At 71.9% G+C, this 57,671-nt stretch carries 45 protein-coding genes, 1 pseudogene and 1 riboswitch (2 of these 47 cut by a window edge); of the genes and pseudogenes, 27 read left to right on the plus strand and 19 right to left on the minus strand.

Annotated elements, in window-relative coordinates; genetic code table 11:
- Nucleotides 1-558: the 5' portion of a hypothetical protein gene (locus tag FEF34_RS22730; RefSeq protein WP_138054792.1), read on the minus strand. Its footprint begins 315 nt before the window's first position; 558 of the gene's 873 nt are visible here — the first part of the coding sequence; it begins with the start codon at nucleotides 556-558; the stop codon falls past the left edge of the window.
- Nucleotides 559-712: 154 nt separating this feature from the next.
- On the opposite strand from FEF34_RS22730, the gene FEF34_RS22735 reads away from it, so the two are divergent.
- A complete protein-coding gene (locus FEF34_RS22735) occupies nucleotides 713-2,059 on the plus strand; it encodes a sensor histidine kinase (protein ID WP_138057662.1) in 1,347 nt (448 codons plus the stop codon).
- A 347-nt stretch (nucleotides 2,060-2,406) separates the two neighbouring features.
- Here FEF34_RS22735 and FEF34_RS22740 read toward each other — a convergent pair whose 3' ends face one another.
- Nucleotides 2,407-2,901 (minus strand): SUKH-3 domain-containing protein, encoded by a 495-nt coding sequence (locus tag FEF34_RS22740; protein ID WP_138054793.1) that lies wholly within the window; start codon nucleotides 2,899-2,901, stop codon nucleotides 2,407-2,409.
- Nucleotides 2,902-2,911: 10 nt separating this feature from the next.
- On the minus strand, nucleotides 2,912-3,433 hold the full coding sequence (locus tag FEF34_RS22745) for a YwqJ-related putative deaminase (protein WP_138054794.1): 522 nt from the start codon (nucleotides 3,431-3,433) through the stop codon (nucleotides 2,912-2,914).
- A 228-nt stretch (nucleotides 3,434-3,661) separates the two neighbouring features.
- On the opposite strand from FEF34_RS22745, the gene FEF34_RS22750 reads away from it, so the two are divergent.
- From FEF34_RS22750 to FEF34_RS22760, 3 genes are all read left to right on the plus strand, one after another.
- Nucleotides 3,662-4,669 carry an SMI1/KNR4 family protein gene (locus tag FEF34_RS22750; RefSeq protein WP_138054795.1) on the plus strand — a complete coding sequence of 336 codons (1,008 nt, stop codon included), beginning with the start codon at nucleotides 3,662-3,664 and terminating at the stop codon, nucleotides 4,667-4,669.
- 8 nt (nucleotides 4,670-4,677) lie between these two features.
- Nucleotides 4,678-7,479 (plus strand): SUKH-4 family immunity protein, encoded by a 2,802-nt coding sequence (locus FEF34_RS22755; RefSeq protein ID WP_138054796.1) that lies wholly within the window; start codon nucleotides 4,678-4,680, stop codon nucleotides 7,477-7,479.
- A 289-nt stretch (nucleotides 7,480-7,768) separates the two neighbouring features.
- Nucleotides 7,769-8,656: a hypothetical protein gene (locus tag FEF34_RS22760; protein WP_138054797.1), complete on the plus strand. Its 888-nt coding sequence runs from the start codon at nucleotides 7,769-7,771 to the stop codon at nucleotides 8,654-8,656.
- Nucleotides 8,657-9,001: 345 nt separating this feature from the next.
- Here the strand turns inward: FEF34_RS22760 and FEF34_RS22765 are convergent, their stop codons facing one another.
- The 3 genes from FEF34_RS22765 to FEF34_RS22775 all read right to left on the minus strand — a co-directional run bounded on the left by FEF34_RS22765 (nucleotide 9,002) and on the right by FEF34_RS22775 (nucleotide 13,221).
- On the minus strand, nucleotides 9,002-10,615 hold the full coding sequence (locus FEF34_RS22765) for a sodium/solute symporter (RefSeq protein ID WP_138054798.1): 1,614 nt from the start codon (nucleotides 10,613-10,615) through the stop codon (nucleotides 9,002-9,004).
- Nucleotides 10,612-11,139 (minus strand): DUF485 domain-containing protein, encoded by a 528-nt coding sequence (locus tag FEF34_RS22770; RefSeq protein WP_138054799.1) that lies wholly within the window; start codon nucleotides 11,137-11,139, stop codon nucleotides 10,612-10,614. Before FEF34_RS22770 ends, FEF34_RS22765 begins: the two co-directional genes overlap by 4 nt.
- Before the next feature lie 192 nt (nucleotides 11,140-11,331).
- Nucleotides 11,332-13,221 (minus strand): MFS transporter, encoded by a 1,890-nt coding sequence (locus tag FEF34_RS22775; protein WP_234043135.1) that lies wholly within the window; start codon nucleotides 13,219-13,221, stop codon nucleotides 11,332-11,334.
- Nucleotides 13,222-13,575: 354 nt separating this feature from the next.
- Here FEF34_RS22775 and FEF34_RS22780 point away from each other — a divergent pair, with 354 nt between their 5' ends.
- The 6 genes from FEF34_RS22780 to FEF34_RS22805 all read left to right on the plus strand — a co-directional run bounded on the left by FEF34_RS22780 (nucleotide 13,576) and on the right by FEF34_RS22805 (nucleotide 25,439).
- Nucleotides 13,576-14,364, plus strand: coding sequence for an ABC transporter ATP-binding protein (locus tag FEF34_RS22780; protein ID WP_138054800.1), 789 nt, complete (start codon nucleotides 13,576-13,578; stop codon nucleotides 14,362-14,364).
- Nucleotides 14,361-16,934 carry an ABC transporter permease gene (locus tag FEF34_RS22785; protein WP_138054801.1) on the plus strand — a complete coding sequence of 858 codons (2,574 nt, stop codon included), beginning with the start codon at nucleotides 14,361-14,363 and terminating at the stop codon, nucleotides 16,932-16,934. Before FEF34_RS22780 ends, FEF34_RS22785 begins: the two co-directional genes overlap by 4 nt.
- A 730-nt stretch (nucleotides 16,935-17,664) precedes the next feature.
- A complete protein-coding gene (gene mfd / locus FEF34_RS22790; protein ID WP_138054802.1) occupies nucleotides 17,665-21,195 on the plus strand; it encodes a transcription-repair coupling factor in 3,531 nt (1,176 codons plus the stop codon).
- A gap of 612 nt (nucleotides 21,196-21,807) precedes the next feature.
- Complete coding sequence (locus FEF34_RS22795; RefSeq protein WP_138054803.1) at nucleotides 21,808-23,091, plus strand: hypothetical protein; 1,284 nt, start codon at nucleotides 21,808-21,810, stop codon at nucleotides 23,089-23,091.
- A gap of 392 nt (nucleotides 23,092-23,483) precedes the next feature.
- Nucleotides 23,484-24,245, plus strand: a complete 762-nt coding sequence (locus tag FEF34_RS22800; protein WP_138054804.1) for an HNH endonuclease family protein — start codon at nucleotides 23,484-23,486, stop codon at nucleotides 24,243-24,245.
- A gap of 66 nt (nucleotides 24,246-24,311) precedes the next feature.
- On the plus strand, nucleotides 24,312-25,439 hold the full coding sequence (locus FEF34_RS22805) for a DUF6183 family protein (RefSeq protein ID WP_138054805.1): 1,128 nt from the start codon (nucleotides 24,312-24,314) through the stop codon (nucleotides 25,437-25,439).
- Nucleotides 25,440-25,473: 34 nt separating this feature from the next.
- On the opposite strand, the gene FEF34_RS22810 is transcribed toward FEF34_RS22805, so the two are convergent.
- From FEF34_RS22810 to FEF34_RS22825, 4 genes are read right to left on the minus strand one after another with little or no spacing between them, the layout of a single operon-like run.
- Entirely contained in the window at nucleotides 25,474-25,986 is a 513-nt protein-coding gene (locus FEF34_RS22810; RefSeq protein WP_138054806.1) for a hypothetical protein, read from the minus strand.
- The gene (locus FEF34_RS22815) at nucleotides 25,983-26,615 is read right to left on the minus strand and encodes a hypothetical protein (protein WP_138054807.1); all 633 of its coding nucleotides are present in this window, start codon (nucleotides 26,613-26,615) and stop codon (nucleotides 25,983-25,985) included. Before FEF34_RS22815 ends, FEF34_RS22810 begins: the two co-directional genes overlap by 4 nt.
- Nucleotides 26,616-26,618: 3 nt before the next feature.
- The gene (locus FEF34_RS22820) at nucleotides 26,619-27,347 is read right to left on the minus strand and encodes an SDR family oxidoreductase (protein ID WP_138054808.1); all 729 of its coding nucleotides are present in this window, start codon (nucleotides 27,345-27,347) and stop codon (nucleotides 26,619-26,621) included.
- Nucleotides 27,344-28,486 (minus strand): site-specific integrase, encoded by a 1,143-nt coding sequence (locus FEF34_RS22825; RefSeq protein ID WP_234042520.1) that lies wholly within the window; start codon nucleotides 28,484-28,486, stop codon nucleotides 27,344-27,346. Before FEF34_RS22825 ends, FEF34_RS22820 begins: the two co-directional genes overlap by 4 nt.
- A gap of 239 nt (nucleotides 28,487-28,725) precedes the next feature.
- Here FEF34_RS22825 and FEF34_RS22830 point away from each other — a divergent pair.
- Nucleotides 28,726-29,723: pseudogene (locus FEF34_RS22830) on the plus strand (IS5 family transposase).
- Nucleotides 29,724-29,914: 191 nt separating this feature from the next.
- On the opposite strand, the gene FEF34_RS22835 reads toward FEF34_RS22830, so the two are convergent.
- The 4 genes from FEF34_RS22835 to FEF34_RS22850 form a co-directional block, all read right to left on the minus strand.
- A complete protein-coding gene (locus FEF34_RS22835; protein ID WP_138057454.1) occupies nucleotides 29,915-31,087 on the minus strand; it encodes an IS701 family transposase in 1,173 nt (390 codons plus the stop codon).
- 22 nt (nucleotides 31,088-31,109) lie between these two features.
- A complete protein-coding gene (locus FEF34_RS22840; protein ID WP_234042521.1) occupies nucleotides 31,110-32,318 on the minus strand; it encodes a hypothetical protein in 1,209 nt (402 codons plus the stop codon).
- Nucleotides 32,315-32,662 (minus strand): helix-turn-helix domain-containing protein, encoded by a 348-nt coding sequence (locus FEF34_RS22845; RefSeq protein ID WP_138054809.1) that lies wholly within the window; start codon nucleotides 32,660-32,662, stop codon nucleotides 32,315-32,317. Before FEF34_RS22845 ends, FEF34_RS22840 begins: the two co-directional genes overlap by 4 nt.
- 170 nt (nucleotides 32,663-32,832) lie before the next feature.
- Entirely contained in the window at nucleotides 32,833-33,342 is a 510-nt protein-coding gene (locus FEF34_RS22850) for a GNAT family N-acetyltransferase (protein ID WP_138054810.1), read from the minus strand.
- A gap of 112 nt (nucleotides 33,343-33,454) precedes the next feature.
- On the opposite strand from FEF34_RS22850, the gene FEF34_RS22855 reads away from it, so the two are divergent.
- Both FEF34_RS22855 and FEF34_RS22860 read left to right on the plus strand, forming a co-directional pair.
- Nucleotides 33,455-33,805, plus strand: a complete 351-nt coding sequence (locus FEF34_RS22855) for a transposase (protein ID WP_138053386.1) — start codon at nucleotides 33,455-33,457, stop codon at nucleotides 33,803-33,805.
- The gene (locus tag FEF34_RS22860) at nucleotides 33,802-34,731 is read left to right on the plus strand and encodes an IS3 family transposase (RefSeq protein WP_199800693.1); all 930 of its coding nucleotides are present in this window, start codon (nucleotides 33,802-33,804) and stop codon (nucleotides 34,729-34,731) included. The genes FEF34_RS22855 and FEF34_RS22860 overlap by 4 nt, the downstream gene beginning before the upstream one ends.
- A 127-nt stretch (nucleotides 34,732-34,858) precedes the next feature.
- Here the strand turns inward: FEF34_RS22860 and FEF34_RS22865 are convergent, their stop codons facing one another.
- Both FEF34_RS22865 and FEF34_RS22870 read right to left on the minus strand, forming a co-directional pair.
- Nucleotides 34,859-35,614, minus strand: coding sequence for a LolA-like protein (locus FEF34_RS22865; RefSeq protein WP_138054812.1), 756 nt, complete (start codon nucleotides 35,612-35,614; stop codon nucleotides 34,859-34,861).
- Between the two features lie 67 nt (nucleotides 35,615-35,681).
- Nucleotides 35,682-36,482, minus strand: coding sequence for a DUF4190 domain-containing protein (locus FEF34_RS22870; RefSeq protein ID WP_138054813.1), 801 nt, complete (start codon nucleotides 36,480-36,482; stop codon nucleotides 35,682-35,684).
- A 244-nt stretch (nucleotides 36,483-36,726) separates the two neighbouring features.
- Between FEF34_RS22870 and FEF34_RS22875 the strand changes: the two genes are divergently transcribed.
- From FEF34_RS22875 to FEF34_RS22885, 3 genes are all read left to right on the plus strand, one after another.
- A complete protein-coding gene (locus FEF34_RS22875; RefSeq protein ID WP_234042522.1) occupies nucleotides 36,727-38,784 on the plus strand; it encodes an N-6 DNA methylase in 2,058 nt (685 codons plus the stop codon).
- Between the two features lie 594 nt (nucleotides 38,785-39,378).
- Nucleotides 39,379-40,080: a hypothetical protein gene (locus FEF34_RS22880; protein WP_138054814.1), complete on the plus strand. Its 702-nt coding sequence runs from the start codon at nucleotides 39,379-39,381 to the stop codon at nucleotides 40,078-40,080.
- Nucleotides 40,077-41,615 (plus strand): serine/threonine-protein kinase, encoded by a 1,539-nt coding sequence (locus FEF34_RS22885; RefSeq protein WP_138054815.1) that lies wholly within the window; start codon nucleotides 40,077-40,079, stop codon nucleotides 41,613-41,615. Before FEF34_RS22880 ends, FEF34_RS22885 begins: the two co-directional genes overlap by 4 nt.
- A 75-nt stretch (nucleotides 41,616-41,690) precedes the next feature.
- Here FEF34_RS22885 and FEF34_RS22890 read toward each other — a convergent pair whose 3' ends face one another.
- Entirely contained in the window at nucleotides 41,691-42,587 is an 897-nt protein-coding gene (locus FEF34_RS22890) for a class I SAM-dependent methyltransferase (RefSeq protein WP_138054816.1), read from the minus strand.
- A gap of 451 nt (nucleotides 42,588-43,038) precedes the next feature.
- Here FEF34_RS22890 and FEF34_RS22895 point away from each other — a divergent pair, with 451 nt between their 5' ends.
- Nucleotides 43,039-43,692, plus strand: a complete 654-nt coding sequence (locus FEF34_RS22895; RefSeq protein WP_138054817.1) for a SurA N-terminal domain-containing protein — start codon at nucleotides 43,039-43,041, stop codon at nucleotides 43,690-43,692.
- A gap of 456 nt (nucleotides 43,693-44,148) precedes the next feature.
- The gene (locus tag FEF34_RS22900; RefSeq protein WP_138054818.1) at nucleotides 44,149-45,147 is read left to right on the plus strand and encodes a nucleoside triphosphate pyrophosphohydrolase; all 999 of its coding nucleotides are present in this window, start codon (nucleotides 44,149-44,151) and stop codon (nucleotides 45,145-45,147) included.
- A 30-nt stretch (nucleotides 45,148-45,177) separates the two neighbouring features.
- Here the strand turns inward: FEF34_RS22900 and FEF34_RS22905 are convergent, their stop codons facing one another.
- Nucleotides 45,178-45,807: a Uma2 family endonuclease gene (locus FEF34_RS22905; RefSeq protein WP_234042523.1), complete on the minus strand. Its 630-nt coding sequence runs from the start codon at nucleotides 45,805-45,807 to the stop codon at nucleotides 45,178-45,180.
- 108 nt (nucleotides 45,808-45,915) lie between these two features.
- Here FEF34_RS22905 and FEF34_RS22910 point away from each other — a divergent pair, with 108 nt between their 5' ends.
- The 9 genes from FEF34_RS22910 to FEF34_RS22950 all read left to right on the plus strand — a co-directional run bounded on the left by FEF34_RS22910 (nucleotide 45,916) and on the right by FEF34_RS22950 (nucleotide 56,302).
- Nucleotides 45,916-47,166, plus strand: coding sequence for a cytochrome P450 family protein (locus tag FEF34_RS22910; RefSeq protein WP_138054820.1), 1,251 nt, complete (start codon nucleotides 45,916-45,918; stop codon nucleotides 47,164-47,166).
- Nucleotides 47,167-47,327: 161 nt separating this feature from the next.
- Nucleotides 47,328-48,290, plus strand: coding sequence for a LysM peptidoglycan-binding domain-containing protein (locus FEF34_RS43955; protein WP_138054821.1), 963 nt, complete (start codon nucleotides 47,328-47,330; stop codon nucleotides 48,288-48,290).
- Nucleotides 48,291-48,546: 256 nt separating this feature from the next.
- Nucleotides 48,547-48,710: riboswitch (cyclic di-AMP (ydaO/yuaA leader) on the plus strand.
- Nucleotides 48,711-48,713: 3 nt separating this feature from the next.
- A complete protein-coding gene (locus FEF34_RS22920; RefSeq protein ID WP_138054822.1) occupies nucleotides 48,714-49,376 on the plus strand; it encodes a LysM peptidoglycan-binding domain-containing protein in 663 nt (220 codons plus the stop codon).
- 264 nt (nucleotides 49,377-49,640) lie between these two features.
- Nucleotides 49,641-50,921 carry a phosphopyruvate hydratase gene (gene eno, locus FEF34_RS22925; protein WP_199800694.1) on the plus strand — a complete coding sequence of 427 codons (1,281 nt, stop codon included), beginning with the start codon at nucleotides 49,641-49,643 and terminating at the stop codon, nucleotides 50,919-50,921.
- A 114-nt stretch (nucleotides 50,922-51,035) separates the two neighbouring features.
- Nucleotides 51,036-51,500, plus strand: coding sequence for an FtsB family cell division protein (locus FEF34_RS22930; RefSeq protein WP_138054824.1), 465 nt, complete (start codon nucleotides 51,036-51,038; stop codon nucleotides 51,498-51,500).
- 37 nt (nucleotides 51,501-51,537) lie between these two features.
- Entirely contained in the window at nucleotides 51,538-52,092 is a 555-nt protein-coding gene (locus FEF34_RS22935; RefSeq protein WP_138054825.1) for a DUF501 domain-containing protein, read from the plus strand.
- Complete coding sequence (locus FEF34_RS22940) at nucleotides 52,089-53,003, plus strand: Ppx/GppA phosphatase family protein (RefSeq protein ID WP_138054826.1); 915 nt, start codon at nucleotides 52,089-52,091, stop codon at nucleotides 53,001-53,003. The genes FEF34_RS22935 and FEF34_RS22940 overlap by 4 nt, the downstream gene beginning before the upstream one ends.
- A 412-nt stretch (nucleotides 53,004-53,415) precedes the next feature.
- Nucleotides 53,416-54,795: an NAD(P)/FAD-dependent oxidoreductase gene (locus tag FEF34_RS22945; protein ID WP_138054827.1), complete on the plus strand. Its 1,380-nt coding sequence runs from the start codon at nucleotides 53,416-53,418 to the stop codon at nucleotides 54,793-54,795.
- Nucleotides 54,796-54,994: 199 nt separating this feature from the next.
- Nucleotides 54,995-56,302, plus strand: coding sequence for an SAM-dependent methyltransferase (locus FEF34_RS22950; protein WP_138054828.1), 1,308 nt, complete (start codon nucleotides 54,995-54,997; stop codon nucleotides 56,300-56,302).
- Between the two features lie 107 nt (nucleotides 56,303-56,409).
- On the opposite strand, the gene FEF34_RS22955 is transcribed toward FEF34_RS22950, so the two are convergent.
- On the minus strand, nucleotides 56,410-57,671 hold the end of the coding sequence (locus FEF34_RS22955) for an ABC transporter permease (protein ID WP_138054829.1). It continues 1,270 nt past the right edge of the window; 1,262 of the gene's 2,532 nt are visible here — the last part of the coding sequence; the start codon falls outside the window, past its right edge; its stop codon occupies nucleotides 56,410-56,412.

A 57,671-nucleotide genomic window follows, 5' to 3' on the forward strand; every position in this document is an offset into this window, starting at 1 on the left:
CAGTGTGATCATGCCGGGGTCGCTGTTGACGAAGGTCACCCGCTCCCGGCGCGCGTGAGGTTTGTCCTTGGTGCCTTCGGCCCGGTAGAGGCCGACTCCGATCAGGTGAAGCTCCCGGTCGGTGAGCGTACCGATCTCGGCTGCGGCGCGGGACTTGGCCTGCTGTCGCTCCGCCTCCCTCCTCGGGCCCTCGTGCTCCCAGCGTTTGCGGGCCGCCAGACTGGCCTGCTGGGCCGGTGTGCGCCGGACCGGCGCCGGCAGGTCCCGCACCCAGAGTGAGATCGAGCTCTTCGAGCACCCCAACTCGACCTGGATCTGGTCGTAGGTCATCCCCCGCAGCCGGAGCTCGCGCGCCTTCGCCCGCAGGTCGTCCTTCGCGTTCGGGCGCCTGGTCCAGTCGGGTGGCGGCTCGCCCTTCACGAGGCGGTTGAGGATGTCGTTGTTGCCGATGTTGAGTCGGAGGCGGATCTGGCGGAGGCTGAGGCCTTCGCGGCGCAGCGCGATCGCCTGTCTGCGGAGGCCTTCGAAGTCGGCGTACGCGCCGGTTGAGGAGGTCATGTGCCCAGGCTCGTCCGGAATGCGAGCATCCAGGTCGAAGATGTGGTCGATTCACCTGTTCGAGCGGTCGTCGCGCGTTGCGACCTTGTTCGTCACGTTCCGTGCTGTGGAAGCCGCCGGAAAATCGCTCGACCGCTTTCGTAGTCTGGGAGACATGAGCACAACGGGGGCACACCAGGACTCTGCGGACGACGCGTCGCCGCGGAGCTTGCTGTGGTGGGGGCGGCGGCGGAGTGCGGTGCTGGACGTGGGGCTCGGCCTCGTGTCCGCGGCGGAGTGCGCGCTGGAGGGGGTGCGGTTCTCGGAGACGGCCGCGCTGCCCGTTCCGGTGGGGGTGGTCTTCGGGCTGCTCGCCGGGTCGGTGCTGGTGTTGCGCCGGCGTTGGCCGGTCGCCGTGGTGCTGGTGTCGATCGCGATCACGCCGGCCGAGATGGGCTTCCTGATGGGGATCGTCGGGCTGTACACGCTCGCCGCCTCGGAGGCGCCGCGGCGGGTGATCGCGGCGCTGGCGGGGATGTCGTTGCTGGGAACGCTGATCGTCACGTTCGTCAGGACGCGCCAGGACGTGGCGAGGGCCGACTTCGATCCTGGTCCCTGGTACGTGCCGGTGGTGTCGGTCGTGATGTCGATCGGACTGACCGCTCCGCCGCTGCTGCTGGGGCTGTACGTGGGGGCGCGGCGGCGGTTGATGGAGAGCCTGCGGGAGCGTGCGGTCAGTCTGGAGCAGGAGTTGTCCCTGCTGGCCGACCGTGCGGAGCAGCAGGCGCAGTGGGCGCGTACGGAGGAGCGCACGCGGATCGCGCGGGAGATGCACGACGTGGTGGCGCACCGGGTGAGTCTCATGGTGGTGCATGCGGCGGCGTTGCAGGCGGTGGCGTTGAAGGATCCGCAGAAGGCGGTGAAGAACGCGGCCCTGGTGGGGGACATGGGACGGCAGGCGTTGACGGAGTTGCGCGAGATGCTGGGCGTGCTGCGGTCGGGCGAGGAGGTCGCGGCGCGGGCGGCGGCCGAGCCGGTGCCGTTGGCGGCGGTGGGGGCGGCGGCCGCGGCCGCCGCTGAGGCCGCTGAGGCCGCGGTGACGGGTGAGGGGCCGTCGTTGGCGGACATCGGCTCGCTGGTGGAGCAGTCGCGGCTGGCCGGGATGGTGGTCGAGCTCTCGGTGCAGGGTGAGTCGCGCGAGTACCGGCCGGAGGTGGAGCAGACGGCGTTCCGGGTGGTGCAGGAGGCGTTGACGAACGTGCACAAGCACGCGGCGGGTGCGAAGGCGTGGGTGCGGGTCGCCCATCGTGATGCGGAGATCGCGATGCAGGTCGAGAACGGTCCGTCGGAGCGGGGTGCGGCGGACGCGGATCTGCCGAGCGGGGGCAACGGCCTGGTGGGTATGCGGGAGCGCGTGTCGGCGCTGGGTGGTGTGTTCGTGTCGGGGCCGACGGACGGGGGCGGTTTCCGGGTGTCGGCGGTGCTGCCGATGGAGTCGCCGGTGGAGTCGTCGGTGGTGTGAGCGTCCGCGGGGGGCTCTTCGGCTCCCGGGGCGGTGGTGGCCCGGTGTTCCGGGCTCCCGGGGCGGTTCGGTGTTCCGGGGTGAATGGGCCGGTCGGCCGGTCAGGTGCTTTGTCGGCCCGGTGGGCTGGGGCGGTTCGGTGTTCCCGGGTGGAAGGGCCGGTCGGCCGGTCAGGTGCTCTGTCGGCCCGGTGGGCCGGTGTATCGCGCCGTGGTGGTCCGGCGGGGGTGGTCGCCCCGCCGGGCCGCGGTGTTGTCCGCCGCTCTCCGCCGCGGTGCCCGGTGCTTGCGCTGCCCCGGGGTTGTGGTGCCCCAGGGGGCGGCGCCCCGTGTCGCGGGGCCCGGGTCTCAGGATGTGGTGAGGCGGGCGGGCTGGTTGCCGTTGACGAGTGTGACGAACGCCTGGTCGAGGTCGGGGCCGAGGTACCAGTCGCCGGTGTGGTCGACGCTGTAGACCCGCCCTTCGGTGTCGATGGCAAGGACGGCCTGGGCGTCGCCCTCCTCTCCGAGGGGCGCGATCTCGGTGTCGAGGGCGCGGCCGAGGTCGCTGAGGGTGCGGGCGAGGTGGAGTCCGGCGAGGGGGTCGATGCGGAGGGCCGTCGGTGCGGTCTGGCGGCCGGGTCCGGGCGGGGTGATGCGGAGGGCGCCGAATTCGGCCCAGGCTTCGACGGCCGCGGGGAAGACGGTGTGCCGGTGGCCGCCGGGGGAGATGTGGGCGCGCAGGGTGTCGGCCCAGTGTTCGGCGAGTTTGATGTCCCAGCGGCCGGGTTGCCATCCCGCGTCGCGCAGGGCTGCGTCGACGGCGACGGGGAAGCGGGTGGTGCTGAGGGGGTGGTCGGGCATGTGTGTGCGTTCAGCCGTTCTGGTTCTGGGTGGGGTCGACGGTGCGTACGCCGAAGTGAGCGAGCATCGCCGTGCAGGAGCGGCAGGGGGCGGCGTAGCTGCCGTGGAGGGGGTCGCCGTCCTCGCGGATGCGCCGGGTGGTGAGTTTGGCGTGCTTGAGGGAGCGCCGGGCTTCGCCGGGGGTGAGGGGTTTGCGCTGGGCGCGTTTGGAGCGTGCCGCGTCGGTGGCGCCGATGTGGCGGGAGAGCAGGATGGCTTCGGGACACCGTCCGGTGAAGCGTTCGCGCTGGCCGCTGGTGAGGGTGTCGAGGAAGTCCTGGATGAGCGGGTGGAGAGTGGGGGCCTGGTCGCCCTTGGCCGCGGTGCAGGTGAGGGTCGCGCCGCGGACGGAGAGCGCGGCGGCGACGGTGGGCAGGATTCCGTCGCGGCGGAAGCGGAGTACGGGCGGGCGTGCTGCGGCCTCCGCGCTGCTCCAGCCGAGCCTGGGATCGCCTGTCGTGGCTGATGGCGACGGTTGCGGTGCCGTGTGCATGGTGCTGTTGTCCCTCCCTGCAATCCCCCGAGTTGCGGGGACAGCCTGCCAAATGGGGCGGGTGGTGCGGAAGCGGGGTGGCTGAAACGTGCAGCCGTGTCGTTCCGTCCTGGGCTGAGGGTCACACGGGCGTGACGGTTCGTTACGGCAGCGGAGGGGCGGCGGCCGCTGTCGCCCCACCGCTTAGGCTGTGGTGAACCAGCCGGACGCAGCAGGGGGCATACCGCCATGACGACAGGTCGGATCGGGCTGGGGGCGCCTCCCGGCCCCCAGGGCCGGGAGATCGCAGTGCCGCCGAACGCGGCCTACGCCGGGCAGGTCGTTCACTTTCCGGATCCGGTGAGGGCTGCTCGGCATCCTATGGGTGTCCGGGTGGATGAGCGTGGTTTTCCGGATTTCTCGCCGTATGCGCGGGCGGCGGCGGAGATCGCCGAGCCCCCGGAGGGTTTCGGCGTCGACGAACTGCGGCTGACGGACTACGTGTCGGCGAACGCGGCTCTGGCCGCGACGGGCCATGAGCTGTGGGACACGATTCCGCCGGTGGCGACACCGCACGGATGGACGTGGCACCACGTGGCGGGGAGCCGTCGGCTGGAGCTGGTGCCGGTCGAGGTGAAGGCGCTGCTGAGGCATCACGGCGGTGTGGCCACGACCGTGGTGGACCACGGGAAGCGCGGGACGCGTCCACTGCAGGAGACACGGCCGGCGCACTTCGGTCTGCCGAAGGGCGCGGTGTCGGTGTCGGAGCAGCAACTGCTCGGTGTGGAGGAGGACCTGGGGTACCGCCTGCCGGGTGCGTACCGCTCGTTCCTGAAGGCGGCCGGTGGGTGCGCGCCGGTGGGCGCGGCGCTCGACGCGGAGCTGGGGCTGCTGGTGGACCAGCCGTTCTTCACGGTGCGTGAGGAGGCGGCGGTCAACGACCTGCTGTACGTGAACAAGTGTCTGCGGGACCATCTGACGAAGGACTATCTGGGCGTCGGTTTCGTCCAGGGCGGGCTGCTGGCGGTCAAGGTCCGCGGTACGGACGTGGGTTCGGTGTGGTTCTGCGCGTACGACGATGCACGGGACCGCGACGGCCTGACGGTGACGGAGCGGGTTGAGCGCCTGCTGCTGCCGTGCGGTGAGGACTTCGACGCGTTCCTGGGACGGCTGGCGGGGAATCCGCCGGAGCTGGAGACCGTGGCGAACCTGATGGTGGACGGCGGCTTCGCGCGTGCCGTCCCGGTGGGGGAGTGAGCTTCTCGATGGTGACGTTCGCGCAGGCGCAGGAGCGCGCGGAGGAGTGGGTCAACGGCGATGTGCCCGCGTACCAGCACCGCGAGGTGCGGGTGCGGGAGTTCGAGCGGGGTTTCGTGGTGTGGGCGGAGGACCGTCCGGAAGGGCCGACGTCGGACGGCGGACGGCAGCGGTTGGTGATCGCCCGGGACAGCGGGGAGGCCACGCTGTGGCCGGCGCTGCCGGTCGGTGAGGTGATCCGCCGCTACGAGGAGGAGTACGGCGTTCCCGGGGCGGGTGCGGCTCCGGCCGCGGCGCCGCCGGAGCGGATCGACCTGAACCAGACGTCGTTCCTGCTGAGTCCGCCGGAATGGCTGCAGGACGCGGCGGACAGGCTGGGCATTCCGGATCAGCGGGGTTCGCGCGGTGGCGAGGGGGTGCCGGCGGCGGGTACGCCCTCGACGGACACCCCGGCGGGTGCCGGCACCGTGCAGCCGGCGCAGGACGCGGTGCGCCCTCAGGACGGGACCGGCGGCGCCGTCACGAACGGCCGTGGTTCGCACGTGGGCGGGGGCGCGTGGCCGGGTGCGGCGGCGGCTTCCGCGTCTCCGGGGGCCTCTGCCGCCGGAGTGGCCGGTGCGGCTGCTCCCGCCGGGTCCGGGCCGGGTGCCGCGGTGCCGCCGGGCGCCACGAGCGGCGGTTCGCACGTGGGCGGGAGTGCCTGGCCGGGTACGGCGGCGGCTTCCGCCTCGGGTTCGCCGCAGACGCCTGCCGCAGGGGTCGACGGTGTGGCCGCGCCGGGCGAGGGACGCCCGCGGGGCGGGACCGGTGGGGACGGGCACGAGCCGACCGCTTCCGACGGGGTACCGGCCGTGCCCGCGGGTGCGACGCCGTGGGCCGGGACGGACACGAACGCCGGCTCGGAGGACGACGGTTCCGTCGAGCTGCCGGCGACGGTGTTCGCGCCGCCGCTGGCGGGCGCGGACGACGAGGACACCCCGCCGCCCGCGGTGGGCGCGGACGCGCCGACAGCGCTCATGTCGGGCGGGAGCCAGCTGCCGCGTACCGCGGTGGCGCCCGCCCTGGACCCTCAGGACCGTGGTGCCGGTGCGGCCGCCACGCCGCCTCCGGGCACTCCCGCGCCGCATTCGGCGGGGGACATCGCGGACGCCGCGACGAGCAAGGCCACGGTGCCGCCGCGCGGTGCGCGGGTCTCCGGGCCGACGCCTCCGCCGCCCCCGGGTGCGCCCGGCGTTCCGGGCGGGCGGCCCGGTGCGACGCCGCCTCCGTCGGGGCCCGCTGCGCCGGCGGGCGGTTACGTGCCCACGCAGATGGTCTCCCGGCTCGGCCCGGACGGACCGCAGCCGCCGGACGGGGGTTCGGTGGGTGCGGGTGTTCCGCAGCCTCCTGGTCCGCCGGGGGTTCCTGGTACGCCGCCGGGTGGGGTGCATCATGCGGCGACGATGTTGGCGAATCCGAATCCGAATCCGAGTCCGGGTTCCGGTCCGGGGCCGGACGGGGGTTCGGTGGGTGCGGGTGTTCCGCAGCCTCCTGGTCCGCCGGGGGTTCCTGGTACGCCGCCGGGTGGGGTGCATCATGCGGCGACGATGTTGGCGAATCCGAATCCGAATCCGAATCCGAATCCGAGTCCGGGTTCCGGTCCGGGGCCGGACGGGGGTTCGGTGGGTGCGGGTGTTCCGCAGCCTCCTGGTCCGCCGGGGGTTCCTGGTACGCCGCCGGGTGGGGTGCATCATGCGGCGACGATGCTGGCGAACCCGAGTCCGGTCGGCCCCGGGGTGCCGCAGCCGCCCGGCCCGCAGCCCGCGTACGGCTATCCGCAGCAGCCGCCGGCCGCTGTGCCGACCGTCGGCCCGGGCTACCAGGCCGTGCTGCGCTACCGCGCGCCCGACGGCTCCGAGCAGCAGCTCATCCGCCGTTCGGCGCCGGGTACACCGCACCCGGAGTGGCAGATCTTCCACGAGCTGCGCGCCATGAACGTCCCCAGCGACCAGGTGCTCGAGCTCCACACGGAGCTGGAGTCCTGCGAGCTGCCCGGTGGCTACTGCGCCCGGATGATCCGGGAGACCTGGCCGCAGGCCCGGATCACGAGCATCGCCCCGTACGGCAAGGACCACGCCAGCAGGCAGGGCGGCATGCGGCAGCTGCTGACCCACCAGGGCGAGTTGCACCAGGTCGCGGACGGCCCGGCGCGGCCCGCTCCGGTGCGCGCGCCGCTGCCGCAGGTACCGCCGGCTCCGCCCCTTCCTCCGGAGGGCGTCGCGCAGGAGTTGGTGGGGTCGTTCGGGCCGCAGGGCGTCTGCCGGTTCGACCAGCGGGCCGTGTCCCGTCAGGGCGTGCCGGAGATCGTCGCGCGGACGCTGGTGTGGGCGGGTCTCCCGGCGGACTTCGGGCCGTTCTTCTGGGCGCAGCCGGCCCAGCCGGTGGTGCCGACGCTGGCGGAGCTCGCCGCGCAGCGGCAGGTGCAGCCGGCGTCGGACGCGGGCTCGTACCTGGTCGTGGGTACCGACTTCGGCCGGGCGATCTGTGTCCAGTACGGGACCGCGCACATCGTGGCGGTGCCGGTGGAGGGGGGTCCCGGCGGGCAGCCGACGGCGCCCCAGTTCGTGAACAGCGGGCTGCCGGAGTTCACCCGCTCGCTGGCGCTGCTCGGCCGGATGTGGCGGCTGCGCTTCGGGCTCAACCCCGAGCAGGCGGGCCGCTGGACGGTCGACTTCCAGGCGCAGCTCGCCGCGCTGGACCCGGCGGCGTTGTCGTCACCGGAGAGCTGGTGGTCGGTGCTGCTGGAGCAGATGTGGGACGGACTGATCTGATTCGCTGAACGCCGCTCTGCGGCGGGGCCGCCGAGTCCCTGCGGCGGTCATCCCCGCACGCCGCCGCCGGCTGACGGCCGCCGGGGGCGCGTGGCCGCCGGCGTCCTCCGCGGAGCCGTTGTGGCGACGGCGCGGGCATCGTCCGTGCGCCGGAGCGTGCGCCGTAGGGCGCCCGATCTGCCTTTCCGGTCGGGCGCCCGCTTCCGCGTGGCGGAGTGTCGCGTCATGGGTGCTTCCCCGCGATCCAGCACGATGTTCCCGCGTCGACCGCTCCGAGAGGAGTCCAGGGATGAATGCGGGATCGGCTCATGGAGGGTTCGTCACCGTACGAGGCCGCGGCTACCGGCTGGACCAGGTCGACCGGTACGTCGAGGCGCTGACGCGGGAGCGGGACGACGCGTGGCGGCGGGCGGCGCGGTTGACCCGGGTGGTGGAGGAGCTCGCGGCCGAGGCGGTGTCGCTGCGGCAGTTCGCCGAGGCGCTGGGGCCGCCGACCTACGAACCGCTCGGGCCGCGTGCCCAGGAGGTCCTCGACCTGGCGGAGAAGGAGGCGGCGGCCGTGCTGACAACCGCGCGGGAGGAGGCACGGGCCGTGTGCGAGGCGGCGGAGGCCGAGGCGCGCCGGGTGCGGGCGCTGGCGGCGGTGCGGGCGGGCCGGACGTGCGAGGAGGCGGACTCACGGGCGCGGCGGATGATCCTGTCGGCGCGCGCCACGGCGGAGGAACTGCGCGACGCCGCCCGGGTGGAGGCCTCGGCGGAGCGTGGTGAGGCGATGGCCGTTCTGGAGGCGTCCAGGTGCCGCGCGGCGGGGATGCTCAAGGAGCTCGACCGGATGCGGGTGTCCCGCCGCTACGAGGCGGAGCGGGAACTGTCGGCGCGGGAAGCGGAGTCGGCGGAGCGTTACGGGGGGCTCACCGCGCGGGCGCAGGCCCGGCTGTCGGAGGCGCTGTGCGCGTTCGCCGAGGCGGAGGATTCGGCCCGCCGCGGCCAGGAGGAGGCGCGGGCGCTGGCGGCGCGTGTCGTGGAGGAGGCCGGTGCGCGGGCGGCGCGTGCCTCCCGGGAGACGGACCGGGTGCTGCGTGACCATGTGCAGCGCGCCGAGGAGATCCACGCGCACCTGGACCACATCCGCGAGGGCCTGGCGAGCCTCACGGAACGGCCGCCTTCGCGGGACTGACCGGCTTCCCGCGGCCGGAGGCGGTCGGGACTCGGTGCTGCGGGCGCGGGTGCCGCGGGCCCCGTGGCCCTCGGGCCGTTCTCCGTCCGGTCTGGCGCGCCCCGGACCCGTCTTCGCCGCGGGCCCGCCCCGTTCGGGCCGTTCTCCGTCCGGTCTGGCGCGCCCCGGACCCGTCTTCGCCGCGGGCCCGCCCCGTTCGGGCCGTTCTCGGGAAGGGCTGGTCGGAACGTCTCCGGATCGGCTTGCGTTCGGGCCGCCCCCGGAACCGCCGGCCGGAGGCCCCCGGAAACCGCCGGGCCGTCCGCCCCCCGGGAGCGGCGGACGGCCCGGGTCCGGTCGAGCGGGTCAGGGGTGGTCGCCGTGGCCCGTCGTCGCCCCGGCGAGGATCACCGGCTCGATCTCGGCGTACCGATCGCGCTGGGCGGACGCCTCGCGCGGGGCGCGGATGCTGCCGTACCAGCCGGCGAGGAAGCCGGCGGGGACCGACACCAGGCCCGTGGTGGTGTACGGGAACCAGTTGAAGTCGTGGTCGGGGAACACGGACTGCGGCGAGCCGGAGACCAGGTTGCTGCCGGTCATCAGCAGGATCGCGGTGCCGGTGCCCACGATCAGGGTCCACAGCAGACCCTGGCGGGTGTAGCGGCGCCAGAACATGCTGAAGACGAGCGCGGGCGCGACCGCGGACGCGCCGATGCAGAAGGACAGCGTCACCAGTGCCTGGAGGTTCCAGTCCTGGACGAAGGCCGCGAGCGCGATGGCGAGGAGGCCGACGCCGCCCGCGGCGCCGCGGGCGATGGCCATCTCGGCGGTGTGCGAGACCGTGGCGCGACGCAGTCCGTGGGCGATGAGGTCGTGCGCCAGGGTGTTGGCGCAGGCGAGGGTGATCCCGGCGACCGAGGCCAGCAGGGTCAGGAAGATCGCCGTCGCCACGGTGGTGAACACGAGGGATTCGAGCGTGCTCGCGTCCGCGCCGAGCACGGCCTGACTGACCAGCAGGAACGCGGTCTTGCCCTGGGGGTCGGCGAGGACCAGGTCCTTGTGGCCGACGATCGCGGCCGCGCCGAAGCCGATGAGGGCGAGGAGCAGACAGGTCACGACCACGGTGGACACGGCCCAGGACATCGAGCGCCGCACGGCGGTGGCGCTGCGGGCGGTGAACATGCGCATCGTGATGTGCGGCAGTACCGCCGCGCCGAGCACGACCGTGAGCTGGGCGCTGATCATGTCGATCTCGTCGCCGCCGAACTGGAGCCCGGAGGTGAGGTAGAGGTCGCCCGCCCCGCTGCCCTTCTTGGCCGCGTCGAGCAGCCCGGGGAGGCTGAAGTCGAAGCGGTCCAGTACGAGTACGGCGATGACGGTGGCGGAGCCGAGCAGCACGACGGTCTTGACGATCTGGATGAAGGCGGTGCCCTTCATTCCCCCGATGGCCGCGTACGAGATCATCAGCACACCGAGGAAGACGATCGCGCCGGTCTTGAACCCCTCGGCGTCGAAGCCGAGGACGAAGGCGAGCAGGTCGCCGGCGCCCGCGAGCTGGAAGACCACCAGGGGCAGCAGCGCGGCGAGGGTGACCGCGCAGGCGGCGATGCGCACGGCCGGGCCGGGGGTGCGGCGGGTGAGGATGTCGCCCATGGTGAACCGGCCCGCGTTCCGCAGGGGTTCGGCGAGCAGGAACATCATCAGCACCAGGGAGAGCACGGTGCTCAGGGCGAGGGTGAGGCCGTCGTAGCCGACCAGGGCGATGACGCCGATGGTGGCGAGCACGGTCGACGCGGAGATGTAGTCGCCCGCGATGGCGAGGCCGCTCTGCATCGGGGACAGCGAGCGGTAGCCGGTGTAGAACTCGCCCAGGTCGTCGCGGTCGGGTCCGGTCATCACGCACAGCAGCAGCGTCACGGTGATGACGGCGATGAACGCGACGAAGGACATGGTCTGGGCGTCTGAGTTGAAGCCGCTCATATGCGCATGCCTCCCGTGGGCCGGTCCCAGGTGGAGCCGCCGGGGCGCTGCCGGCCGCCCTGCCGGTCCGCGGACGTCGTGGCGTGCCGTTCCTCGTGGGCGGCCCGGATGGCCGCGGCGAGCGGGTCGACCCGGCGGCGGGCGATGCGCTCGTAGGCCGCGATGGCGGCCAGGGCCACGGGCAGGGTGAGGAGGCCCAGCAGTACACCGGTGGTGAGGCCGCCGCTGATGCCGTCGGTCATCAGGTCGGGTGCGTAGCCGGACAGGATGAGGAAGAGGACGAAGTAGCCGAGCGCGGTGAGCGTCGCGACCCGGCGGAGCCCGCGGTAGCCGGAGCGCAGCCGGGGCAGCCGGTCGTCCGGGGCGTGGCCGGACGGCTCGGTGCGGGGGTACGGGGCGGCGGGTGTCTCGCCGAACGGGTCGTCGAACGGATCGCCGTATCCCCGGTCGGGCGGCGGTTGCGGCGCGTGCCAGGGCTGCCTGGCCGGGCCGGGGGGATCGGGGAAGTAGGGGTCGTACGACATCGTGCTGCTCCTTGCGGCGGCCCGAGGGAGGCCGGGCTCCCCCGTGCGCGGGCGCGCGGGGGCGAGGGGGTCAGGGGGGTGGAGCGCGTACGTTACTTGTCGGTACTGGGCCGGCGTAAGAGGGTTACCGACCGGGAGGTATGTAGGTTTGGCAACGGTCGTGTCACGCCCCGCGCACGTCACCGCCCCAGGTCAGAGGTCCGGCCGCTGCTCCGTGAGGACCGGGAACCTGCGCGGTGCGAACAACAGCGCGAGCAGGGCGAGCGCGGCGGCCGCCGCAGCGCCGACGAAGACGAGATCGACCGCCGTCGCCACCGCGCGCCGCACCCGGTCGTGCGAGGACCCGTCCGCCAGCGCGCGGGCGACGGAGTCCAGATCGCCCGCACCGCCGAGGCGGGCCGCCAGGACCGAGTTGGCCAGCGCCCCGAACAGTGCGGCGCCGACGCTCTGCCCCACCTGACGGCAGAACAGCACGGACGCCGTCGTCGTCCCGCGCTCGGTCCAGGGCACGGTCGACTGCACGCCGACGAGCAGCGGCAGCTGGAAGAAGCCGAGGGCCGCGCCCAGCAGCAGCATGATCAGCGCCGGCTGCCATGGCTCGCCCGGGTACGGCAGCAACGGGAACGCCAGCAGGACGAGCAGCGCGGCGCCGATCCCGGTGAGGGCCGTGTTGCGGAAGCCGATGCGGTTGTAGAGGCGGTTCGAGTACGCCGCGCTGACCGGCCAGCTCAGGGTCATCACGGACAGCACGAACCCGGCCGCGATCGGGCCGAGTCCGAGCACCGACTGGGCGTACGTGGGCAGGAACACCGTCGGGGCCACCATCAGCAGCCCGAGCGCGCCCAGGGCCAGGTTCACCACGGCGATCGTGCGCCGCCGCCACACCCAGCCGGGGATGATCGGCTCCGCCGCGCGCCGTTCGACGAGCACGGTCGCCGCCGCGCAGACCGCGCTCGCCCCGAGGAGGCCGAGCGAGGGTGCGGAGAGCCAGGGCCAGGCCACTCCGCCCTGCACGAGCGCGGTGAGCAGCAGCGTTCCGGTGAGGAAGATGGTGAGCGCGCCCGGCCAGTCGACCCGGGGGCGCGGCCGCCGGTCCCGTACCGGCTCCACGAGGTGACGGGAGATCAGCCAGAGCGCGACACCGCCGACGGGGAGGTTGATCAGGAAGATCCAGCGCCAGTCGGCCCAGGCGGCGAGCAGACCGCCCACCGCGGGGCCGGCGACCGCCGAGACCGCCCACACCGTGGACAGCTTCGACACGATGCGGGGCCGTTCCTTCAGTGGGTACAGATCGGCGGCGATCGTCTGGATCGTGCCCTGCAGCGCTCCTCCGCCGAGCCCCTGGACCACACGGAAGGCGATGAGCGAGGCCATGTTCCACGCGACCGCACACAGCAGGGAGCCGGCCAGGAACAGCACGATGCCCGCGACCAGCACGGGCTTGCGGCCGAAGGTGTCGGAGAGCTTGCCGTAGACGGGGAGCGTGACGGTGACGGCGAGCAGATAGCCCGAGAACAGCCAGGAGAAGACCGAGAAGCCGCCGAGGTCGCCCACGATCTGGGGGACGGCGGTCGACACGACCGTGCCGTCGAGGGCGGCGAGGCCCATCCCGAGCATCAGCGCGGCGACCACCGGCCTCCGGCGGTGCGCGGCACCGGCGGCGGGCCCGCCGCCGGCGTGCGGAGCGGCGGTACGGGCCCCGGCCGCCTCGGCGCGCGCCCTCGCCCCGGCGCCCGTTCCGCGCGGGCCGGGATCCGGTGCGGCCGGGTGCCCGGCGGCTGACCGGTGCTCCGGCCCCGGCTCTTCCGAGGGGGAGGCCGGTTCCGCGCCTGAGGGGAGCCCCGGCGGGCGGTCCGGCTCGGCTGCGGGGTGGCCGTCCGCGCGCGGACGGGCTCCGTCGCCTCGCCCCACCGAGGGCCGGTCGCCCCCGCACGGACGCGCCTCGCCGCTTCGGGCCTGCTCCGCCGTGGGATGCCCGTCGGCACCCGGACGGGCCCCACCGCCGCGCCCCGGCTCCTCCCCGGGCCGGCCGTCCGCGTCTGCTCCGGTCCCGTCCGCGCCCGTGCCGCCGCCCCCGCCCATCGAGATCCCTTCCCTATGCACGTATCTCCGCGGGACACACCCTCTCACCTCACGCTCGCACCGGGGGAGGGGTGCGCTCTCAGGGGCGGGTGCCGGTCCGGCGTCGCGGACCCCTAGGGGGATCTCCTCACGCCCGGCCGGGGACCGTTCGTACCCGTGGAGGACGAGCAGGCCACGCGGCCTTCCCTACCGTGTACTCACATCGGCGGCACGGCCCCCGGGCCGCCGGGGGTGGGGAAAACCCCCGCCGGGAACTGCGCTGCGCACCAGCGCGCCGGGACCGTTCCTCCCCGCACACTCGTACCGCACACGGCGCGCCCATCTCTTGCCATTCACTGACATAGGAGACTTACCGTGACAACGGCTGTGACCACTCCCAGGCACGGGGGTACCGGAGGGCGTAGCGCCGTCGCGGCTCGAGCGCGACAGGTCGTGAAGGCGTACGGATCGGGCGAGACCCGCGTCGTCGCGCTCGACCACGTCGACGTGGACATCGCGCGGGGTCGCTTCACCGCCATCATGGGCCCGTCAGGCTCCGGCAAGTCCACGCTGATGCACTGCCTCGCCGGACTCGACACCGTCACCTCGGGGGAGATCCACCTCGACGAGACCGAGATCACCCGGCTGAAGGACAAGAAGCTCACCCAGCTCCGCCGCGACCGGATCGGCTTCATCTTCCAGGCGTTCAACCTGCTGCCCACGCTCAACGCCCTGGAGAACATCACGCTCCCCATGGACATCGCGGGCCGCAGGCCGGACGCCGCCTGGCTGAACCGGGTCGTCGGGACGGTCGGGCTCGCCGACCGGCTCGGGCACCGTCCCAACCAGCTGTCGGGCGGCCAGCAGCAGCGCGTCGCCGTGGCCCGCGCCCTCGCCGCACGACCCGACATCATCTTCGGCGACGAGCCGACCGGGAACCTGGACTCCCGCGCCGGTGCCGAGGTCCTGGGCTTCCTGCGCCGGTCCGTCGACGAACTCGGCCAGACCATCGTCATGGTCACCCACGACCCCGCCGCCGCCTCCCACGCCGACCGCGTGCTGTACCTGGCCGACGGCCGGATCGTCGACGAGATGCTGGATCCCACCGCCGAGCAGGTCCTCGACCGCATGAAGGACTTCGACGCCCGGGGACGGACCTCGTGACCGTGCTCAAGACCTCGCTGCGCAACCTCCTCGCGCACAAGGGGCGCATGGCGCTGTCCGCCGTCGCCGTCCTGCTGTCCGTGGCGTTCGTCTCCGGCACGCTGGTGTTCACCGACACGATGAACACCACCTTCGACAAGCTCTTCGCGGCCACCGCCGCCGACGTCACCGTCAGCCCCCGTGATGCCGAGGACGACGACGAGACCCCGCAGAGCGGCCGCCCCGAGACACTGCCCGCCTCGCTCCTGCCGGCGGTGGAGAAGGCCGAGGGCGTGAAGTCCGCCGAGGGCGCCGTCGTCTCCATGAGCGTCACCGTCGTCGACGCCCGCAACAAGAACATGGGCTCCAGCAACGGCGCGCCCACGATCGCCGGCAACTGGACACGGGGCGAACTGCGTTCGATGGAGATCACCTCCGGACACGCGCCGCGCGGCCCCACCGACGTCATGGTCGACGCCGACACCGCCGGGAAGCACGGCCTCGAGATCGGCGACGAGCTGCGGACCATCGCCGTCACCGGCGACTTCACGGCCACGATCTCCGGGATCGCCTCCTTCAAGGTCACCAACCCCGGCGCGGCCGTCGTCTACTTCGACACCGCCACCGCCCAGCGGGAACTCCTGGGCGGGACGGGCCGGTTCACCCACATCGCGGTCACCGCCGAACCCGGGGTGAGCCATGAGCTGCTGAAGAGGAACGTCGCCGAGGCGGCCGGCGGGACGTACCGGTTCCAGACGCAGGCCGAGGCGGCGGACGCGGGCCGCGAGGACGTCGCGGGCTTCCTCGACGTCATGAAGTACGCGATGCTCGGCTTCGCCGGGATCGCCGTCCTGGTCGGCGTCTTCCTCATCGTCAACACCTTCTCCATGCTGGTCGCCCAGCGCACCCGCGAGATCGGCCTGATGCGCGCCATCGGTTCGAGCCGGCGCCAGGTCAACCGTTCCGTCCTCATCGAGGCGCTCCTCCTCGGAGTCATCGGCTCCGTCGCCGGCATCGGCGCCGGTGTGGGGCTCGCCGTCGGCCTGATGGAACTCATGTCGTCGATGGGTATGAACCTCTCCACCTCGGATCTGACCGTGAAGTGGACGACGCCCGTCATCGGCCTGGTGCTCGGAGTCGTCGTCACGGTCCTCGCCGCCTACATCCCCGCCAGACGGGCCGGGAAGGTCTCCCCGATGGCCGCGCTGCGCGACGCCGGCACCCCTGCGGACGGCAGGGCGGGACTGGTCCGGGGCGGCATCGGGCTGGTGCTCACCGGCGCCGGCGGCGCGGCCCTGTGGGCGGCGACGAGGGCCGACGAGGCGGCCGGGGGCTCGATGTGGCTCGGCTTCGGCGTCGTCCTCAGCCTCATCGGCTTCATCGTCGTCGGCCCCCTGCTGGCGGGCGGTGTCGTGCGGGTCCTCGGCGCGGTCGTCCTGAGGGCCTTCGGGCCGGTGGGGAGGATGGCCGAGCGCAACGCCCTGCGCAATCCGCGCCGGACCGGTGCCACCGGCGCCGCGCTGATGATCGGCCTTGCGCTCGTCGCCTGCCTGTCCGTCGTCGGCTCGTCCATGGTCGCTTCGGCGACCGAGGAGCTCGACAAGTCCGTCGGCGCCGACTTCATCGTCCAGTCCGCCAACGGCCCCATCGTGCCGCAGGCGCAGCAGGCCCTGGAGAAGGCGCCCGGCATCGCCCACGTCACCGAGTACAAGGGCGTCAGGGCGACCGTCACCGCCCCCGACGGAACGTCCAGCGATGACGAGTGGCTGGTCGCCGCCGACCCGACGTACGCGCAGGACCTGCGCCGCGAGACGGTCGCCGGTGAACTCCGGGCCGCCTACGGCGAGGACGCCATGTCCGTCGGCGAGACCTACGCCGACAAGCACGGTGTGGAGGTCGGCGACACGTTGACCGTGGCGTTCCGGGGCGGCGGGACCGCGAAGCTGAGGGTCGCGGCCGTCACCTCCGACGACACCAACGTCGACAAGGGCGCGATGTACATGGCCATCGCCACCGCCGAGCGGTACTTCACGCCCGAGCGGATGCCGAAGAACACCATGATGTTCGCCGAGGCCGAGGAGGGCGGGGAGAAGGAGGCCTACCAGCACCTCAAGGACGCCCTCGCGCCCTACCCGCAGTACCGGGTGCTGGACCAGACCGACTTCAAGCAGGACCTGAAGGACCAGGTCGGGCAACTGCTGAACATCGTCTACGGGCTGCTCGCGCTCGCCATCATCGTGGCCGTCCTCGGGGTCGTGAACACCCTGGCCCTGTCGGTGGTCGAGCGGACCCGGGAGATCGGCCTGATGCGGGCCATCGGCCTCTCCCGCCGCCAGCTGCGCCGGATGATCCGCCTGGAGTCGGTCGTCATCGCGCTCTTCGGCGCCCTGCTCGGCCTCGGCCTGGGCATGGGCTGGGGCACCGCGGCGCAGAAGCTGCTGGCCCTGGAGGGCCTCGGCGTCCTCGACATCCCCTGGCCGACGATCCTGTACGTCTTCGTCGGGTCGGCGCTCGTGGGACTGGTGGCCGCGCTGGTGCCGGCGTTCCGCGCCGGCCGGATGAACGTCCTCAACGCCATCGCCACCGATTAGGGCCTCGGCGGTCCGTAGGATGATGTCTCCGGCCCGGTGCGCGTCCTCCACGCGCACCGGGCCGGAGCCGTCGCCGCTCGCGGTCCGGATACCGGCGGGAGGCCCGTCGGCGGTCGCCGGGGGACGGACCGCCGGAGACCGTCGGCTCCGGCGGGCTGATCGGGGTCGCGGACCAGCCCGGGCCGGACTCCGGGCTCCCGGTGGACGTGGGGGGCGCGCTCGGCGTGGCACCCCGGCCGGGGGTACCGAGGGGGAGGCGGAGCCGGGCGGTACCGCCGGGGTCCGGGGTGGCGGAGACGCGGGGGGCGTGGACACGCCGGGGGAGGGCGTGGCCGGCGTCGCGGAGGTGCCGTTGCCCGAGTCCACGGGCGTCGGCCGCGCGGCCGACGCCCGTGGACCGCGGGGTCGGCCGCACAGCGGCCACCGTCGCGCCGCCCGCGAGGAGGCACACCGCACAGGCCGCCGCGACCGCCGTCCGGCGCGCCCGGTGGCGGGCGCCCAGCGACGCCACGCGGCCGGGCGGTGCCGTCGCGGCCAGCGCCCCGCCCGTCGCGGCGGCCGCGTACACGCACCGGGGGCGGGCTCCGGTTTACCCGCCCCGCGGGATTTCCGGCGGGCGTACCCTGGAGATCCCCGGCCCGGCCCTGGTCCTCGACACAGGGAACCCCAGACGTGTCGGGCTGTTCGCGTTGCCCACCCCCTTTACGGAACCCCGGACGGATAACCCTTCATGAGCCTGCACGGTCTGCTCGACGCCGTCGTCAAGGACCCCGCCCTCGTCGAAGCGGTGAAAGCCGCGGGCGACGGTCACCGGCCCCACGTCGACCTGGTCGGACCGCCGGCCGCCCGGCCCTTCGTCGTGGCCGGACTGGCCCGCGAGGCATCCCGGCCCGTGCTGGCCGTGACCGCGACCGGCCGCGAGGCCGAGGACCTGGCCGCGGCGCTGCGGTCGCTGCTCGACCCGGACACGGTGGTGGACTACCCCTCGTGGGAGACCCTGCCGCACGAGCGGCTCTCGCCGCGCTCCGACACCGTCGGCCGCCGGCTCGCGGTACTGCGCCGGCTCGCGCACCCCAGCACGGACGACCCGGCCGCCGGGCCGGTCAGTGTGGTGGTCGCGCCCGTACGGTCGGTGCTGCAGCCCCAGGTCAAGGGCCTCGGGGAGCTGGAACCGGTGTCCCTGCGCACCGGGCGGACCGCCGACCTGGAGGACGTCGTCGCGGGGCTCGCGGCCGCGGCGTACTCGCGGGTGGAGCTGGTGGAGAAGCGCGGCGAGTTCGCCGTGCGCGGCGGCATCCTCGACGTCTTCCCGCCGACCGAGGAGCATCCGCTCCGGATCGAGTTCTGGGGCGACGACGTCGAGGAGATCCGCTACTTCAAGGTCGCCGACCAGCGTTCGCTGGAGGTCGCCGAGCACGGGCTGTGGGCGCCGCCGTGCCGTGAGCTGCTGCTCACCGACGAGGTGCGGCGGCGTGCCGCGGCCCTCGCCGAGGCCCATCCGGAGCTCGGCGAGCTGCTGGGGAAGATCGCCGAGGGCATCGCGGTCGAAGGCATGGAGTCCCTCGCCCCCGTCCTCGTCGACGACATGGAGCTGCTGCTCGACGTCATGCCGCAGGGTTCGATGGCCGTGGTGTGCGACCCCGAGCGGGTCCGCACCCGGGCCGCGGACCTGGTGGCCACGTCGCAGGAGTTCCTGCAGGCGTCGTGGGCCGCCTCGGCAGGCGGCGGCGAGGCGCCGATCGACGTCGGCGCGGCCTCGCTGCGGGGGATCGCGGACGTGAGGGACCGGGCGCGCGAGCTCGGCATGATGTGGTGGTCCGTGTCGCCGTTCGCCGTGGACGAGGAGCTGACGGACGACACCCTGACGCTCGGGATGCACGCCCCGGAGACGTACCGGGGCGACACCGCCCGCGCGCTCGCCGACACCAAGGGCTGGCTCGCCGACGGCTGGCGCACGGTCTTCGTGACCGAGGGCCACGGCACGGCGTCCCGCACCGTCGAGGTGCTGGGCGGCGAGGGGATCGCCGCCAGGCTGGAGGCGGACCTGGGGGAGATCGCCCCCTCCGTCGTCCATGTCGCCTGCGGCTCGATCGACCACGGCTTCGTCGACCCGGGCCTGAGGCTCGCGGTGCTGACGGAGACCGATCTGTCCGGGCAGAAGGCCGCGGGCAAGGACGGCGCGCGGATGCCGACCCGCCGCCGCAAGCAGATCGACCCGCTCACCCTGGAGGCGGGCGACTACATCGTCCACGAGCAGCACGGCGTCGGCCGCTACCTGGAGATGGTGCAGCGCACCGTGCAGGGCGCCACGCGCGAGTACCTGCTCGTCGAGTACGCCCCCGCCAAGCGCGGGCAGCCCGGCGACCGCCTCTACATCCCCACCGACCAGCTGGAGCAGGTCACCAAGTACGTCGGCGGTGAGGCGCCCACGCTGCACCGGCTCGGCGGGGCGGACTGGACGAAGACGAAGGCGCGCGCGAAGAAGGCGGTCAAGGAGATCGCCGCCGACCTGATCAAGCTCTACAGCGCCCGGATGGCGGCGCCCGGGCACATCTTCGGCCCGGACACGCCCTGGCAGCGGGAACTGGAGGACGCGTTCCCGTACGCGGAGACGCCCGACCAGCTGACCACCATCGCCGAGGTCAAGGAGGACATGGAGAAGTCGGTTCCGATGGACCGGCTGATCTGCGGCGACGTCGGCTACGGCAAGACGGAGATCGCCGTCCGGGCCGCCTTCAAGGCCGTCCAGGACGGCAAGCAGGTGGCGGTGCTCGTGCCGACGACGCTGCTGGTGCAGCAGCACTTCGGGACCTTCTCGGAGCGCTACTCCCAGTTCCCCGTCGTCACCCGGGCCCTCTCGCGCTTCCAGTCCGACACCGAGGCCAAGGCGACCCTGGAGGGTCTGCGGGACGGCTCCGTCGACATCGTCATCGGCACGCACCGGCTGTTCTCGTCCGAGACCAGGTTCAAGGACCTGGGGCTGGTCATCGTGGACGAGGAGCAGCGGTTCGGCGTCGAGCACAAGGAGCAGCTGAAGAAGCTCCGCGCGAACGTCGACGTCCTGACGATGTCCGCGACGCCCATCCCCCGGACCCTGGAGATGGCGGTCACCGGCATCCGCGAGATGTCGACGATCACCACCCCGCCGGAGGAGCGCCACCCGGTACTGACGTTCGTCGGCCCCTACGAGGAGAGGCAGATCGGTGCGGCCGTCCGCCGCGAACTCCTCCGCGAGGGCCAGGTGTTCTACATCCACAACCGGGTCGAGTCGATCGACCGGGCGGCGGCGCGGCTGCGGGAGATCGTCCCGGAGGCGCGGATCGCGACCGCTCACGGCCAGATGGGCGAGAGCGCGCTGGAACAGGTCGTCGTCGACTTCTGGGAGAAGAAGTTCGACGTGCTCGTCTCGACGACGATCGTCGAGTCCGGCATCGACATCTCCAACGCCAACACGCTCATCGTCGAGCGCGGCGACAACTTCGGCCTCTCCCAGCTGCACCAGCTGCGCGGCCGGGTCGGCCGCGGCAGGGAACGCGGCTACGCGTACTTCCTCTACCCGCCGGAGAAGCCGCTCACCGAGACCGCGCACGAGCGGCTGGCGACGATCGCCCAGCACACCGAGATGGGTGCGGGCATGTACGTCGCGATGAAGGACCTGGAGATCCGCGGCGCGGGCAACCTCCTCGGCGGCGAGCAGTCCGGGCACATCGCGGGCGTCGGCTTCGACCTGTACGTCCGCATGGTGGGCGAGGCGGTCGCCGACTACCGGGCCTCCCTGGAGGGCGGTGTGGAGGAGGAACCGCCGCTGGAGGTCAAGATCGAGCTCCCGGTCGACGCGCACGTCCCGCACGACTACGCACCGGGAGAGCGGCTGCGCCTCCAGGCGTACCGGGCCATCGCCGCCGCGAACTCGGAGGAGGACGTCAAGGCGGTGCGCGAGGAACTCGTCGACCGCTATGGCAAGCTGCCCGAGCCGGTGGAGAACCTGCTGCTGGTCGCCGGGCTGCGGATGCTCGCCCGGGCCTGCGGGGTCGGCGAGATCGTGCTCCAGGGCCCGAACATCCGCTTCGCGCCGGTGGAGCTGCGCGAGTCGCAGGAGCTGCGGCTGAAGCGGCTGTACCCGCGCACGGTGATCAAGCCTGCGGTCCAGCAGGTCCTGGTGCCCCGTCCGACGACGGGCAAGATCGGCGGCAAGCCGGTGGTGGGACGTGAACTGCTGGCGTGGACGGGCGAGTTCCTGACGTCGATCCTCGGCTCGTAGCGTTCCCGGCGGCTTGCTCGCGGCGGTTCGCGGAGGCTCCTGTCGGCCTGCGGCGGCTCGTGGCCGGGGCGTGCGGCGCCGTCGTCCGTTCGGGGCACGGCTCGCCCGGACGGATCAGGCCGGGGCGACGACGGGAGCGGGACGTGTTCGGCTTGGCTCGCGAGGGCTGTGTCCCCGCGTGGCCGGCCGTACCGCCCCAGCAGTGAGGAGCCTTTGATGTCTCGTCAGCACGTTCCGGCCGTCGTCGGTCTCGTGGCGGGCGCGCTGGTCACGGTCCCCGTCACTGCCGCCGGAGCCGCCCCGTCGCCTCCTCCGCCGCAGCAGCGGCCTCCGGCGTCCGTGCCCGTGGCACCCGTGGTACCGGCCGCTTCCGCCGCCCCCGCTCCCCCCGGCGTGGGGGCTGACGTGCCGTCGGCTCCGGCCGTTCCCGCCCCGGTTCCCCCCGCACCTCCGCTCCTGGCGCCGCCGGCAGCCGCCCCGTCCCCCGCCGCGCCCGGAGGCCCTGTCGCCGGGCCCAAGCCGCCGGGGCCCGCGAAGCCCACCGCGCCCGCGAAGCCTGCCGTTCCCGCGAAGCCCGCCGCGCCCCCGAAACCACCCGCGGCCCCCGGCGTCGTGGACGTACCGTGCTCGGTCCCGCATCTCCTCACCGCGATCCACGCGGCCAACGGCACGGCCGCCCCGGAGACCCTGCGGCTGGCGCCGGGCTGCACGTACCGGCTGGGGGCCGGGGCCAACCCCTTCCATCCCGTCAACGGCCTGCCGGTGATCACCGGCACGATGACCGTCGACGGCCAGGGCGCGACGATCACCCGCGTCGCGACGGCGCCGAGGTTCCGCATCCTGCTCGTCGGCAGGACGGGGCGGCTGACGATGCTCGACACCACGATCAGCGGCGGCAGCGCGACCGACTGCCCGGCCTACCCGGACGTCCCCGGCATGGCCTGCGGCGGAGGGATCGCCAACCTCGGCCAGATGTTCCTGACCCGCAGCAGGGTGACCGGCAACCGGGCCGAGTCGAAGCTGTACGCACAGGGCGCCGGCATCGACAACCCCGGCAACGCCACGGTCCGCAGCTCGGTCGTCAGCGGCAACACCGTGGCCTACTCCGGATCCGAGCGCGGCGGCGCGGCGGCGGGCGGCGGTATCGCGAACGACGGGCCGCTGACGGTCGAGGGCGCCCAGGTGATCAACAACCTGGCGTGGGTCAGGGAGGACACCCGGAGCTTCGCGTTCGGCTCCGGCATCGCCGGCATGGCGCAGAGCACCGTCAAGAACTCCGTGATCAGGAACAACCGTGCGTCCGCCCCGGGCGGGTTCGCCCGTGCCGCGGTCAGCAACAGCGCACCGGCGGCGTCCGGCCGGATGACCGTCACCGGCAGCTTCGTCCGCGGCAACGTCGCCGACGCCCCGGACGGCGCGGCCCAGGGCGGCGGCATCACCAACTCCGCCCGCATGACCGTCGACAACACCCACGTCAGCGGCAACACGGTGACGGCCCGGGGCGGCACGGCACGCGGCGGAGGCATCCGGCTCGGACCGCGGGGCGAACTGAAGCTGCTGCGCAGCTCCGTCGTCGGCAACGTCGTCGACGCCGCCGAGGGAGTGGCGCAGGGCGGCGGCCTGGACAACCCGGACGGCGGCACGCTGGAGACCACCCGGTCGAGGATCGTCGACAACACCGTCACCGCGCAGGACGGCACGGCGCTCGGCGGCGGTCTCTACCACGCGGTCGGCACGTCCACCCTGGACCGGACCGTCATCAACGGCACCCGCGCCATCGACGGCGGCGGCATCTTCCGGCAGTCCGGGACCGTGAGACTCCTCGGCTCCCAGGTCATGTTCAACACCCCGAACAACTGCAGGCCGACCGACTCCGTGCGCGGCTGCGTCGGCTGACGCTCCTCGGGACCACGAGTAGCCCGTCCGCCGAGCACGTCCGCCGCGTCCCGGTTCCCCCGGTCGCGGCGGACGGGGGGCGGCCCCCGTCACCACCCGGTCATCGACCTGCTGCCGCGCGGGACGACGCCGGGCACCGGCGAGGTCCGAGGCCCGGTCCGGCCCCGCGGGGAGGGCGCTCCCCGGCTTCGGGCCCTCCCGCGGGCCGTCGCGCCCCGAGGGCTGTCCCGCCGTCACCGGTGGATCGGCGCGCGGCGTCAGATGCGGTGCACCGCAAGGCGGGTGGTCTTCCTCATGCCGGGTGCATTCGGGCGACCCGGCAACGCGGCGAGGTGCCGCAGCTGTCGTCGTGCGCCCGCTGGGGACTACGGGACAGCCCATAGGATCCCTGCGTGCCCGACTCCCTGCGCAAGCGCTCGGCGCTCTTCGCCGTCGTCCTGTCCGCCGCCGTCCTCGCGGGCTGCGGACCCGGTTCCGGCACGCCGGACGGAGGGGGCTCCGCCCCCGGTCCGTCGGCGGGCCGTGCGGCCGGTCCGCTCGGCAACCCGGACGGCACGAAGCCAGGGCTCGCGCCGGTGACGACGGACGCGGACAAGGCCGCGGCTCGCAGCCTCATCGGGGAGCTGACCACGAAGGGGCGTGGGCCGAGGACGGGCTACGACCGGGACGAGTTCGGCTACGCGTGGATGGACACGGCGGACGGTGTGCCGCTGGCGCGGAATGGCTGTGACACGCGGAACGACGTGCTGAAGCTGCACGGGCAGGACGTTCGGTTCCGCAGCGGTTCGGACTGCGTGGTCGTTTCGATGGACCTGTACGACCCGTACACCGGCAAGGACATCGCCTGGAAGAAGGCGAGGGCGGCTGAAGTGCAGATAGATCACGTGGTGCCCCTGTCGTACAGCTGGCAGATGGGCGCCGCCCGCTGGCGCAAGGAGAAGCGGCAGCGGCTGGCCAACGACGTGCTGAACCTCCTGCCGGTTTCGGGATCCGCGAACTCCGCCAAGAGTGACTCCGGGCCGGCGTCCTGGCTGCCGCCGAACAAGGCGATCCGGTGCTCTTATGTGGTGCGGTTCGCGCAGGTCGCGGAAGAATATGAGCTTCCAGTGACGGCCTCGGACAAGGAAATGATGCTCAAGCAATGCGGGGACTGAGAGGGCTGCGATGACCTGGGGAAATGCCGTCGCTTCCGCGCTGCGTGACGCATATGCTCCGTTGCCGTGGCTGATCGCATACAGAAGATCGTGACGGAGCTGCCCGGCCTGAAGAGCGTCACCGACGTCTGGAAGGTGGCCGACCGTCGTCTGGCGCAAGGGGACGCTGCCTTCATCGCGGACCTCGGCATCGCGCTCGCCGAGGCGTATGGCTCCGAGCCCAGGCCGATCTGGCAGTACGGGAGCGTCTTCGACCACCTGCTCCGGCTGCTGGCCACCAATCCCGGCCCTGGGAACGTGGTTCAGGCGCTGCGGCTGGTCTCCTCGAGGGAAGTCGCCCAAAGGGAGTTGGATCACTACACGGCATCCTTGCTGGCGTCCGGCCACCCGGCAGAGGAACTCGCCGCGGCGTTCACCGGGAACGCCTCTGAGGAACTGCGTGCCTGCCTGGTCCATGAGCTCGTGCTCAGGGGCGTCGCAGTCACGGAGACGCCGGGGATCGCAGGGTGGGCGACATCGCCGCACTGGAAGCACCATCCTCTGGGATGGCTGCCCTTGGCGCTGTCGGACGTGGAGGGACAGCCGGATCTGCCGAGCTACAGCACCCGGGGCAGCAGCCACTCGATGCCGTACGGCCCGTCGGATAACGGTCGTGTGGCGGTCGAACGCGGGGCGCACGTGCCGCCGGTCGAGGAGACGACGACCCCTGCCGTTGCCAAGGGCATCAGCGCGGCCGTGGCGAACTGGGCGGAGGAGTCGAACGGCCGGATCGAGGCACGAGTCTTCGACCTGGCAGCTCCTCTGGATGCCGAATCGGTACCGAGCGCGTTGCTGGCGCTGGGGCTGGAGTGCCTGAAGGATGCGGGGAGGAAGACCGCCTTCTCGGTCGTGGCCTGCCCGCCGGACCAGACATGGCGGGTACTCTTCGCCGCCGCCTCCTCGGGAGGGGCCTACAACTCCGGTGCTCGCGGTGCCTACGGCCGACTGGCCGCGTGGCAGTCCCTGGCCTGCCTCGCCGGGGCTACGAAGGGTGTCCCTGCTGAGGCGGTCGAGACACGTGTACGGGAGTGCACCTGGTACGGCTTCGACGCCGACACCAAGTGGTTCGAGCGCGTGGCCTGGGACATCGGCCTTGCCTCGGTCTCTCCGGAAGGCCGACGGCTGGCGGTGCTGGCCGCGACGGACACCGACTGAGCACCGTCCTGCATGCTGCATGCGACTGAGGCTGTCAGGTGGCCGGTTCCTGCGATCGCCTCAGTTGTTTGACCATGTCTTTCCGGCCTCCGTCGAGCTGGGCTTGAAGCCGCCGGGTGTCTGCCTCCAGTTCCGCGTTCCTGAGTGCCAGGACCTGGATCTGGTTCGCGTACGCCGCGACGGTGGCACGCATTTCCCGGATCTCGTCCGGCTTCTCCCGGCGGAGTTCCCGCTCGGACTGTTTCAGGCGCGTGATTTCCCGCCTGAGCTCGTCGGACTCCGGACGCCTGGCCTCGGGAGAGCCGAGATTCCCCTTGATCACCGCGGCGACGGGAGAGCGGTAGTACGAAGCTCGGGAGACGCCGGCCTCGGCGCAGATGTTCACCGCCGACGTGCGGCCGTCCGTGATCTCGGGGCGGCCGAGCATGAGCTGCTCGAAGGCGCGCATGATTCTTTGGTCGATGTCGGTCAGGCCGGGGTTCTCCCAGGCCAGGCGGGCGAAGGCTGTGCGGATGGTCAGGAGGGTCTCGTTCGTGGAATCGGTCATCGGCGGGTGTCCTCGTGGTCGATCTCGGCGATCAGATGGGTGAGCGTGGCCAGATGCTCGGTGATGGCGAGTTGCTGGAGTCGCGGGAGGTCGGTTGCCTCGCCCAGTTCGGATTGCGCCATGTCGTGTGCCCGTTCCAGGCGGGGCAGATGGACGGCGGAGCGCCGTGAGTTGGGGCAGCGCATGCACATGTCGAGCATGGGGACGGGGCGTCCCAGGGGCTTGGCGCGCTTGCGGCACACGGCCGTTTCCGCCTGGTAGAAGCAGTCGTTCAGGACGCCGGGATGCAGGGCCTTCGTCAGGTGTTGCAGCAGCGTCCTCAGCCGGGATGGGCTGGCCACCGCGCCCGGCAGGTCTCCGAGTTCACCGCGGACGCGGTCGAACTCGGCCTCGATGCGCTGGGCGGCGCCGCCTGCCGAGCGTCCGCCCTCGTTCCAGTCGTGGTAGAGGTCCTCGACGTAGTCGAGCTTGGCCACGGCCTCCTCGGCGGCGACCTCGTCGGCGAAGCCGGAGGCGGAGGTGCCTGATGGTGGAGTCGGGTATTGGAACTGCCTGAATGCCTGCGGTCGTGAGCGGCGGTGGCTCGCCGGACCTGGCATCAGCCGTCGTGCGTCGACGTGCGAGAGCATTGGTCAGGCCTGTTCGAAGTGGAACGCCTTGATGAAGCAGTCGCGGGGCTGGGCGACGGCGAAGAGGATGCACTCGACGAGCGAGTGCGCGGTGAGGGCGTCCTTGGCCTCGCGCGGGGTGGTCTTCCACTCCTCGGAGAGCGGGTCGGCGTTGTTGAAGTCGGGCGGGTAGAGCGAGATCACCCGGACCCCTTGAGGACGCAGGCGCTTGGAGAGGATGTCGGCGAACCCTGCCTGGGCGCTCTTGGCTGCGTAGAAGGCGTCGTGCGCGTCCGACCGGTGGTGGCCCGGTGTTCCGCAGGCGGAGACCATCGTCACGACATCCGGTATCTCCGAGTTGAGCAGGAGAGGGAGGAAGCTCTTCGTGGTCAGGACCGTGCCGGTGGCGCCGGAGGCGATGGTGTCGACAACGTCGGCGTCGGTTGCGGACAGCAGGTCCGGCCCTGCGAGGTAGCGAGAGCCGTTGTTGATGAGTACGTCGACGCGGTCCGTGTGTTCCGCGACGCTGGAAGCGAAGGCGCGGATCGAGGCGGGGTTTGTCAGGTCGCAGGCGAAGGCGTGCACCCGCTGATGGCCGCGGTCGCGAATCTCGTCGCGGACTCGTTGAGCGGCGGCGAGTCCGCGCGCCGAGAGGAAGATCTCGGCGCCGAGGTCCGCGAGGCGGATCGCCAGGGTTCGCCCGAAGTCGCGGCCGGCGGCCGTGATGACGACGCGGTGATTGTCCCATCTCATGGTGTCGCTCCTGGTTCGTGGATCGGTTGGTGCGGCGCATTGCGGCGGCTGACATCGGCGGCGTAGGCGGCCCAGTCCCCGGCTGATGCTTTCTGCCACTGGACGGCGACCTTGATGTGGATGCCGAGCATCCGGGCGAGGATCGCGGCGGGGAGTTCGGTAGCGAGAGTGAACAGTGCTGTCGACCGATCCTGCTTGGGTCTGATTCCGATCGTGTGGAGTCGCTCGCCGATCCGGTCGTCACCGAGGGGCTGTCCGGGGCGTCCACCAGGGAAGAGCCATGCGACGTCGTCCGGAGTGCCGATCTTGGCCTTGCCGCAGCGAGTCGCGATGAGCTCGCGCACCAGACTGGCCAGTGGTGCGGGGAGGACGACGGGTGAGCTGCCGAATGTGATCGTGACAGCGTCGCCGTCGATGTGGACGTCGTCGACGGTGAGTTGGCTGATGGTGGAGATCTTCTGTGCGTAGAGGATCAGCAGCAGTCCGGCGACGCGGTCTGGGGTCGGCAGCGTGTCGTCGTTGAGGAGGCGCCGGGCATCAGCCCAGCGTTTCTCGCTGTCGATGGTGCCCTGCGGGCCGGTCCATCGGACGGTGCCGTAGGTGAGTCCGCGGGCGTGCCGGTGCTGTACCGACCAGCGGACGAAGTGGCCGGTCTCGTCGCGGTAGCTGACCGTGGCATCGGCCATCCGCCGTTGCAGGTCCGGCTGGGTGCAGGTTCCCAGCGTGAGTCCTTCGCTGGTGAGCCAGGTGAGGAAGTTGCCGGCTGCGGTCACGTGGCAGCGCACGTTCAGGTCCTGGAGGCGAGTCGTGTGGTCTTCGCCGAGGCGTCGTCGGAGTCGGCGCATGTGGTGCCAGACCGAGTAGCCGTGCAGGATCCGCCGCTCGGCGAGATCGGTGCGGGCCTGGACGGTCTCGGTGATCCGTTTCTCCAGGGCGATGAGCCGTTCGTCGCGGGGCGGGAGGGTGCCGGTCGCGACCAGGACACTGCGCAGGTGGGACAGCACTTTGCCCGGGGGCAGTTCGTCGAGGACCTCGTGGGTGACGGGACGCTCGTCGCGTCCTATGTGCTTCAGGAGATCGCGGGCCTTCGAGCGCGAGACCCAGGCGATGGCGATGTCGGGGCGCTCGGCACTGGTCAATGCTTCGTGGAACGGGGCGAGTTCAGGACGGAGGGTTCCGGTGGCGTCACCGAGGAGGTCGCGTACTTGCTGGTCGAGGACGCATCGCTGGCAGGGGCGGGGGCTGAGCTGCCAGGTGGTGGTGCAGACCGGGCAGCGGCCCCAGAAGTCGGGGTCGGGGTTAGGGCGTGTTCTGGGTTGAGATCACGAGCTCGGTCATTCCCGCTCCAGGAGGGTGCCGGTTGCGATAGACCGGTCGCGTGACTCGTGGCGATCTGACCGATGCCGAGTGGGGGTTGGTCGAGCCGCACCTGCCGCTGGGTGCGTTCGGACCGATCCCTGACCTGCGCAGCTACTTCAACGCGGTGATGTGGCGGTTCCGCACCGGCTGCCCCTGGCGAGATGTGCCGGAGAGCTACGGCTCCTGGTCGACGATCTACGACAGGTTCCGGATGTGGGTGCGTGAGGGGGTCTTTCAGGCCCTCATGGACGCGATGATCGCCGAGGCGGCGGCCCGCGACGATGTAGATCTCAGCCTGGTCAGCGTGGACTCGACTGTTGCCCGCGCGCATCACCACGCGGCGGGCATGGTCGTCGCCCCGGAACTCCTCGAGGACCTGGAGAAGGCCGTGGCGGAGGAAAAGGGGCTGCAGCAAAGGGACAAAACAACCCCGTAGGCGAGCAACCCGCGGACATGGAGGACTCCGGGCGGGAACAGCGCCGCGCCGTGCGCCGACGCCGCAGGGCCCGGCTGCGGGCCGCCGAACTGGGCCGCTCCCGGGGCGGGCTGACCAGCAAGGTCCACCTCGCCGTCGAGCGGCGGTGCCGCCCGCTGTCCATCATCCTCACCCCCGGCCAGGCCGCGGACAGTCCGCGCTTCATCCCGGTCCTCAAGAAGATCAAGGTGCGTGTCCCGGTCGGCCGCCCCAGGACCCGGCCGGACGCGGTCGCTGGCGACAAGGCGTACTCCTCCCGCGCCAACCGCGCCCACCTGCGCAGACGCAACATTAAGGCGGTGATCCCGGAGAAGGCCGACCAGGCCGCCAACCGCAAGAAGAAGGGACGCTCCGGCGGACGCCCGGTCAGCCACGACGCCGCGCTCTACAAAGATCGCAACACCGTCGAGCGCGCCATCAACAAGTTCAAGGAATGGCGGGGGCTGGCCACTCGCTACGACAAGACGCCCGAGAGCTATGCCGCCGGGCTCCACTTGCGCGGATCCATCCTCTGGTTACGCAGCCTGCCAGCCCTCCCGTGATCTCAACTCAGAACACGCCCTAGTACTACAGGGCTAGATCTTGATCATCTGAAGCTGTAGCCGCCTTCTGAAATGGTGCCGTCGCGCCTCCGCTTGATGCGCGCGCCGCCAGATCGACCAGCGAAGTCCCTGGTCAATGGCGATGCGAGTCAGGCCGATCAGGTTGAACAGGCGCCGGACCTCGGCGACGGTCAGGGCCGCGAGCCGCCGCGTTCGCGGCCCGCGCCCGCCGCCCAGGTTCGAAGAGCCCCCTTTTGCGGGGTTCGGGCCATCGCGGCCAGGAACGCCAACGCCAGCATGGACAGGGTGATATGGCGATACCAGGCGTCGTATTTGCGTACCTGGTAGTTGTCCAGCCCGGCCTGCTGCTTGGCCGCCTCGAAACACTCCTCGACCGGCCAGCGCAGTCCTATGACCGCCACCAGTTCCGACAGTGATTCCCCGCGCGGGTTGTAGCAGTGGAAGTAGGCGAGCTCCCCATCCGCGATGGAGCGGCGTACTACGTACTGGCGCCCGTCCCGCCCGGCGATTACCGCCCAGTCGTAGGTGCGGAACCCTTTGGCTCCGATCCCGCAGGCACGCCGGGAGAAGTCCCCCGGCCGCAGGTGTGATGCCAGGTTGTCCAACCGGGTCGGAGTGTCGGGGTTGGTGGAGATGCCCGCGGTGTTCACGTCGGTAGATTTCGGAACGGCCATGCAGTAGGCAATGTCCTCTGCTTCCAGATACCTGCGCAGAATCCTGTTCTGGCCGAACTCCTCGTCCGCAACGAACCACGAAAACGGCACCCCGGCCGCCACGGCGCGCTCGATCATGGCCTGGACCTGCTGCGGACGGGTGCGGAAGACCACCTCGTCCGGGATCCCCGCCTCCCGGCGGCGTTCGAAGTCGACGGCCCAGGAATCCTTGGGCAGGTAGAGCTCCCGGTCGATCAGTACACGGTCGCCACGACGGTTGGCGTAGGCCAGGAACGACCCGATCTGGCAATTGTCGACACGTCCGAGGGTGCCGGAATACTGCCGCTGGACCCCGGCGGATTTGGTGCCCTTCTTCGCGAAGCCGGTGGGGTCGGCGATCAGCACGCCCCGGGGATCCGCGAAGCGTTCCATGGCGTAGTCGCAGACCAGGTCCCGCATCAGAGCCGCGCTCCACGGGGTGAGGTTCAAGAACCGCTGGAGTGCTTTGGGCTCCTTCTCGCCGGCGAACTCAGCCATGGTCCAGCCGTTCTTGCGCTGCAACGGGGAGAGGAGCCCACGTAAGTACTGAAGGGCGTGCCCTTGGGATTCCGGGCGGTAGAACAGGGGGGTTATCCGCTCACCCAGCGCGGCGAACTCGCGGTCCCAGACGGCTAAATCGGCAGGGCTCACTGCGTCCGACGAAGAATCTTGATCATGGGGCTGTGTCGTGGCCACAGGCAGAGCCTCCCATCACCCCATGATCAAGATCTAGCCCTGTAGTACTAGTGCACTTCGCGCACAACGGCGCCTCCCAGGTGCCGCCGCGGGCCTGGGCGACGGCGTCACAGCGGCTGCAGGTCACCCATCGGTGCTGGCAGCGTTCGCACCACGGCTGACCGGTGGCCCGGGACATCTCGCAGGCCGCCATCCGTCCGCAGATGCCGCACTCCGCGGTGATCCTCGGGCGGCAGTTGTTGCAGCGGGGACCGTCGGGCAGCCGGGTCGCGACGGGCATGCGTCGGCGGCAGCCGACGCACTCCTCCAGGTTCGCGGGCTGTCTGATCATGCAGTTCGGACACAGCGGCCGCCCCTCAGAGTCGCGGGTGGCGGGCTCGCGCACGGCGCCGCAGCCGGAGCAGGGAACTGCTGCGTGGCGGGCCAAGCAGGCGCGGCAGATCCTCCTGCCCTCCAGCAGTTTGGACAGCGCCTTCACCTCGCGGCAGCGCGGGCAGGCAGGCCGGACCACCTTGGTCGCCCCGGACTCGACGAGTTCGTCGATGAACCGCAGGGCAGCAGGGGTGGGGGCTTCGTAGCCGGCCCCGGTCAGCAGCTCGCGGCAGGCGACGACGGCCCAGGCCAGGCGACGCTGCCCGGCGGGCCGGACCGTGGCGCGTCCGAGCGCGGCCAGGACCGCATGGGCATCAAGGGCGGGATCGAGGCCCGTGACGAGTTCGGTGAGCTCCTGGAGCGGATCGCCCTCGGTGTCCGGGCAGTTCGCGCAGCGGGGTTCGCCGTTGCGGTCCCGGCTGGTGACGCGTCGTTCTTCGTGGCACCCCGCGCAGACGGCCGGTTTGTCGAAGCAGGGCGAGCATCCCCACCGTCCTCCGGTGCTGCTGCCGACGTAGCGGCATGCGCGTCCGCACTCACCGCAGCGGGGCAGTGCGATGTCCTGGGCACCGGCGTCGTGCAGGGCCATGAGCAGTTTTGCGACGCAGTAGGGCGCCGGTGGCCGCCCGGTCCGCAACAGCGACGGGTCGTCGTGCAGAGCCTGGGCGAGGCTGCGGCGGCCGGCGCGTGCGCGTACGACCCCGAGGACGATGTCGCGGACCTGCTCGGCGGGCAGGTGCTTTTCGACGTTCCCGACCAGACGCACGACCAGGCCGACCGGATCCGCGAGGACTTCCCCGGCAAGACAGGTCACCGGTCGGATCCGCTGATCCGGGCCCGCCGGGGCCGCAGGTCACCGACTCCTTCGGAGACCGAAGTCCCGCCCGCAGCGGCCTTCTTCGGCTTCTTCGCGGAGCCGACCGCGGCGGTGGGCTCGACGAGGTCGTCCATGGTGCAGTCGAGGATGTCGAGCAGGGCCATGAGGATCTTCAGGCTGAGGCGTTCGGGCCGCTCGACGACGAGCCGGTAGACCTGGCTCGACGACAGGCTGATTCCCCGCTCGGCGAGCGGCGGGATGAGGTCGGTGGTGGAGAACATCCCGCGGTCCGCCATGACCTTGCGCAGGTGCCAGTGGTAGTCGAGCTTGGCGGCCATCATCGGGTCCTTCCTCGTCAGACGCCGGCAAACGCCGGGGCCAGGGCCTTGCTCAGGGCAGTGTTCATGGAGTCGTCGCTGACGTGTAATGGTGGAGTCGGGTATTGGAACTCTCTGAATACCTCCCGCCCTCGGGGCTCCGCGTGGGTCCCCGGCGTGCTGCGGACCTGTAGTCAGGTCAGGTCAGCACGAGGGTCGATAGCCCAGTGGTTGGTTTGCAGGACTCGACCGGCGAAGGGCACGTCTTGCTTGCCCAGGAATCGGAAGCCGAGGGCTCGGCAGATGCCGTTGGACGGGGCGTTGGTTGTTGCCGGAAATGCGTGTATCAATCCCCACCGGCCGTCGTCGCGGGCCAGCTCAAGCAGCGTGCGGACGCCCTGCTTCGCGAGTCCCCGTCCCTGGTACTCCGGCAGCACCATCCAGCCGATCTCGGAGATGCGCTCGCCGTCTGCGTCGTGGGGCCACAACGTCACGGTTCCCGCGACCACGTCCAGCTCGGCCTCATCGGGCACGATCATCTTTGTCCAGTCGGTGTCCGCTGCCACCCGTTGAACATCACGCTGGACTTTCGCCTCCATGCCCTCGCAAGGCAGCGGCCCGCCCAGCTCGGCCATCATGACCGGGTCGCATCGCATCCGGACGTAGGCGTCGACGTCGCCGTACTCAACATCGCGTAGCAGCATCTGTGTTGCTCCCTTGCCTTTGGATTCAGACGTCATGATGGCGGCGGCTGACCTCGGCCGTGACCATCCCCTCGTAGCGTGGAGCCCGTGATTGCAGGGGAAGTTGGGGTTCATGGGGTCCAAGAAGAAGCCGCCGTACGACGCTGAGTTCCGTGAGGGTGCGGTGCGCATCGTGGTTGAGACCGGGAGGCCGGTCGGCGAGGTCGCCGAGGAGCTCGGCATCAACCCGGGCACGCTGCACAGCTGGGTGTCGCGGTGGCGGCGCAACGGGACGACGTCCTCGGACCGGCCCGTACAACCGGCAGCCGCCAGTGGCGGTGGGGGTGGCGGTCGGGTGCGGGAGGCCGAGCGGGCCGAGCTGGAGCGGCTGCGCCGGGAGATCGGGGAGAAGAGCAAGCGGATCCGGGAGCTGGAGATGGAGCGTGATGTCTTCAAGCGATGCATGGCCCTCTGGGTGAAGTGACCGAGAACGCTCCGGAGGCGGTGGTCGCCTTCATCGGTAGCCAGAGGGTCGGGCATGGCGTCCCGCACCGGGTGTCCTGCCGGGTGGTCGGGGTGAGCGAGGCTTGGTTCTACAAGTGGCGCCGGCGCCCCGACGAGCCGACGAAACGCGAGGTCAGGAGGGCGAGGCTGGAGGAGCGGATCATCCACTTCTTCACGGAGTCCGGCGGCACCTACGGCTCGCCGAGGATCACTTTGGATCTGTGGGCGGAGGGCTGGCAGGTGTCGGTGAACACGGTCGCGGAGATCATGGCCGGGCTCGGTCTGCAGGGCCGCAAGCCGCCCAGGCGGCGGTCGCTGACCCGGCAGGGCAAGCGGAAGGCTGCCCCTGACCTGGTGAATCGCCGTTTCGACGCGGTGGCCCCGGACGTTCTCTGGTACGGCGATATGACGGAGATCGAGACCGGCGAAGGCAAGATCTATCTAGCCACGGTCATCGACGCGTTCTCGCGCCGTTGCCTCGGCTACGCCATGGGCGAGCACCATGACGCGGCCTTGGTCGGGGCGTCGTTGAAGATGGCCACCGCGACGCGCGGTGGCCGAAGGGACGGGACGATCTTCCACAGCGACAGGGGAAGTGAGTACACGTCAGAGGCGTACAACACCCTGTGTGACCTCCTGGGCGTGGTGCAGTCCATGGGGCGGGTGGGGTCGGCGCTGGACAACGCCGCCGCGGAGTCGTTCAACTCGCTGATCAAGGTCGAGTACATCCACCGGCACCGGTTCGCCACCCGCACCGAGGCCCGCCTGAAGATCGCCACCTGGATCACCGGGTTCTACAACCCGCGACGCAGGCACAGCGCGGCCGGCGGCCTGCCGCCGGAGGAGTTCGAACGGAGCATCACCGAAGCACGCAAGAAGAGCGACCAGAGGTGCCAGGCCGCATAGGAGAGGTCTCTACGAAACCAGGGGATTGACACTTCGGCCGTCCCCGCCGCCCGCACACGGAAGGGCCGGGAGGGCCGCCCCCTCCTGCGGCCCTCCCGGCTGTCCCCCCGCTCCTCGTGGACCCGTGTCAGTCGAGGTCCACGATGTCCTTCTCGGCCGGCTTCTTCACGGACACCGGCCGGTCGAACTCCGAGAAGGTCATGTCGATCGGCTCCGTGCCTCCGGTCACCTGGAAGCGGAGCAGGTGCGGCGTGCCCTTCGCGGCCACGTGGGCGGTGGCCTTCTCGCCCCGGTAGGACTCCTTGAGGACCACCGTCGGCGTGCCGTCGACCGTCGAGCCGCCGGCCCGCTTCGCCTCGGTGTCGTCGGCATCGAACCCCTCGAGGTAGTTGTCGAGGTCGCAGAACTGCGCGAGGTCCTCGGCGTCCTGGGCGTCGGCCTTCTCCCGCACCCACTTGCCCAGGAGCGTGTCCAGGGCGGCCCGGGTCTCCTCCTCGGAGCCGCCCTCGGTCTGCGAGCGCAGCATCTTCTCGTCGAAGCGCAGGTAGACCGTGTCGCCGGTCCTGACGAGTTCCGTGGTGCCCTCCGTGCCCATCTGGACGGTTCCCGCGCAGTTCCCCCTGGTGTCCACGGCGAGGTCCGCCCGGACCGGACCGTCCGCCGTCGCCATGGTGACCTTGAGTCTGAGCGAGGTCGCCTTCTTCGTCGTGGTGACGGCCCTGTTGAGGATCTCGGGGCCCGAGAGGCCCGGGTACGGGCCGGACTCCGCGCTCGGCGGGCTGTCGGCAGTCTGGTCGAGGGAGCCGCACGCCGTCAGGGCGAGGGCGGCGCACAGCGAGGCGAGGGCGAGGTGCTTGGCGCGGGTGCGCGGGACGGCGGGCATGACGGCTTCTCCGTTGGGCCTGGGAGTGGAACGGGAGGTGCGGGCGGGGTGAGGGCCGGGGCGACGCTCAGAGCTTCAGGTCCCAGACACCTGCGTCGTACCCGAAGCCGGGGCTGAGCTCGACGGTCAGGTTCCCGGCGTCGGCGGGGGCGTCGAAGGCCCAGACCGCGGTGACCTTCTTGCCGGGCAGGATCGTGCCGGTGAACGGCTCGCCGACCTTGCCGTCGTAGATCGACTCGGCCTTCACGCCGTCCTTGCCGGCGCGCGCCTCGGCGGTCACGAGCGCCGCCTCGAACTTCTCCTTGCCGGAGTTCTCGATGGTGACGGTGACCTTGTACGCCTTGTTGCCCTTGGTGTGGCCGATGGAGTACTCGCCCGGCGTCCAGGCCGCGGGCTCGGAGACGGTGATGGTCAGGTCGTCGTCGTAGACGGCGGAGTCGCCGGCGGCGAGTGCCTTGCCGGTCGCGTCCTCGCCGTCCTTCGCCTTCTCCAGCGGCTTGTCGCCTCCGGCGGGCTTCCTGGTGGCCGACGACCCGGACGTGACCTTGTTGATCTCGTCGACCGCGTCGTCCACGGCCTTGAACGTGATGACCGCGCCGACCACCGACAGGACCAGGGACACCAGGCCGAGCACGATGCCGGCGACGGCGACGCCCTTGTTGGTGGCCTCGCCGCGCTTCACCCGGCCCTTCGCCGAGAGGCCGAGGATCAGCCCGATCAGGCCGAGGATGCCGGCGAGCCAGAAGAAGAGCGGGATCAGGCCGGACAGGGCTCCGATGATCCCCAGGATCAGCGCGGCGGTACCGAGGCCGTTGCGGACCGGCACGGGCGCCTGCGGGAACTGTGGCTGCTGCGTGTACTGGGACATGGGTGTCCTCCAGGGGACGTGTCATCAGCGCCTGCTGTAGCGGTCAACGGGGCGCTGCGTGGTCCGGCCCGTTCGACGGTCCGGCGGTGTGATGAGTCAATGAGATCAGAGGCTGTGAACCGAGTCAACGCGATTCACGGAATTCAGGTTCACACACACTGTGAAGCGACCCCTCTTGCGGTCCTCGCTATGCTCGGTGTCACATCAGCGCCGGCGAGTCGCCGACGGAGAACAGGAGCAGCCCGTGCCGGAGAACGCAGCAGAGGTGACGGCTGCCGGAATCGCCCGGCTGGCGGGCGTCGGGCGCGCTGCGGTCAGCAACTGGCGACGGCGGCACGCCGACTTCCCCAAGCCCGTCGGCGGCACCGAGACCAGCCCGTCCTTCGCGCTCCAGGAGGTCGAGCAGTGGCTGCGGGCCCAGGGCAAGCTGGCGGAGGTACCGCTGCGGGAAAGGGTCTGGCAGCAGCTCTGCGGCCATCCGGCGGGCGCCGTCAACGCCCTGGGGCACGCGGGCCACGTCCTGCTGCTCGTACGTGACCGGCCCACGGCCTGGCTGGAGTTGGCGGCCGTGTCGGACAAGCGGCTGGTCGCCATGCTCCCCGCCGCCCTGGACGGCGTGCTCAGGGCCCGGTTCGGAGAACAGCGCGCCGCCGTGCCGACCCCGGGTCCCGCCGAACTGGAGCCGTCCGTGCCCCTCCTGCGGGGCGCTGCCGAGCTCGCCGCCGAGACCGGCGCCCGCCAGGCCTTCGAGTTCCTGCTCGGCCGGTACCTGGACGCCAACCCCCGCCAGTTCACGCTCACTCCGACCGGCCCGGCCGAGCTGATGGCCGCCCTCGCCGGAGCGGACACCCCGGGAAGGACGGTTCTCGACCCCGCGTCCGGCACTGGCGAACTCCTGCGTGCCGTAAGGCAGCCCGCCGCTCTGTACGCCCAGGACGCCGACCCCGAACTGGCGTCGCTCACGGCGCTGCGTCTTGCCCTGCACGGCGACGCCGACATCCGGGCGGCCGCCGGCGACACCCTCCGCGCCGACGCGTTCCCCGGCGTCACCGCCGACGCCGTGCTCTGCCATCCGCCGTTCAACGAACGGAACTGGGGCCACGACGAACTCGCCTACGACCCCCGCTGGGAGTACGGCTTCCCGGCCCGCACCGAGTCCGAACTGGCCTGGGTGCAGCACGCGCTCGCCCGGCTGCGCCCGGGCGCCACGGCGGTGCTGCTGATGCCGCCAGCCGTCGCGTCCCGCAAGTCGGGACGCCGGGTCCGCGCGGATCTGCTGCGGCGCGGGGCGCTGCGTGCCGTCGTCTCCCTCCCCGCGGGGGCGGCGCCGCCGTACGGCATTCCACTCCACCTCTGGGTGCTGCGCCGCCCGGTCCCCGGTGACCGCCCCGGGCAGGAACTGCTCCTGGTCGACGCCGCCGAGTTCGCGGAGCCGGGCGGCGGGCGCGACAGACTCGACTGGCCTGCCGTGCACCGTGCGGTCCTCGACGCCTGGCTGCCCTTCGACCGCGACGGCCGCGCGGAGGAGCGGCCCGGCAGGAGCCGCTCCGTGCCCGTCGTCGAACTCCTCGACGACGACGTGGACCTTGCCCCGGCCCGCCATCTGCCGCCGCCCGCGACCGGGGGAGGCGCGGCCGAACTCACCGACGTGCGCGAGCGGCTGGCCGGCACGCTGAGGCTCGCCCTCGGCCTCACCCCGGAGGCGGCCTCGCCGGCGGCGGGGGGGACGGCCGTCCGCCCCGGTACCACCGTCGGCGAACTGGCCCGTGCGGGAGCTCTCGAGCTGCGGTCCGGCGGTACGGGCACGGGACCGGCGCCCGTCCTCACCGAACAGGACGTCCTCGACGGCACCGCCCCCTCGGGGGCGCTCCCCGAAGGCCCGGCACCCGGCGAGGAGTCCGTCGAGCCGGTCCTCGTCCGGGCCGGGGACGTCGTCGTGCCCGTACTCGGAGCCGGCCCGTCGGCCCGCGTCGTCGACGAGGCGACGGCCGGAGCCGCGCTCGGCCGGAACCTGCAGCTGCTGCGGCCCGATCCGGCCGCGCTGGACCCCTGGTTCCTCGCCGGCTTCCTGCGCGGCACCGCGAACAACCGCCAGGCGAGCAGCTACGCCTCCACCGCCACCCGGCTCGACGTGCGCCGTCTCCAGCTGCCCCGCCTGCCGCTCGCCGAGCAGCGGCGCTACGGGGACCGCTTCCGGGCGCTCGCCGAGTTCGAGTCCGCGCTGCGCCTCGCGGGCCGGCTGGGCGGGCAGCTGGTGCAGGGGCTGTACGACGGGCTGGCGGACGGCACGGTCGAGGCCTGAGCCGGGCGCCGCTCCGACGTCCGTCCCGGGTGGTCCCCGACATCGGTGGCCGGCGGCGGCGGTGACGCACGATCCGGGCGGCCGGGCGGCGCGCTGCGCTGCGGCGTTCGCGGCGGTGCGGTGTCTCATGGTGGTGCGGTGTGCCCGGCGTCTCGTGGTGGTGCGGCGTGCGCGGCGGTGCGGTCCGGGCGGCCGGGCGGCGCGCTGCGCTGCGGCGTTCGCGGCGGTGCGGCGTCTCGTGGCGGTGCGGTGTGCCCGGCGTCTCGTGGTGGTGCGGCGTGCGCGGCGGTGCGGTCCGGTGGCCGGCGGCGGCGGTGGCGGTGGCGCACGATCCCGGCGTCCCGGCGTCCCGTTGCAGCGTGATGTGCGCGGTCCCGCTGCCGTGCGGCGTGCGCGGCGCTGACACCGGCGACCGGCCGTCCTGGCCCCGGCGGGGCCGGCGGCCGGATCCGGGACCGGTCACGGCGTGATCGGTTCAACAACGGTTCGGTACAACCCACGGCCGGATGTCGCCGTCGATGTATACGCTCGGACCTCGTCCGACGAGCAGCCCGTGAACTCACGCCAGTGAACACACCAGTCCCAGGAGCAGCCATGCAGGGCCACGGCCACGGCTACCCGCCTCCACCCGCCGGGCGTCCCTCCGACGGCACGCTGATCACCCTGCGCGTGATCTTCATCGCGGCGGTCGTGCTGAGCTGCAGCCTGCTCGCCTGGGTGCCGATGCTGCGGCTCGCGATCGTCACCCGCAAGCCGGTCGACTGGGTCCTCTTCTGCGCCACCATCGCGGCCAACGTGGGAATGCTGGTCTTCGCCGGTGTCTCCTCCCCGGAGAACGGGGAGATGACCGACGCCGTGGGCTTCACCATCCTCGGCTGGGTCACGCTCGTGATGGTCGGGTCCATCACGTACTACGTGATGGCGGAGACCCGGCACTACGAGCGGCTCACGGCCGGCGGGGGCCCGGCCGCGGGCTACGGACTGCCGCCGCACCCGCCGGTGACGGCGTACGGCTATCCGCCGGCCGGCCCGCCCGGCACCGGGGCGGCGCCGAACCCGTACGCCCGGCCGGTGCAGCACCCTCCCGTGCCGCGGCAGTCGCCCTCGCCGAGCCCTGCGCAGTCCGGGCCGCAGCCGCAGCCGCAGTCCGGGCCGCAGCCGCCGGTCTCCGGCCCGGTTCCCGGACCGGCCTCGGGCCACGAGCCGAACCGCCGTATCGACCAGGTCCGCGCCGAACTCGACGAACTCAGCGACCTCCTTCGCCGGGAGCCCCGTCCCGACGGCGGTGACCGGTGAACGGTCGCGTCATCGCCGGACGCTACGAACTCTCCACCGTCATAGGCCAGGGCGGCATGGGCCAGGTCTGGACGGGCTACGACCAGCGCCTCGACCGCCGGGTGGCGGTGAAGCTGCTCCGCCCCGACCACATGGCGCCCGCCACGGCCGCCGACGAGATGCGGCGCCGCTTCGTCCGCGAGTGCCGCGTCACGGCCCAGGTGACCCACCCGGGCCTGGTCACCGTGCACGACGCCGGCAGCGACGGCGACGACCTCTACCTCGTCATGCAGTACGTGGAGGGTGCGGACCTCGCCGACCACCTCGCCGAGCACGATCCGTACCCCTGGGAGTGGGCCGTCTCCGTCGCCGCCCAGCTGTGCTCCGTCCTGGGCGCCGTGCACGCCGTACCGATCGTCCACCGGGACCTCAAGCCGCGGAACGTGATGGTGAAGCCGGACGGCACGGTCACCGTCCTCGACCTCGGTGTGGCGTCCGTCATCGACACGGACACCACCCGCCTCACCCACACCGGATCGCCGATCGGCAGCCCGGCGTACATGGCGCCCGAGCAGGCCATGGGCGGCGCCGTCGGCCCGTACACGGACCTGTACGCCCTCGGCGTGCTGCTCCACGAACTGCTCAGCGGCAACGTGCCGTTCGCGGGTTCCACAGCGCTGGGCGTGCTCCACCGCCATCTCTACGAGCCCCCGCTGCCGGTGCGGCAGCTCCGGCCCGAGGTCCCCGATCAGCTGGAGGCGCTGGTGCTGCGGCTGCTCGCCAAGGACCCGCAGCACCGGCCCTCCGGCGCACAGGAGGTGTACGAGGCCCTGACGCCGCTGCTGCCCACGCGGCCCGGCGCGCCCGGCGGGCCGCTCGACCCGACCCGCCCCTTCCTGCGCCCGCACGCGCCGTGGCCGGACCGGGCGACGGCCCCGCCGCCGCCCGATCCACGGGTGGTCGCCGCGGCGGCTCCGGCGGCCGACCGTCCCGACGTCGCCGCCGCCGTCGACGAGGTCAAGCGCCTCCTCGGCGAGGGCAGCATCACGCGGGCCGTGGACATCCTCGGCGGCATCCTCCCGGCGGCCGCAGCGGAGCACGGCGAGCGGTCCCCGGTCGTCCGCATCCTGCGCAAGCAGTACGCGACGACGCTGATGGACGACGGCCAGTACCGACGGGCCCTGCCCGAGCTGCGGCGGCTCGCGGACGACCGGGCCGCGGAGGCGGGGCCGGGCGACCCGCAGACGCTCCAGTTCCGCTACGACGCGGCGCAGTGTCTGGAACAGCTGGGGGAGACGGCCGCGGCACTCGCCGAGTACCGGGCGGTGCTTCCCCACTACGAGAGCCGGCACAGGACCGGGGGAGACCCCTCGCGGGCCTTCGACATCCGGCACCGGATGGGACATCTGCTCCTGGCGATGGGCGACCACACCGCGGGGCATCAGCAGCTGCAGAACCTGCTGTTCGACACGGAACGCGTGTACGGTCCCGGCCACCCGCTCGCCGTCGAGCTCCGCCGGTCGCTGGACCGCCAGCGCCAGTTCCGCACCGGCTGAGGGGCCGGGGCCGATCCGGCCGGGGTGCCGTAGCGCGGCCGACGCGGTTCCGACCCGGCCGCCGTCCGGCAGGCGTCACACGGCCCGGAGGAACGCCGTTCCCGCGACGACACCCAGCAGCCTCAGGCGGGAGCCGTCGGCGAGCCGCCTGGCGAGGGCCCCGGCGACTCCGGGGCGGCTGTCGTCGCCGTGTCCGTCGAGGACGACGACCGCGCCGCCGGCGGCGAGTTCCTCCGTGAGGTCCAGATCCGCGAGCACGCCCCCCACGGACGGGTCACCGGCCAGGACGACCACGCCGTAGCGCCGGTCGGACACCTCGGCGCGCACCCCGGTGTCGGCGGAGGCTCCCCGCAGGAGCCGGGCCTGGGCGCCCGAACGGCTGCCGCACAGCGCCAGGTTGGCGCGGACGACGTCCTCCCGGACCGGGGCGGGTGCGGTGCCCGTCGGCACGAGGGCGCCGGCCAGCGGGTCGACGACCGTCAGCCGCGGCTCGACGCCCGCGCGGTGCAGCATGCGCAGCAGGGCGGCAGCGAACAGCCCGTGCTGGGTGCCGATCTCCAGGACCTCCTCGTTCGGCGGGGCCAGCAGCGGCACGGTCGCCAGCTTCCCGCAGATGTCCGAGGTCGAGCCCGCCAGCCGGCCGACGCCCAGTGCCTCCAGTGCCACCACCGTGCGGTACGCCACCGTCAGATCGCGGCGCGCGTGCTCGCCCGAGGCACCCGTCACCGTGGTCACCTCCCGCACCAGCGTGTCCAGTTGGGTCGCGGTGGGCATCCGGTGGCCGTCCCGTCCGGAGTGGTCGAGCAGCAGCCCGAGCCCGTAGCTCTGCCGCCGCAGGTCGGCCACTTCGTGGTGCAGGGCGTCGAGATCGGCCTGGAGTGAAGTGGTGGCACGCTCGAGGCGCTGCTCCACCAGTGAGAACGCCGGACGCAGCATCCGCTTCGCCAGCCGGTTGCTCAGGAGGGAAGGCATGGCCGGGAGGTTACGCCGCGATTTCCACTCAAGGGGCCACCAACGGGGGCCATTCGGGTGAAGTCTTGGTGTCCTTGCGTTGACGTCCCCGTACAGCGGGTAGCGGTACGGCCTCCGCGGTTCCCGCGACGAGGGGTCCGCCACCGCACGTCGCGGCCACCAGCAGGACGCCGACCGACGCCCTCACCCACCACGACGCAGCCCTGAGCGCACCCATAGCCCGGCCGTCCCTCGTCTGACGGATGCCCCGGTCCCCGCACATCAGGCCTGCCCGTACGGAACGGGTACGGCGCCGCACACCGACCGCCTCCCGAATCGTTGACCGAATCAGTGGCGGCGAAGTAGTGGCCTGCGCCACGCCGACTGCCTACCATCGATCACCGCAAGGTCTTTGTGCACCGCGTCACAAACGCTCCGCGTCACGATCACCACCGCACGCCAGGAGGCCCCTTTGCACCGCCGCCGTCGCACCGCGCTCGCCCTCTCCGCCGCGCTCGTCGCGGCGGCACCCCTGCTCGCCGCCTGCGGGACCGAGGCGCACCCTGGTGCCGCTGCCGTCGTCGGAGGCGACCGGATCGAGGTGTCCACGCTCCAGGCGGAGGTCAGGGACGTGCGGGCCGCCCAGGAAGCGTCGCCCGAGGCCGCCCAGCTGATCAAGAACACCGGGCAGCTGAACCGCGCCAAGCTGCACGGGATGATCTTCGACCGGATCCTGGAGCACGCCGCCGAGAAGAACGGCGTCACCGCCTCCCGCAAGGATGTGCAGGACGCCCGCGCCTCCCTGGCCCAGCAGTCCGGCGGCGAGGAGCAGCTGGCCGCGATGCTGCTCCAGCAGCGCGGAGTGGCTCCGGACCGGATCGACCAGGCCGTTCGCGAGGAGGTCCTGCTGACCGGGCTGGCCCGGGCGCTCGGTGCCGACCTCGGCACTCCGGAGGGCCAGCAGAAGGTCGGCGCGGCGCTGACGGCCGCTTCCAAGGAACTCGACATCGACGTGAACCCCCGCTACGGGGCGTGGGACGACACGAAGATCCAGCTCGGCGACTACAAGGCACCGTGGATCATCCAGGTCACCAAGCAGCCGGAGGCGATCCAGGCCGGAGCGTAGCGACGGCCGTCCGGGCCGCGGCCGGCCGGCGGGACCGGTGCGCGGGCGGTTCCGCGGGCGCGGTGGGATCCGTGGGCGGTGGCTCGCACGGAACGGTCGGCGCGGTGGATCCGTGGGCGGTGGCTCGCACGGAACGGTCGGGGCGGTGGGATCCGTGGGCGGTGGCTCGCACGGAACGGTCGGGGCGGTGGGATCCGTGGGCGGTGGCTCGCACGGAACGGTCGGGGCGGTGGGATCCGTGGGCGGTGGCTCGCACGGAACGGTCGGGGCGGTGGGATCCGTGGGCGGTGGCTCGCACGGAACGGTCGGGGCGGTGGGATCCGTGGGCGGTGGCTCGCACGGAACGTTCGGCGCGGTGGCGGTGGATCGTACGGAACGGTGGGGCCGCCGCGGTGGATCCCGTCCGGCCGTGAGGCCCGGTCCCGGCGCCCGTCCGCCCCGACGTAAGGTCGAGGGGTGAACGCTGAAGCGCCCGTCGAGCCCGGCCGAATCGTCCTGCTCACCGCCAGCCATCGTGTCGCGCCCGGACTGCTGTCCTGGCCGGCGTGGCAGACCCTGCGCACGGCCGACCGCGTGCTGTGCGCCGACGCGGAGCACCCGCAGCTCCCGTATCTGAGGGAGGCCGGTGTCGGCGTGGAGGTGGCCGCGCCCACCGCGCAGGAACTCGTGGACGGCTGTGCGGGAGGCCGGACCGCCGTGGTCCTCGCGACCGGCGAGGGCGACCGGGCCCTCACCGACGGCCTGGCCCGCATGGCGGGCTCCGGCCGGGTGCGGATGCCCGACCTGGAGCTGTTGCCCGGCTCGTACGACCTTCCCGGCACGCGGCTCCTCGACCTCGTCCAGGTCATGGACCGGATCCGCCGCGAGTGCCCGTGGTCCTCGCAGCAGACCCACAAGGGCCTCGCCAAGTACGGCATCGAGGAGGCGTACGAGCTCGTCGAGGCCATCGAGGACGGCGACCGCGACGAACTGCGCGAGGAACTCGGCGACGTCCTCCTCCAGGTCGTCTTCCATGCGCGCATCGCGCAGGAGGCGAGCGGGGAGGAGGGGGACGAGCCGTTCTCGATCGACGACGTCGCCGGGACCATCGTCGACAAGCTCGTCCACCGTCACCCGCACGTCTTCGGGGACGCCCGTGCCGAGACCCCGGAGGACGTCAAGGAGCACTGGCTGCGTACCAAGGCGATCGAGAAGCGGCGGGAGTCGGTGACCGACGGCGTCCCGCTCGGCCAGCCGGGACTCGCGCTCGCCGCGAAACTGGCGGGCCGGGTGCGGACGGCCGGGCTGGACGTGGAGCTGCCCACGGAGGACGGCGACCGCGCCGTCGGGTACGAGCTGCTGGCGATGGCCGTGCGCGCGGAGGCCGAGGGCCACGACCCGGAAGCCGCCCTTCGCGCCGCCGCCCGCGCCTATCGCGACGCGATCCGCGCGGCGGAGTCCGCGGCCCGGCACTGACGGGGAGGGCCGGCCGTCCCGGCGTGTGCGTCAGTCCCGCCTTCCGCGCCGCCGGTCCACGGCGGTGAGGTCGATCTCGACGGGGTACGGGACGTCGACCTTCAGCCGGTTGTGGTGGATGCCGGTGACGGCGTAGGCGCTCGTGGCGGGGTCCAGCTCGTACACGTACACCACGGGCAGGTCGTCGTGCTTCTCGACCCGCCAGAAGTGCCGGATGCCAGCCGCCGCGTACTTGCGCGGTTTGAGCTCGCGGTCACGCTGCACGGACTCGTCCGAGACGATCTCGACGGCGAGCAGGATGTCGTCCGGGGCGTACCAGGTCTGCTGCGGTCCCGTGCGGGCGCTCCACGGAACCACCATGAGATCGGGCTCCGGCCGGTCGCGTACGCCCAGTTTGGTGGTCATCTCGCGGACGACATAGAGGTCGTCCGGTGCCTGCTGCACCAGTGCGTTCTCCAGCAGCCGCAGCGCGGCCATGTGGAAATCGGTCTGCGGAGTCACGAAGAACAGTCCCCCGTCGATCAGCTCGGTGTGCGGCGGGAGACCCTTGATCCGGTCGAGGTCGTCCGCCGTCCACCCACCGGGGGGCGGGACCGGGAACACGTACTGCTCCTCCCGGCCGTCCTGGTCTTCCCTCCGGTCTTCGGCTGCGGCACTCATCAGCGCTCCCATGCGACGGAGTCTGGCGTGTACGGTCAGCCTACCCACGGGGAACGCGGAAAGGTCCGCCGAACGGGGGACCGGCCCGGTGCGGGTTAACGTCGACCCATGCACGACCGGCCGTCCCGCGTCCCCGACGCCCCCGAGCTCTTCACCTGGGAGTTCGCCACCGACCCGTACCCCGCCTACGCCTGGCTCCGGGAGCACGCGCCGGTGCACCGGACCCGGCTGCCCAGCGGGGTGGAGGCGTGGCTGGTGACCCGGTACGCGGACGCCCGGCAGGCCCTCGCGGACCAGCGGCTCAGCAAGAACCCCGCGCACCACGACGAGCCCGCGCACGCGAAGGGGAAGACGGGGATCCCGGGGGAGCGCAAGGCGGAGCTGATGACGCATCTGCTGAACATCGACCCGCCCGACCACACCCGGCTGAGGCGGCTCGTGTCGAAGGCGTTCACCCCCCGCCGGGTGGCCGAGTTCGCGCCCCGGGTACAGGAGTTGACGGACCGGCTCATCGACGGTTTCGCGCAGCGGGGTAGCGCGGACCTCATCCACGAGTTCGCGTTCCCGCTCCCCATCTACGCCATCTGCGACATGCTCGGCGTCCCACGTGAGGACCAGGACGACTTCCGGGACTGGGCGGGGATGATGATCCGTCACGGCGGGGGCCCGCGCGGCGGTGTCGCCCGGTCGGTGAAGAAGATGCGCGGCTATCTCGCTGACCTGATCCACCGCAAGCGCGAAGCCCCCGGTGACGACCTCATCTCGGGACTTATCAAGGCGTCCGACCACGGGGAGCACCTCACCGAGAACGAGGCCGCCGCGATGGCCTTCATCCTCCTCTTCGCCGGGTTCGAGACCACGGTGAACCTCATCGGGAACGGCACGTACGCGCTGCTGCGGAATCCGGGGCAGCGGCAGCGGCTCCAGGACTCGCTGGCCGCAGGCGAGAACGGCCTGCTCGCCACCGGGGTCGAGGAGCTGCTGCGCTACGACGGACCGGTCGAGCTCGCCACCTGGCGGTTCGCGACCGAGCCGCTGGCGCTCGGCGGCCGGGACATCGCCGCCGGCGACCCCGTCCTCGTCGTGCTGGCCGCCGCGGACCGCGACCCCGGGCGGTTCGCGGAGCCCGACACCCTCGATCTCGGCCGCCGGGACAACCAGCACCTCGGGTACGGGCACGGCATCCACTACTGCCTGGGCGCGCCGCTCGCGCGGCTGGAAGGACAGACCGCGCTCGCGGCGCTCCTCACCCGGCTGCCCGACTTGCGGCTTGCGGTCGATCCGTCGGAATTGCGGTGGCGTGGGGGGCTCATCATGCGCGGATTGCGCACTCTGCCCGTTGAATTCACCCACCGCTGAATCTGACGGACAGTCAAGACTGTGACTTTTACGTGATCTCCGCTGCACCGACTTGTGACTGACGTCGGAGTGCGGCTACGTTCACCCCGACTCCGGGTCATCGAGGTCAATCACCTCGAGAGTCCCTGGAGTTTTCTGTAGTCACACGGAAGGCGCACCGCATGCTGTCCGGGAACGGCCGACACCGCCGACCTCGTCAGGTCCCCGCCCTCATCGTCGCGGCAGGGGTGACCGGATCGGCCATCGCCATCCCGCTGCTCGGCGCGGGTTCCGCGTCCGCCGCCGACACCGCCACCTGGAACCGCGTCGCGGACTGCGAGAGCGGCGGCGACTGGAGTGCCAACCTCGGCAACGGTTACTACGGCGGCCTCCAGATGTCCCAGGAGATATGGGAGGCCTACGGCGGCACCGCGTACGCGCCGCGCGCGGACCTCGCCAGCCCCTCCGAGCAGATCTCGGTCGCCGAGATGGTGCTCGCCGCCCAGGGTGCCTCCGCCTGGCAGAGCTGCGGATCGATCACGGGTCTGGGCGGCGGTGGCTCCGAGTCCACCGGCACCCCGTCGGCCGACCCGCTGGGCGATGTCGTGAAGGGACCCTCGTTCGGTGACGGGGCGGACGCCGTGCCCGAGCCGGATGCCGGGGACCCCTTGCCTGCCGGATCCCGGTCGGGCCCGGGCGAGTCCGCCTCCGAGTCGCCCGAGTCGCCCGAGCCGTCCGGGCAGTCCTCCTCGCCGGCCGGGTCCCCGCAGCCCGCCGGATCCGCCGAGGGCTCCGCCGGGAGCGCGGAGGCGTCCGGCGAGGCGGGGGCGGAGGCGGGCACCGGCAAGCATCGGGGCACCCCCGCCACCGAAGGGGATGAGGCAGGCAATTCGGGCGATGACCATGAATCTGGTCGACATGCCTCACTGGGTGATGGAGCGACGCGGGATGGTGCCGTCACGGGAGACGAGTACGTCGTCCGCATCGGCGACAACCTCTCGTCGATCGCCGACGCGAACCAGGTGCCCGGCGGCTGGCCCGCCCTCTATGAGGCGAACCAGGACGTCGTCGGCTCCGACGCGGACCTCATCCTGCCTGGCCAGAGTCTCGATCTCGGCCCGGAAAAGGGCCAGTTGAAGGAGTAGTTCGGGCGCTTATGTCCGGTTCTGTGCGAGTGAGACAAGAGTCTCTTCCGGTCAACTGGCGCTGCTAGCCGGTCAACTCCGGTCATCGCGGCTCCCACCTGCGAAAACGGACATGTTGCCCCGTCAGTTTTGGGCGATTTCTCCCCGATGTTCGTCTTTGAACATCGGGGAGACGTGTGTCTACGGTCTGAACCGCTCGCAACGCGGGCCCCGTCGACCGCACGCCGAATCCTGCCGGCGGCCGCCGGGAACAGTCGTCGCGCAAGCGCCGAAGGCAGGAGCGGGGGACCCAAGGTAAGTGCCGGACAGGCCCGATGAGGGCTGCCCGGCTAGGGGTGGAGCCGTGCGTTCGTCGCACGGCCGGGCACCACATCGGCCCGAACCCGACAGCTCACCTCGCAGGCGTCGGTGAGGAGAACTTCGATGCTGCTTTCCGGCAAGGGCAAGCACCGTCGCCCGACGGTCTTCCAGCGGTCCACCCGTGTCGCCACGCTCGCCGGTGTGGCCGGCGCCGCCATCGCCGCCCCGCTGATGGCCTCGGGCACCGCGTCCGCCGCCACCGCCTCCGAGTGGGACGCCGTCGCCCAGTGCGAGTCCGGCGGCAACTGGTCGATCAACACCGGCAACGGCTACTACGGCGGGCTGCAGTTCTCGGCCTCCACCTGGGCCGCCTACGGGGGCACCGCGTTCGCCCCCACCGCCGACAAGGCCAGCAAGGCGCAGCAGATCCAGATCGCCGAGAAGGTCCTGGCGGGCCAGGGCAAGGGTGCCTGGCCGAACTGCGGCACCGGACTGTCGAACGCCTCGTACGGCGGAGCCGCCCCGGCCGCCCCCAAGGCCGCCGAGCCCAAGGCCGAGCCCGCCGCCCCGAAGCGAGCCGAGGCCCCGACCAGCCGCTCCGAGCGCGCCGCCGCCCCGGTCAAGAAGGGCGACGGCGAGTACACGGTCAAGGCCGGCGACACCCTCAGCGGGATCGCCGACTCCGAGAAGGTCAAGGGCGGCTGGAAGAAGCTGTTCGAGCTGAACAAGGACATCGTCGAGGACGCGAACGTCATCCACCCCGGCCAGAAGCTCCACCTGAGCTGATGCCCGGCCCGGGGACCCTCGCGGTCACCCCCGGCCCCGGCCCTGCGTGGCATCCCCCGTACTCCCCGCTGTCCGGCGGGCACGGGGGGTACTCCAGGGCCGGGGTCTTTGTCCGTTCCGGCCGGTTTTCCGTCCCACGGGGCGGGCATCTGCCGGACGATGCCACCCGGGCGGTTAGGCTCTTGCCGCAAGGCCGAAGCGGCCCTGCACCGACACGGCCCCGCTTGTGTCACCTCACGCGTCACATCCCAGAAGGAGATGCTCGTGCCGTCCATCGACGTCGTCGTAGCCCGGGAAATCCTGGACTCCCGAGGCAACCCCACGGTCGAGGTCGAGGTCGGCCTCGACGACGGCAGCACCGGCCGTGCTGCCGTTCCGTCCGGTGCGTCCACCGGCGCCTTCGAGGCCCTCGAGCTCCGCGACGGCGACCCGAACCGCTACCTTGGCAAGGGCGTCGAGAAGGCCGTCCTCGCCGTCATCGAGCAGATCGGCCCCGAGCTCGTCGGCTACGACGCCACCGAGCAGCGCCTGATCGACCAGGCGATGTTCGACCTCGACGCCACCCCAGACAAGTCCTCCCTCGGCGCCAACGCGATCCTCGGCGTCTCCCTCGCCGTCGCGCACGCCGCCTCCGAGGCGTCCGACCTGCCGCTGTTCCGCTACCTCGGCGGCCCGAACGCGCACCTGCTGCCCGTTCCGATGATGAACATCCTGAACGGCGGCTCGCACGCCGACTCCAACGTGGACATCCAGGAGTTCATGATCGCGCCCATCGGCGCGGAGTCCTTCTCCGAGGCCCTGCGCTGGGGCACCGAGGTCTACCACACCCTGAAGAAGGTCCTGAAGGAGAAGGGACTCTCCACCGGACTCGGCGACGAGGGCGGCTTCGCCCCGAACCTGGGCTCCAACCGCGATGCCCTCGACCTCATCCTCGAGGCGATCAAGAAGGCCGGCTACACGCCGGGCAAGGACATCGCGCTCGCGCTCGACGTCGCCGCCTCCGAGTTCTACAAGGACGGCGCCTACGAGTTCGAGGGCAAGTCCCGCTCGGCCGCCGAGATGACCGAGTACTACGAGGAGCTGGTCTCCGCCTACCCGCTGGTCTCGATCGAGGACCCGCTGTTCGAGGACGACTGGGACGGCTGGAAGACGATCACCGAGAAGCTCGGTGCCAAGGTCCAGCTGGTCGGCGACGACCTGTTCGTGACCAACCCCGAGCGCCTCGCCCGCGGTATCGACGAGGCCGCCGCCAACGCCCTCCTGGTCAAGGTCAACCAGATCGGCTCGCTGACCGAGACCCTCGACGCGGTCGAGCTGGCCCAGCGCAGCGGCTTCAAGTGCATGATGTCCCACCGATCCGGCGAGACCGAGGACGTCACCATCGCCGACCTGGCCGTCGCCACCAACTGCGGTCAGATCAAGACCGGTGCCCCGGCCCGTTCCGAGCGCGTCGCCAAGTACAACCAGCTCCTGCGCATCGAGGAGATCCTCGACGACGCCGCGGTGTACGCCGGCCGCAGCGCGTTCCCGCGCTTCAAGGGCTGATTCCGGACGCCCTCGCCGGGCGGCGAGCCCGGCGGGGGCGGAGGTTGCCTACGTCCCCGCACACGGTCCCGTACCGTGTGCGGGGACGTACGCACGTGAAGGGGAGGCGCACTGATGGCCCGGGACCGGTTCTCCACCGCGACCAGGCTGCGGCTGCTCGGTGAGCAGACCGCCGCCCGCGTCTACCGTTCGCAGTCCCGCCGGCAGGCTCGGCGTTCCCGGCTCACCGGCCGGGCCGCCTTCCTCGCACTCGTCGTATGCTCGATGATCGTCGCGCTCGCCTATCCGATGCGTGCGTACGTGTCGCAGCAGAACGAGGTCGACGAGCAGCAGCGGCTCGCCGCCGCGGCCCGCGAGCGCGTGGAGCGGCTGCGCGACGAGAAGGCCCGCCTCCAGGACGACGCGTACGTCATGCGGCTGGCCCGTGAGCACCTGCACATGGTCCGGCCCGGCGAGACCGGGTACATCGTGGTCGACCCGCGGGCGGCCCGTGAGCCACGTGCCGAGGAGGCCGGTGTCGGCCGTCCCTGGTACTCGAACGTCTGGGACGGCGTCGACCGCGCCGACGCGCGACGCTAGCCAAGACACGGAACCGACGAAGAGACATACACATCCCATGGACACGCCCCCGCCGAGCACCGCTCCCACCCCGCCCACCGCGGAGGACATCGCCGCCTTCGAGGAGCAGCTCGGCCGCCCGCCGCGCGGTCTGCGGGCCATCGCCCACCGCTGCCCCTGCGGCCGGCCCGACGTGGTCGAGACGGCACCGCGGCTGGAGGACGGCACGCCCTTCCCGACGCTGTACTACCTGACCTGCCCGCGTGCGGCCTCGGCCATCGGCACGCTCGAGGCGAACGGCGTCATGAAGGAGATGACCGAGCGCCTGCAGGCCGATCCCGACCTGGCGGCGGCGTACCGGGCGGCGCACGAGGACTACGTCCGGCGCCGGGACGAGATCGAGGAGCTGAAGGACTTCCCCAGCGCCGGTGGCATGCCGGACCGGGTGAAGTGCCTGCATGTCCTGGTCGCCCACTCGCTCGCGGCCGGCCCCGGAGTGAACCCCCTGGGTGACGAGGCCATCGCGATGCTCCCGGAGTGGTGGGCCAAGGGCCCGTGCGTGACCGCGGGAGCGGGGGACCGCGCGAGCGCGGGCACGGAGGACGGCGCATGACCCGGGTCGCCGCCGTCGACTGCGGCACGAACTCGATCCGGCTGCTCATCGCCGACGTGGACGCCTCGACCGGTGAACTGACCGAGCTCGACCGGCGGATGACCATCGTCCGGCTCGGCCAGGGCGTCGACCGCACCGGCCGGCTGGCCCCCGAGGCCCTGGAGCGCACCTTCGCGGCCTGCCGGGAGTACGCGGGGATCATCAAGGAGCACGGAGCGGAGAGGGTCCGCTTCGTGGCGACCTCAGCCTCCCGGGATGCCGAGAACCGCGACGAGTTCGTGAGCGGTGTGGTCGGCATCCTCGGGGTCGAGCCCGAGGTGATCAGTGGTGACCAGGAGGCCGAGTTCTCCTTCACCGGGGCCACCAAGGAGCTCCCGGGCCACGAGGAGCGGCTGGTCGTGGACATCGGCGGCGGCTCGACCGAGTTCGTCATCGGCCGCGGCCACGTCGAGGCCGCCCGCTCGGTGGACATCGGCTGCGTCCGGCTGACGGAGCGTCACGTACGCAGCGACCCTCCGGCGCCGGAGGAGATCGCCGCGGTCCGGGCGGACATCGAGGCGGCGCTGGACCTGGCCGAAGAGACCGTGCCGCTCCGCGAGGCGAGCACCCTGGTGGGCCTCGCCGGCTCGGTGACCACCGTCGCCGGGATAGCGCTGGGCCTCGACGCGTACGACTCCGAGGCGATCCACCACTCGCGGGTCTCCCGGGGCCGGGTCGTGGAGATCGCCGAGCGGCTGATCCGTTCCACCCACGAGGAGCGCGCCGCGATCCCGGTGATGCACCCGGGGCGGGTGGACGTGATCATCGCGGGCACCCTGGTGCTGCTCGCGATCATGGACCGCGCCGGAGTGCCGGAGGTCGTCGTCTCGGAGCACGACATCCTCGACGGGATCGCGTTCTCCCTCGCCTGAGCGCGGGACCGGGGGGCGGCCCGGACCGGGTTCCGAGGGCGTTTTCCAGCCGGGAGGGCACCGCCCGCAAGAAAGTTCGTGAAGTTCTTCACAAGGAATTGGGCCCGGCTGGCCGTCGAAAGTGCCCCCGGAGGGCCCGCCGGGCCTGTTTTCGTGTCCAACTCCGCCCGTCCGTCCGCGCTCCGGCAGGTGGCCGTCGTGTTGCGTACACATGAAGAGGGGCCCCGGTTCACCTTCCGGCGGGAGCGTGGGGCCAGCTCAGCGGGCCTTGGCAACGTCTCCCGTTGCACCGGGGTTCCCGGGGTCCGCCATGACCTCGGTCACGTGGGCGGCGGAGTGTAGCAGAAGGTCCCCCAGTGCTTGTGAAGGGGCTCACGAGCACCCCCTCCGAGGGGGGTGGATACTCGATGGCATGAGCACCACGGAGCGTCCCAGGATCCTCGTAGTAGGCGGTGGGTACGTAGGCCTGTACGCAGCTCGTCGCATTCTGAAGAAGATGCGGTACGGGGAGGCGACCGTCACGGTCGTCGACCCGCGGTCGTACATGACGTACCAGCCCTTCCTTCCCGAAGCAGCCGCCGGCAGCATCTCGCCGCGGCACGTCGTCGTCCCGCTGCGACGTGTGCTGCCCAAGGCCGAGGTACTCACCGGCCGGGTCACCACCATCGATCAGGACCGCAAGGTCGCCACGGTCGCGCCGCTCGTCGGCGAGGCCTACGAGCTGCCCTTCGACTACCTGGTCATCGCGCTCGGCGCGGTCTCCCGCACCTTCCCGATCCCCGGCCTCGCCGAGCAGGGCATCGGCATGAAGGGCATCGAGGAGGCCATCGGCCTGCGCAACCATGTCCTCGAGCAGCTGGACAAGGCCGACTCCACCACCGACGAGGAGGTCCGCCGCAAGGCCCTGACCTTCGTCTTCGTCGGAGGCGGCTTCGCCGGCGCCGAGACCATAGGCGAGGTCGAGGACCTGGCCCGCGACGCGGTCAAGTACTACAAGAGCATCAAGCGCGAGGACATGCGCTTCGTCCTCGTCGACGCCGCGGACAAGATCCTTCCCGAGGTCGGCCCCAAGCTCGGCAAGTACGGCAAGGAGCACCTCGAGGCCCGCGGCATCGAGATCTACCTCAACACCTCCATGGACTCCTGCGTGGACGGCCACGTGGTGCTGAAGAACGGCCTGGAGGTCGACTCCAACACCATCGTCTGGACCGCCGGTGTGAAGCCGAACCCGGCCCTGGCCCGCTACGGCCTGCCGCTCGGCCCCCGCGGCCACGTGGACACCCGGCCGACGCTCCAGGTGCAGGGCACCGACTACATCTGGGCCGCGGGCGACAACGCCCAGGTCCCGGACATCGCCGCCCGCAAGGCCGGTGTCGAGAACGCCTGGTGCCCGCCGAACGCCCAGCACGCGCTGCGTCAGGCCAAGCTCCTCGGCGACAACGTGATCTCCGGTATGCGGGGCTTCCCGCAGAAGGAGTACAGCCACGCCAACAAGGGCGCGGTCGCCGGTCTCGGCCTGCACAAGGGCGTCGCGATGATCGTCATGGGCAAGGTGAAGATCAAGCTCAAGGGCCGGCTGGCCTGGTACATGCACCGTGGCTACCACGGCATGGCGATGCCGACCTGGAACCGCAAGATCCGCGTCTTCGCCGACTGGACCCTCGCGATGTTCCTCAAGCGCGAGGTCGTCTCGCTCGGCGCGATCGAGTCGCCTCGCGAGGAGTTCTACGAGGCCGCCAGGCCGGCCCCGGCGGCGACCAAGCCCGCCCCGGAGAAGGCCAAGGCGTCCTGACCCCGCAGTAGTACCCCCGAAGGGGCCGTCCGCCATCCGTGGTGCGGACGGCCCCTTCGGCGTACTTTGAGCACACTCCGCACGGGGAAGTTGTCTGTTTTGCCGTCCATTTGCCCACCAGGGGACTGCGTTCGCACGCCGAGGGCGTTTACGTGGTGTTGGGCATTTCCGTCAAACAGCGATCACGGAGGTGTGCGCCATGGCCGATGCCGCTTCGCGGCTCACCGCCCTCACCGAAGAACTGCTCGGGGCACCGCCCCCGGTCCGCATCCGGGCCTGGGACGGAAGCGAGTCGGGGCCCGCCGACGGCCCGGTCCTCGTCATCCGGCACCGGCGCGCCCTGCGCCGGCTGCTGTGGAAGCCGGGCGAACTCGGCCTGGCCCGCGGCTGGGTGGCCGGGGAGATCGACGTCGAGGGCGATCTGTACGAGGCCCTGGGGGCTCTCGCGGGGCTGATCTGGGAGCGCTCCGAGCCCGGCCCGGGGCTGCGTTCGATGGGCGATCCCCGGCTGCGCTCGGCCGTCGGGGAGCTGATCGCACTCGCCGGGCCCCGCTCCTGGCTGCCGGTGCCGCCGCCCGCCGAGGAGGTGGCCGGGCGCCGCGGCCCGCTGCACACGAAGGCGCGCGACCGGCAGGCGATCAGCCACCACTACGACGTCGGCAACGCGTTCTACGAGCAGGTGCTCGGGCCGTCGATGGTCTACTCGTGCGCCTACTGGCAGGACGGGGGTTCGCTGGAGGACGCGCAGCGCGACAAACTCGACCTCGTCTGCCGCAAACTCGCCCTGGGTGACGGGGACCGACTGCTGGACGTCGGCTGCGGCTGGGGCTCGATGGCGATCCACGCGGCCAGGGAGTACGGCGCCCGGGTCACCGGGGTCACCCTGTCCCGGGAGCAGGCCGCGCACGCCCGCAAGCGGATCGCCGAGGAGGGGCTGACCGACCGCGTCGAGATCCGGGTCCAGGACTACCGGGACGTCAAGGACGGTCCGTACGACGCGATCTCGTCCATCGGGATGGCCGAGCACGTCGGCTCCGCCCGGTACCGGGAGTACGCCGATGTGCTCCACGGACTGCTGCGGCCCGGGGGCAGGCTCCTCAACCACCAGATCGCGCGCCGCCCCGAGCAGGACGAAGCCGCCTACCACGTGGACGACTTCATCGACGCCTACGTCTTCCCCGACGGCGAGCTGGCGCCGATCGGGACGACCGTGTCGATCCTGGAGGAGGCCGGCTTCGAGGCCCGCGACGTCGAGTCCCTCCGCGAGCACTACGCCCGCACGCTGCGCGCCTGGGTGGCCAATCTGGAGTCCGACTGGGAACGGGCGGTACGGCACTCCTCGCCGGGCCGCGCCCGGATCTGGCGCCTCTACATGGCCGCCTCGGCCGTCTCCTTCGAGCGCAACAGGATCGGGGTCAACCAGGTCCTCGCGGTGAAGGGCCGGGACGGTGGCGCGTCCGGCATGCCGCTGAGGGCGCGCAGCTGGACCGGGGCCGAGGGCCGCTGAGGTCAGGGGCCGGGGCGTCGCCCCGGCCCCGTGCACGCGCGCCCGGGGCCGGGCCCCTTCCGCGGGGCCCGGCCCCGGGCGCGTGTGCTCGGCCGTCCGTGGTGCCGCTACTCGGTCTTGATCGCGGTCAGCATGTTCAGCTTCGCGGCGCTGCGGGCCGGCCACAGCGCGGCGAGCACGCCCACCAGCGCGGCGAGCACCAGGAAGAGGCCGATCCGGTCCCACGGCAGGACCAGGGCGTAGCCCGGCACCTTGTCCCGGAAGGTCTCGCCGATCGCCCAGCCGAGGAAGGTGCCGAGGCCGATGCCGACGACCGCGCCGAACACGGAGATGACGACGGCCTCCAGCCGGACCATCCGCTTCACCCGGCGCCGGTCCAGGCCGATGGCGCGCAGCATGCCGATCTCCTGCTGCCGCTCGAAGACGGACATCGCCAGGGTGTTGACCACCCCGAGCACCGCGATGAGCAGGGCCATCGCGAGCAGGCCGTACATGATGTTCAGCATGGTGTTGATCGCGCCGCCGAACTGGTCGCGGATGTCCTGCCGGTCCATCACCGCGATGGCGGGGTTGTCGCCCAGCGCGTCGATCAGGGCCTTCTCGTTCGCCTCGCTCTGACCGCCGTCCGTCTTCACGAAGATCTCCGGGATGTGCGGCTTCACCTCGTGCCGGCCGGCGACCTCGGTGCTCACCAGGACCGGCGAGAGGAAATCGCTGTCCTTGAAGACCGCGCCGACCTCCAGGGTCCCCTTCTTCTTGTCGCCGAAGGTGACCGGGAGGCTGTCGCCGACCTTCCAGCCCTTGCTCGTGGCCGTCTTCTCGGCGACCGCGACGCGCCCCTTCGCGAGGGTGTCCAGGCTGCCCTTCACGACCTCGACGTTCAGGACCTTCCCGACGTCCCCGGGCGTGACCGCCGACGCTGACGGGAAGTCGCCCTCCACCTCGAGGTACACGGCCTGATTCGGGGAGACCGCCGTGACGCCCGGGGCCTTCTCCAGCGCTGCCAGCACGGACTGGTCGAGCGCCCTGCCGTTGGCCATCGTGACCATGTAGTCGGCCTTGATGTTGTCCGTCGTCATCTTGTCGACGGCCCTGCCGACGGTGACGCCGAGGACGGAGAGACCCGTGACCAGGGTCAGTCCGATCGCGAGCGCGGAGGCCGTGGCACCGGTGCGCCGGGGGTTGCGGACGGCGTTCCGTCCGGCGAGCTTGCCGGCCACCGAGAAGACGCCGACGAGCAGCGGCCGTAGGAGGGCGATGACGGGACGGGAGAGCTGCGGGATCAGCACGATCGCGCCGATCAGCGCGAGGAAGGCGCCCGCCGCGATCAGCATCCGCCCGGTGTCGCCGCCGGCGCCGGCGCCCCAGA

Source organism: Streptomyces marianii (genome assembly GCF_005795905.1).
GTDB lineage: Bacteria > Actinomycetota > Actinomycetes > Streptomycetales > Streptomycetaceae > Streptomyces > Streptomyces marianii.

Coding starts and splice junctions, on each gene's coding strand:
- FEF34_RS22845 (WP_138054809.1), bottom strand. CDS start 32,662: ATGATGGCCGCCAAGCTCGACTACCACTGGCACCTGCGCAAGGTCATG.
- FEF34_RS22850 (WP_138054810.1), bottom strand. CDS start 33,342: ATGCTGCTACGCGATGTTGAGTACGGCGACGTCGACGCCTACGTCCGG.
- FEF34_RS22740 (WP_138054793.1), bottom strand. CDS start 2,901: ATGCCCGACCACCCCCTCAGCACCACCCGCTTCCCCGTCGCCGTCGAC.
- FEF34_RS22755 (WP_138054796.1), top strand. CDS start 4,678: ATGGTGACGTTCGCGCAGGCGCAGGAGCGCGCGGAGGAGTGGGTCAAC.
- FEF34_RS22950 (WP_138054828.1), top strand. CDS start 54,995: ATGGCCGATGCCGCTTCGCGGCTCACCGCCCTCACCGAAGAACTGCTC.
- FEF34_RS22945 (WP_138054827.1), top strand. CDS start 53,416: ATGAGCACCACGGAGCGTCCCAGGATCCTCGTAGTAGGCGGTGGGTAC.
- FEF34_RS43955 (WP_138054821.1), top strand. CDS start 47,328: ATGCTGTCCGGGAACGGCCGACACCGCCGACCTCGTCAGGTCCCCGCC.
- FEF34_RS22810 (WP_138054806.1), bottom strand. CDS start 25,986: ATGACCGATTCCACGAACGAGACCCTCCTGACCATCCGCACAGCCTTC.
- FEF34_RS22920 (WP_138054822.1), top strand. CDS start 48,714: ATGCTGCTTTCCGGCAAGGGCAAGCACCGTCGCCCGACGGTCTTCCAG.
- FEF34_RS22910 (WP_138054820.1), top strand. CDS start 45,916: ATGCACGACCGGCCGTCCCGCGTCCCCGACGCCCCCGAGCTCTTCACC.
- FEF34_RS22940 (WP_138054826.1), top strand. CDS start 52,089: ATGACCCGGGTCGCCGCCGTCGACTGCGGCACGAACTCGATCCGGCTG.
- FEF34_RS22770 (WP_138054799.1), bottom strand. CDS start 11,139: ATGTCGTACGACCCCTACTTCCCCGATCCCCCCGGCCCGGCCAGGCAG.
- FEF34_RS22775 (WP_234043135.1), bottom strand. CDS start 13,221: ATGGGCGGGGGCGGCGGCACGGGCGCGGACGGGACCGGAGCAGACGCG.
- FEF34_RS22930 (WP_138054824.1), top strand. CDS start 51,036: ATGGCCCGGGACCGGTTCTCCACCGCGACCAGGCTGCGGCTGCTCGGT.
- FEF34_RS22760 (WP_138054797.1), top strand. CDS start 7,769: ATGAATGCGGGATCGGCTCATGGAGGGTTCGTCACCGTACGAGGCCGC.
- FEF34_RS22745 (WP_138054794.1), bottom strand. CDS start 3,433: ATGCACACGGCACCGCAACCGTCGCCATCAGCCACGACAGGCGATCCC.
- FEF34_RS22880 (WP_138054814.1), top strand. CDS start 39,379: ATGCAGGGCCACGGCCACGGCTACCCGCCTCCACCCGCCGGGCGTCCC.
- FEF34_RS22870 (WP_138054813.1), bottom strand. CDS start 36,482: ATGTCCCAGTACACGCAGCAGCCACAGTTCCCGCAGGCGCCCGTGCCG.
- FEF34_RS22815 (WP_138054807.1), bottom strand. CDS start 26,615: ATGCTCTCGCACGTCGACGCACGACGGCTGATGCCAGGTCCGGCGAGC.
- FEF34_RS22865 (WP_138054812.1), bottom strand. CDS start 35,614: ATGCCCGCCGTCCCGCGCACCCGCGCCAAGCACCTCGCCCTCGCCTCG.
- FEF34_RS22735 (WP_138057662.1), top strand. CDS start 713: ATGAGCACAACGGGGGCACACCAGGACTCTGCGGACGACGCGTCGCCG.
- mfd (WP_138054802.1), top strand. CDS start 17,665: ATGAGCCTGCACGGTCTGCTCGACGCCGTCGTCAAGGACCCCGCCCTC.
- FEF34_RS22890 (WP_138054816.1), bottom strand. CDS start 42,587: ATGCCTTCCCTCCTGAGCAACCGGCTGGCGAAGCGGATGCTGCGTCCG.
- FEF34_RS22820 (WP_138054808.1), bottom strand. CDS start 27,347: ATGAGATGGGACAATCACCGCGTCGTCATCACGGCCGCCGGCCGCGAC.
- FEF34_RS22855 (WP_138053386.1), top strand. CDS start 33,455: ATGGGGTCCAAGAAGAAGCCGCCGTACGACGCTGAGTTCCGTGAGGGT.
- FEF34_RS22905 (WP_234042523.1), bottom strand. CDS start 45,807: ATGAGTGCCGCAGCCGAAGACCGGAGGGAAGACCAGGACGGCCGGGAG.
- FEF34_RS22765 (WP_138054798.1), bottom strand. CDS start 10,615: ATGAGCGGCTTCAACTCAGACGCCCAGACCATGTCCTTCGTCGCGTTC.
- FEF34_RS22935 (WP_138054825.1), top strand. CDS start 51,538: ATGGACACGCCCCCGCCGAGCACCGCTCCCACCCCGCCCACCGCGGAG.
- FEF34_RS22750 (WP_138054795.1), top strand. CDS start 3,662: ATGACGACAGGTCGGATCGGGCTGGGGGCGCCTCCCGGCCCCCAGGGC.